Origin of the sequence: Pseudomonas sp. 10-1B, from assembly GCF_000935045.1 — a bacterium.
Taxonomy (GTDB): domain Bacteria; phylum Pseudomonadota; class Gammaproteobacteria; order Pseudomonadales; family Pseudomonadaceae; genus Aquipseudomonas.
Window position 1 is genome coordinate 55,442 of record NZ_JYKS01000005.1, and the last position, 57,477, is coordinate 112,918.

The window sequence follows — 57,477 nt, forward strand, 5'->3', positions numbered from 1 at the left end:
GCAGGGGCGCTTCATTCGTCACTGGCTGCCGGAATTGCGCGACATGGATGAAAAATCCATCCATGAGCCGGTGAAGTCCACGGATCTTTTTGGTAATAATCAGTATCACAGTCCTATGGTCGATCTCAGCAGCAGTCGCCAGCGTGCATTGCAAGCCTTCAAGGGCCTGGCGCGTCGGCAGGATTAGAGGACAACGTCTTGACTCATTCGCGTAGTTATTGGGTTACGGGCGCCAGCAATGGACTAGGTCTGGCTTTGGTGGAACGCTTGCTCGAACAGGGCTATCACGTTGCCGCCAGTGCGAAGGAAAGCGATGAACTGGATGTTTTGGCTGCCAGACATGGCCGGCGCTTGTTGCGCCTGCCCTGGCAACTGCATATCGAAGAAAAAGCAGCCGCTGCCAGCCAGCAGCTCTGCCATGCCTGGCGTTCGCTGGACGGTTTGATCATCAACGCCGGCACCAGCGACTACCTGACGGACGATGTGGCGGACAGCGAACTGTTCGAGACGATCGTCACTAGCAACCAGTTGGCCAGCGAGCATTGCCTGACCAAGGCGCTGCCCTTGCTGGCCAAGGGCGACTCGCCGCAGGTGATGGCGGTTTTCAACCGTTACTCGGCATTGCAGTTATATGCGCCAACGCAGGTGACCGCGGGCTGGAACAGCCTGCCGCAGTGGATGCGTGAACAGCGTCAGACGCTGCAGGCTCAGGGGGTTGAGCTAACGGTGGTGGCGCCACAGTCGCTGAAGACACCCGTGACGTCGGCGCAGGCGATACCGGAGCAATGGACAGCACAAAGTGCAGCAAAAGAGCTGCTACTGCGCTGGCCGGAAGGTGAGCCGGAGCTGGTGCTGGAGGCTTTGGACCTGAGCAGCCTATGGCCGTTGACGCGCCGAGATCTGAAATAGCTGGCACCGGCTTTGCCGGTGTTCGCAGGCATGCCCTAATGCCTCTCGGTTAGTGACAAAGGGGCTGCTTCGCAGCCCATCGCCGGCAAGCCAGCTCCCACAGGGATCGCACAATTCCTGAATTCTGTGCAGTACCTGTGGGAGCCGGCTTGCCGGCGATGAGGCCGGTACAGGAGAACTCAGAGCGCCATGCGGTAATGCAGTCTGTAGCTTTCCACCCCATCGTTGGGCTGCTTGAGGCCGGCGTTGGAATAGTGACAAAGGGGCTGCTTCGCAGCCCATCGCCGGCAAGCCAGCTCCCACAGGGATCGCACAATTCCCGAATTCTGTGCAGTACCTGTGGGAGCCGGCGATGAAGCCGGTACAGGAGAACTCAGAGCGCCATGCGGTAATGCAGGCTGTAGCTCTCCACCCCATCGTTGGGTTGCTTGATGCCGGCGTTGGAATAGTGACAAAGGGGCTGCTTCGCAGCCCATCGCCGACAAGTCAGCTCCCACAGGGATCGCACAATTCCCGAATTCTGTGCAGCACCTGTGGGAGCGGGTTTACCCGCGAAGAGGCCGGTACAGGAGAACTCAGAGCGCCATGCGGTAATGCAGGCTGTAGCTCTCCACCCCATCGTTGGGCTGCTTGAGGCCGGCGTTGGAATAGTGAATCGCCCGCACCCCGATCTCATGCCCACCGGCAAAACGCAAACCAAAGCCAATGCGGTCCTCGAACTGGAACGCCGAGCCCAGCTCGTTGCTTTCCAGCTCGGTGCTGGAGAATGCCGCCACACCGATCCCCGCCTCGATGTAGGGTTTCACCGACTCCCCGGCAAACTCATAGACGAATACCGGCGCGAACGACAAGCTGTGGTTGCTCGCGGTCTCGTCACCATCCCAATAGGTGTAGGCACCATCCCAGTAACCCGTGAGGCGACCGACGCTGGTCTGCCACCAGCTCGCGTCCCAGTTCGATTGCAGCCCCAGCCGGTAAACCATGGTCGAGTCACCGGTCTGCCCCACCGAAAACGACACATCGGCTGCCTGCGCCGATGCTGCCTGCCCCAAAGCGAAGACGGCAACCGCCGCCAAACCCAGCAGTTTCTTCATGAGAAACATCCTTCTTCCTGATGCTGTTTATTAGTGTCCGCCTCATGTCAGGCAAAGCGGTAGAAAGCGGCAGTGGTACGATAGTTCAGCTATTTTTCACGTTTTTTTTACAACGCAAAGCTTTGCACATCGTCCGATTTATGCCACAGCACAGGTAGGATTTTTCTGAGCAATTGCGGATCGGCGCTGGTCCAGAAGCGGGTATCGCGGGCCGGGCCTCGGGCCAACAGGTCACCCGCGCCCAGGAGCCGCTGCAGCTGACGCGCCACAGCGGCGCCGGTATCGATGATGGCCACGTCTGCGGGCACCATGCCAGCCAGCAACGGGCGCAGGAAAGGGTAATGGGTGCAACCGAGAATCAGCGTGTCGCAGCCCGCGGTCAGCAGCGGCTGCACATAGCCCAGCAGCAACTGGCGCAATGCCGGGCTGGCCAGGTCGCCGGTCTCGATCAGCTCGACCAGCCCCGGGCAAGGTTGAGTGATGACCCGTACATCGCTGGCGAAACGGTCGAGCAAGGCGGCGAACTTGGCGCTCTGCAACGTGCCGGTGGTGGCCAATACGCCGACCACGCCCGAACGGGTGGCTGCGGCAGCGGGCTTCACGGCAGGTTCCATACCCACCAATGGCCAGGCCGGATACAACTCGCGCAGGTCGGCCACCGCCGCCACCGTGGCAGTGTTGCAAGCCAGCACCATGGCCTTGGCGCCTTGCTCATGGAAGAACGCGGCAATACGCCGGCAGCGCTCACGGATATAGTCCGGCGATTTTTCCCCATAGGGCACATGGCCACAATCAGCCACGTACAGCAGCGTCTCGTTGGGCAGCAGGCGCTGGATTTCGGCAAGCACCGACAAACCGCCGACCCCCGAGTCCATCACGCCGATCGGCGCCGAGCGCTCAGCCATCGCGTTTGCCGCAAACCGCGCACGCCGGGTCGCGCTTGACCCGCAACTCACGGATACGGGTGCCGAGGGCATCGATCAACAGCAAGCGGCCGACCAGCGGCTCGCCGAAGCCAGCCAGCAGCTTCATCGCCTCCAGCGCCTGCAGGCTGCCCACCAGGCCCACCAGCGGGCCAATCACGCCGGCTTCGCTGCAGGTCAGTTCGGCTTCGCTGCCATGGCCGTACAGGCAGTGGTAGCAAGGGCTGTAGTCACGCCGTGGGTCGAACACCGACAACTGCCCTTCGAGGCGGATCGCTGCACCGCTGACCAGCGGCTTGCCGGCCGCGACACAAGCAACGTTGACCGCCTCGCGGGTGGCGAAGTTGTCGGAGCAATCCAGCACCAGGTCGACCGCCGCCACCGCGGCGGCCAGCGAGTCCTCGTCCAGCGCCTGGCGGTGGGCAACCAGGCTGATTTCCGGGTTGATCGCCTGCAAGCGCTGCAAGGCCGAGTCGACCTTGCTCATGCCGACGCTGGCACTGTCGTGGATCACCTGGCGTTGCAGGTTGGTCAGGTCGACGGTGTCGAAGTCGGCCAGGTGCAGCTCACCCACCCCGGCAGCGGCCAGGTACAGGGCGACCGGCGAACCAAGGCCACCGAGCCCGACGATCAAAGCCTTGCTCTGCTTGAGCCGCAGTTGGCCGTCGATGTCGATCTGGGCCAGCAATACCTGCCGGCTGTAACGCAGCAGTTCCTGATCACTCAGCATGGCAGGCGCCCCAAGGTAATACGTTCATGGCCACCCAGATCGGTACGGCTGGCCACCTCGATAAAGCCTTGCTCGGCCAGCAAGGCGCGTACCGCTGCGGCCTGATCGTAACCGTGCTCCAGCAACAACCAGCCACCCGGCAACAGGTGCGCAGGGGCCTGGGCGACGATCACGCGCAGGTCGTCCAGGCCATCGGGGCCGGCCACCAGCGCACTGCTGGGTTCGAAACGCACGTCACCAGCCACCAGGTGCGGGTCTGCCGCGGCGATGTAGGGCGGGTTGCTGACGATCAGGTCGAAACGATCGCCGGCCAGGCTGTCGAACCAGTGGCTGACCCGCACCTGGGCGTTGGCCAGGCCCAGGCGCTGGCGGTTGCGCTCGGCCAGGGCTGCCGCCTCTTCTACCCGGTCAACGGCGGTCACCTGCCAGGCCGGGCGGTCGCTGGCCAGCGCCAGGGCGATGGCGCCCGTGCCGGTGCCCAGGTCGAGGACCTTGGCTGGCGAAGCGGGTTGCAGTTCAAGGGCGGTTTCGACCAGCAGCTCGGTATCCGGACGCGGGATCAGGGTATGCGGCGCTACTTCCAGGTCGATCTTCCAGAAACCTTGCTGGCCGAGGATATAGGCCACCGGCTCACCGCCACGGCGGCGCTGCAGATACCCGGCATAGGTCTCGGCATCTTCGCTGCTGACAATACGCTCGGGCCAGGTGTGCAGGTAGCTGCGCGACTTGCCGATGGCCGCGGCCAACAGCAGTTCGGCGTCCAGCCGCTCGGTGGGCGATTCGGGCAGCTGCGCGTTGCGCAGCAGGCTGGCGATGATGGTCATCAGTCCCCCAGAGCGGCCAATTGATCGGCCTGGTATTCGGCCAGCAACGGCTCGATCACCGCCTCCACGCCACCGCTGAGGATGTCGTCCAGCGAATACAAGGTCAGGTTGATACGGTGATCGGTCACCCGGCCCTGTGGATAATTGTAAGTACGGATGCGTTCGGAGCGGTCACCAGACCCCACCAGCAGCTTGCGCTCGCTGGCAATGGCGTTCTGTGCGGCGCTGGTCTGCATGTCGTTCAGCTTGGCCGACAGCCAGGACATGGCACGGGCGCGGTTCTTGTGCTGCGAACGCTCTTCCTGGCACTCCACCACGATACCGGTGGGCAAGTGGGTGATGCGGATGGCCGAATCGGTCTTGTTGACGTGCTGGCCGCCGGCACCGGAGGCGCGGTAGGTGTCGACACGCAGGTCAGCCGGGTTGATTTCGATGGCCGCTTGTTCGTCCGGCTCGGGCAGTACCGCCACCGTGCAGGCGGAGGTGTGCACGCGGCCTTGGGATTCGGTTTCGGGCACGCGCTGCACGCGGTGGGCGCCGGATTCGAACTTGAGCTTGCCGTAGACGTTGTCACCCTCGACACGGGCGATGATTTCCTTGTAGCCGCCGTGCTCGCCTTCGTTCTCGGACAGAATTTCCAGGCGCCAGCCGCGTTTTTCGGCGTAGCGCGAATACATGCGGAACAGGTCGCCGGAGAAGATCGCCGCCTCGTCGCCACCGGTACCGGCGCGGATTTCGAGAAACACGTTGCGGCCATCGTTGGGGTCCTTGGGCAGCAGCATGCGCTGCAGCTGTGCCTCCAGCGTCAGCAGTTGCTCTTTGGCTTCACGCACTTCTTCCACGGCCATTTCGCGCAGGTCCGGGTCACTGTCCTTGAGCAGCGCCTGGGCACCTTCGAGGTCGTCCTGCACTTTGCGCCACTCTTTATAAGCAGCGTAGACCGGCTCGACTTCGGCGTACTCACGGGAATAGGCGCGGAAGCGCGTCTGGTCGGAAATGACCTCGGCATCACCGAGCAGGGCGGTGAGTTCTTCGAAGCGGTCCTGGAGGATTTCCAGTTTGTTCAGCAGCGACGCTTTCATTGCGGGGATTTGTCCGTGGAGCCCTCGTTGAGGGCAAAGAGTTCCTGGGCCATGGCCAGCGCATCGAGGCGGCCCTCGGCCGAGAGCTTTTTCAGCTGCACGCTGGGGGCATGCAGGAGTTTGTTGGTCAGGCCCCGGGCCAGTTGGGCCAGTACATCCTCGGGGTTGCCACCGTTGGCCAGCAGGCGCTGGGCCTTTTGCAGTTCTTCGTCGCGCAGGCGCTCGCTTTGCTGGCGGTAGGCCTTGAGCACATCCACCGCGGCCAGCTCGCGCAGGCGCAGCATGAAGTCTTCGGCGCCCACCGAGACCAGCTCTTCGGCGGCCTGGGCAGCGCCCTGGCGGCTCTTGAGGTTTTCTGCCACCACGTCGTGCAGGTCATCGACAGTGTACAGGTAGACGTCGTCCAGCTCGCCAACCTCGGTTTCGATATCGCGTGGCACGGCGATATCGACCATGAAGATCGGCTTGTGCCGGCGCTGCTTCAACGCGCTCTCGACCGCGCCCTTGCCCAGGATCGGCAACTGGCTGGCGGTAGAGCTGATGACGATGTCGCTGTTGGCCAGTTCCTGGGGGATGTCGGCCAGCAGCACCGCGTGCGCACCGAACTGCTCGGCAAGGATACTGGCCCGCTCCAGGGTGCGGTTGGCCACGACGATGCGGCGCACGCCCTGCTCGTGCAGGTGGCGGGCGACCAGGGTAATGGTTTCGCCGGCGCCGATCAGCAGCGCCTGGCTACGTCCCAGGTCGGCGAAGATCTGCTTGGCCAGGCTGACCGCAGCAAACGCCACCGACACCGGGTTTTCGCCGATGGCGGTATCGGTACGCACCTGCTTGGCGGCGCTGAAGGTGGCCTGGAACAGGCGCCCGAGCAACGGCCCGACGGTACCGGCTTCGCGGGCCACGGCATAGGCGGACTTCATCTGGCCGAGGATCTGCGGCTCGCCGAGGACCAGCGAGTCCAGGCCCGAGGCCACCCGCATCATGTGCTTCACGGCGTCATGCTCTTCATGCACGTAGGCACTGGCGCGCAGCTCGTCGAGGCTGAGGCGATGATAGTCGGCCAGCCATTGCAGCACGGCGTCGGCGGACAGGTGGTCCTGCTCTATATAGAGCTCGCTGCGGTTGCAGGTCGACAGGATCGCCGCTTCGCGGCTGGACGTCAGTCGGCAGAGCTGCTGCAGGGCGTCGACCAGCTGCTCTGGGGTAAACGCCACGCGCTCGCGTACGTCTACCGAGGCAGTCTTATGGTTGATACCAAGTGCAAGAAAGGCCATGCAAGATCGCTGGTTGTGACGGGAAGCCGATAATTGTCCTCTTTCGCAGGTTTGAGGACAACCACCGTTCGCTATTGTCGTGATAGCCCGGGCCGCCCCGGCCCCGGAGAGCCCCTGTCCACACCCCGCCCGGCGAAACGCCGCAGCCGAGGCAAGCGCAAAACCTGTGGGAGCGGGCTTGCCCGCGAAGAGGCCAGCGCAGGCTCAGCCAATTTCTTTTCCGACCTCTGCCCCACCGCGCAGCTCGCCCCGAGCGGTTGAACCGCTGGCAGGTAATATTTCCCACAAAAAACACCTATCAATGAAGTCTTTCGACATACCCACAGTGAAGTTACCCACAATCTTGTAGTCCCTTTCCCAAATACAGCCCCCTCTGTTGCCCTCGCCGATATCGGTGCCTAGTGTCCTACCTCGGAAATACGTTCTCTTGGCGAGTGGCTTGGGTGTTCGGCCAATGCGCCGCGACGAGTCATAGCAGGGCCATGGCGAGGAGTGGCAACGCCGGCCGGGAGCGAGCTGCATATGTAAACTCTGCATCATTAGCTGGAGGTCTGGCTGGTAGCGCTGTAGGCGGTTATCTAGGAGAGAATATTGTTGCACCCGCAGTATGTGCGGCTAGGAGTAGGGACTGCCGGACTAAGGGCACTCACCTGCGCGGTCATCGGTGGCGCTGCCGGGGCGAAGTTAGCCGGTGATTTCGCAGGAGAAAAAGGCGACGTATTAGGTTAATGCCAGTCAGTTAAGCCTATAAGGTACATTTGGGGCTGCTGTGCAGCCCATCGCAGGCAAGCCAGCTCCCACAGGTACCGCGCAGGTCTCAAGCTTTGCATAGCCCCTGTGGGAGCTGGCTTGCCTGCGATGGGCCGCACAGCGGCCCCAAATGGCTTAACTGACTGGCATTAAGGTATTAGGTGACTTTTTGTATCACGAGCTCTCAAAATGACTAACATAGAGCCAGGACTGATCGCGCTGATCCTAATTACATCAATGTTAATTGCGACTAGCGCGCAGATTATTATTTCACACAAATACACCGAGCATTTTGAATCTTTCCTGCCCACCTCTCGCCTCGTATCTGACAACATCAAAAATTACCAGCACGCCGGACTCTTGGGCAAAACAATAAGAACCGGTCAGATTGCAACACTGTTGGCCATACCCAAAATCTTCATTTACAGGGGTTACGCTGAAATTGAGGAAATAAAAAATTTCCCCCTCCGCGAAAAGCGCATTTTGTTAACCCTATGGATTATTCACATCACCTTGTTCATTGCACTGATGCTGTCGCATTATCTATGACTTCATGCCGATACGACTTGCCCCGAATCGGGGGCCTGACGTGGCAACGTAACGAGGGGATATTTCCTACAAAAGCCTGTACCGTTGGCCGCGATAATGAGTGTAGAAGAGCTAAATACGTCCATGGATCTTCCTTGACAGGCAGTGTCGCCGGGGGAGGGATAGCAGCAAGCTACGGTGGTACTATTGCCACTAGTATTTGTCTCGCTCTTGGCGTGCCAACAGCCGGTACAGGCGCACTCCTCTGCGCTGTTATTGGTGGAGCTGCGGGAGCCACGGGAGGAAGCATGCTTGGCGGTGCTGTAGGGGAAGCGCTCGGCGAAGTACTGTATGAAAAGGTAGGCAGCCAATGAGTACTGCTGTGGGCATTGTTGCATTTATAATTTTGGCCGCCATGACCATCACGCTTTGCGCATCGCTCTACATATCAATCTATCATCTTGGCAGGATCGAATCACTACTACCGAATAGCGCATTCGTGAGCGGAAATAAAAAAACCTTTTCACAAGCAGGCCTTATTGGCAAGGTAATGCGCACACTCTCAATATCAATACTACTAACAGCACCAAAGATATATGCGCGAAAAGGCTTAGTTGACCTTGATGAGGTCACGAGCTTCCCTATACGCATGAAGCGCACTCTGATCGTCTTAGGGGCTATGCACCCAACACTTATCGGAGCACTTATTCTATTTCGCATTTGGTTGCATACCCTGGACCCAAGCCGCAGCTGGTAGCGTGAGAATAACGTCAGCCGGAGAGCTACGGCAGGGCGTCTACCATCTGCTCTGGGGTAAACGCCACGCAGTGGTGCGCTTCGCGGGTGTCCGCCTTTACACCATCTGCGCTCGACCTCATAAACCGCCAAAAAACCCAAGCCAAACACCCGGCACAGCCACCACATCACGGAATCCTCTCCCACCACAAAGGTCGCAGTTAACCAGACACCACACAGGTGGGTTTGCCCCCGCGCTTGTGTCATCATGCTGCGACCGCCGGTGAGTCCTCCTATTAAGCCTTCTATGAACAAACCATACGCATTGCTGCTTGCCTTCGCCCTGCTCCAGGGCTGCCAGAGCCTGGCCCCGCAAAAGGCCGAGTCTCCCGTTGCCGATGCCGCCAAGGCTGAGGCCGAGAAGCCCGTGGTGTATGGTTCGTTCAAACAAGACACACTCTACAGCCTGCTGGTGGCGGAACTGGCCGGCCAGCGCAACCGCTTCGACATCGCCCTGGCCAATTACACCGACCAGGCCGAGAAAACCCAGGACCCGGGGGTTTCCGAACGCGCCTACCGCATCGCCGAATACCTCGGCGCCGACGAGCCGGCCCTGGACAATGCACTGGTCTGGGCACGCAACGACCCGCAGAACCTCGACGCCCAGCGCGCCGCCGCCATCCAGCTGGCCCGCGCTGGCCGCTACGACGATTCCATGACGTACATGGAAAAGGTGCTGCAGGGCCAAGGCGACACTCACTTCGATTTCCTCGCCCTGTCTGCCGCCGAAACCGACCAGAGCACCCGCGACGGCCTGCTGCAAAGCTTCGACCGCCTGCTGGTCAAGTACCCGGACAACAGCCAACTGGTGTTCGGCAAGGCCCTGCTGCTGAACCAGGACAACAAGCCCGAAGAGGCGTTGGAACTGCTCGAGTCGCACCCGCCGCAAAACGGCGAAATCGCCCCGGTCCTGCTGCGCGCCCGTCTGCTGCAGGCCCTGGACCGCGGCTCCGAGGCCTTGCCACTGCTGCGCGGCGCGATCCGTGACAACCCGGACGACAAGCGCCTGCGCCTGACCTACGCCCGCACCCTGGTAGAGCAGGACCGCATCGCCGACGCCAAGGGCGAGTTCCTCAGCCTGGTCCAGCAATACCCCGACGACGATGAGTTGCGCTACTCCCTGGCCCTGGTGTGCCTGGAAAACAAGGACTGGGACGAAGCCGAGGGTTACCTGCAGGAACTGATCGAGCGCGACAGCAATGTCGATGCCGCGCACCTGAACCTGGGCCGTATCCAGGAAGAACGCCACGACCCCGCAGGCGCCCTGCGTGAGTACGCCCTGGTCGGCCCAGGCCCCGACTACCTGCCGGCGCAACTGCGCCAGGCCGACATCCTGATCGCCAACGGCCGTGGCACCGAAGCCTCGCGCCTGCTCGCCGAGGCCCGCGAAGCCCAACCGGACTATGCCATCCAGCTGTTCCTGATCGAATCGGAAAGCTACAGCAACAACAACAAGGACGCCCAGGCCAACCAGGTGCTGCAGCAAGCCATCCAGCGCTACCCGGACGACCTCAACCTGCTGTACACCCGCGCCATGCTGGCCGAGAAGCGCGACGACCTGGCGCAGATGGAAAAAGACCTGCGCGCCATCATCGCCCGCGAGCCGGAAAACGCCATGGCCCTGAACGCCCTGGGCTATACCCTGGCCGACCGTACCACTCGCTACGTCGAGGCCAAGGCCCTGATCGACAAGGCCCATCAACTGACCCCGGACGACCCGGCCGTGCTCGACAGCCTGGGCTGGGTCAACTACCGCCTGGGCAACCTCGCCGAGGCTGAAACCTACCTGCGCCAGGCCTATGCCAGGTTCCCCGACCACGAAGTGGCCGCCCACCTGGGCGAAGTCCTGTGGGCCAACGGCAAGCGCCGCGAAGCCCGCCAGGTCTGGGCCAAGGGCTTCGAAGCCCAGGCCGACAGCCCCATCCTGCGCAAGACCCTCCTGCGCCTGACCGGATCCGAGACCCTCTAACGCCATGTTCCTGCGCCATTGCATTACCTTCACCCTGATCGCCCTGCTGGCCGGTTGTGCCGGTTTCGGTAGCCGCGAGGCCCTGCAGGGCCACGGCGACCCGCAACAGTGGCGCGCCCATAAACAGCAGTTGAGCAGCCTCGATGGCTGGCAGATCAACGGCAAGGTCGGCATCCGCGCCCCGCGCGACTCCGGCAGCGGCACGCTGTTCTGGCTGCAACGCCAGGACTACTACGACATTCGCCTGGCCGGCCCGCTGGGTCGTGGTGCCGCGCGCCTGACCGGGCGCCCCGGCGGCGTGGTGCTGGAAGTGGCCAACCAGGGCCGCTTTGAGGCCACCAGCCCCGAAGCCCTGCTGGAAGAACAGTTGGGCTGGCAACTGCCGGTTTCGCACCTGGTCTGGTGGGTGCGCGGCCTGCCCGCCCCCGACAGCAAGAGCAAGCTGACCCTGGACGGCGACAGCCGCCTGGCCAGCCTCGACCAGGATGGCTGGCAGGTGCAGTACCTGAGCTACACCGAGCAGAATGGCTATTGGCTGCCCGAGCGCCTGAAGCTGCACGGCAAGGACCTGGACGTGACCCTGGTGGTCAAGGACTGGCAGCCGCGCCAGCTAGGGCTCTGATTGCATGCAAACGCTCACCCTGCCCGCCCCGGCCAAGCTCAACCTGTGGCTGCACATCATCGGCCGCCGCCCCGACGGCTATCACGAACTGGAAACGGTCTTCCAGTTCCTCGACCACGCTGACGAACTGAGTTTCGCCCTGCGTGACGATGGCGTGATTCGCCTGCACAGCGAAATCGAGACGGTGCCCCACGACAGCAACCTGATCGTGCGCGCCGCGCGCAAGCTGCAGGAACAATCCGCTACCACGCTGGGTGCCGACATCTGGCTGACCAAGGTGCTGCCCATGGGCGGTGGCATCGGCGGCGGCAGCTCGGACGCCGCCACCACCCTGCTGGCCCTCGCCCACCTGTGGCAGCTGGACTGGGACGAAGACCGCCTGGCCGCACTTGGCCTGAGCCTGGGTGCCGACGTGCCGGTGTTCGTGCGCGGTCATGCGGCGTTCGCCCAGGGCGTGGGCGAGCAACTGACCCCGGTCGACCCGGAAGAGCCCTGGTATGTCGTGCTGGTGCCGCAAGTGTCTGTCAGCACAGTAGAAATTTTTTCACATCCACAGTTGACACGTGATTCGCTCCCCCTTAAGATGCGCCCCGTTCCCGAGGGAAACAGTCGAAATGACTGCCAACCGGTGGTAGAGCAGAGTTACCCAGAAGTTCACAATGCGTTGAATTCATTGGGTAAATTCACTGAAGCTCGACTGACCGGAACTGGAAGTTGTGTGTTTGGGGCCTTCCCAAGCAAAGCCGAAGCTGATAAAGTTCTGGCCCTTCTTTCAGTGACCCAAACAGGGTTTGTGGCGAAAGGAAGCAATGTTTCGATGTTGCATCGCAAGCTGCAAAGTCTGGTCAAGAAGTCGAACTCATAAGAGTTCGCAGCAACAGATACAGGGGCGTCGCCAAGCGGTAAGGCAGCAGGTTTTGATCCTGCCATGCGTTGGTTCGAATCCAGCCGCCCCTGCCATTTTCCTTATACTCATCCAGGTATACCCTCAGCCTTCAGGTACTGCGCGTGTCCAAGATGATGGTCTTTACGGGGAACGCTAACCCCGATCTGGCTCGGCGTGTCGTACGTCAGCTGCATATCCCTCTCGGTGACGTCTCTGTCGGTAAATTCTCCGACGGTGAAATCAGCACTGAGATCAATGAAAATGTCCGCGGTAAAGACGTCTTCATTATTCAGCCGACCTGCGCCCCGACCAACGATAACCTGATGGAACTGGTAGTGATGGCCGACGCCTTCCGCCGCTCCTCAGCATCCCGAATCACCGCCGTGATTCCTTACTTCGGATACGCCCGCCAGGACCGCCGTCCGCGTTCGGCACGTGTAGCCATCAGCGCCAAAGTCGTCGCTGACATGCTCACTGTCGTAGGTATCGACCGTGTACTCACCGTCGACCTGCACGCTGACCAGATCCAGGGTTTCTTCGATATCCCGGTCGACAACATCTACGGTTCGCCCGTACTGGTCGACGATATCGAAGACCAGCGTTTCGAGAACCTGATGATCGTCTCCCCGGACATCGGTGGTGTCGTGCGCGCACGTGCCGTCGCCAAGTCCCTGGGTGTCGACCTGGGTATCATCGACAAGCGCCGCGAAAAGGCTAACCACTCCGAGGTTATGCACATCATCGGCGACGTCGAAGGGCGCACCTGCATCCTGGTAGACGACATGGTCGACACCGCCGGCACCCTGTGCCACGCGGCCAAAGCCCTGAAAGAGCACGGCGCGGCCAAGGTTTACGCCTACTGCACGCACCCTGTCCTGTCGGGCCGCGCGATCGAGAACATCGAGAAGTCGGTACTGGACGAGCTGGTGGTGACCAACACCGTTCCGCTGTCCGCCGCTGCTCAAGCCTGTGACCGTATCCGCCAGCTGGATATCGCACCGGTTGTCGCTGAAGCGGTCCGCCGCATCAGCAACGAAGAATCGATCAGCGCGATGTTCCGCTAAGCGGAACACACGCTGACGAAAAGCGCCCCGCCCCAACACTGGTTGTTGGGGCGGGGCTTTTTTGCCATCCCCGTTGGCGCTGGTCGCAAACGCCCTCGGGGGGCTATTTTGGAGAAACAAAATGACCGAATTCACTCTGAACGCCCAAGCGCGTACTGACCTGGGGAAAGGTGCGAGCCGCCGCCTGCGTCACTCCGCCAACATCCCAGCCGTTGTCTACGGTGGTAACCAGGACGCCCAGTCCCTGACCATCCTGGCCAAGGAAATCACCAAGCTGTTCGAAAACGAGGCTGCCTTCAGCCACGTTCTGGAACTGAACGTCGACGGCGCCAAGCAAAACGTCGTGGTCAAGGCCCTGCAGCGTCACCCGGCCAAAGGCTTCATCATGCACGCCGACTTCGTTCGCGTCGTTGCTGGCCAGAAACTGACCGCCAAGGTACCGGTTCACTTCATCAACGAAGAAGCCCCGGCCAAGAAAGGCGGCGAGATCTCCCACGTAGAAGCCGAGATCGAAGTTTCCTGCGAAGCCAAGGACCTGCCTGAGTTCATCGAAGTCGACCTGGCCAACGCTGAAGTCGGCACCATCATCCACCTGTCGGACCTGAAAGCTCCGAAAGGCGTAGAGTTCGTAGCTCTGGCCCACGGTGATGACAAAGCTGTTGCCAACGTTCACGCTCCACGCGTTGCTCCAGAAGCAGAAGGCGCTGCCGAGTAATCCACTCGCGCGCCGGCGTTGATCGGGTTACAGTGCCGCGCGCCCTGTAACCCACCAACTCCAAGGAAGAGCCCCTGACGTGACCGCCATCCAGTTGATCGTCGGCCTGGGTAACCCCGGCCCCGAATACGAACAGACCCGGCATAACGCAGGGGCTCTTTTCGTTGAACGCATTGCCAGCGCCCAGCGCGTCTCGTTGACCGCTGACCGCAAGTATTTCGGCCTGACGGCTAAGTTCAGCCATCAGGGCAACGACGTTCGTCTGCTCATCCCCACCACCTACATGAACCGCAGCGGCCAGGCCGTGGCGGCCTTGGCCAATTTCTTCCGCATCAAGCCGGAAGCGATCCTGGTGGCGCATGACGAACTCGACCTGCCGCCAGGCGTCGCCAAGCTCAAGCGCGGCGGCGGCCATGGTGGGCACAACGGCCTGCGCGACATCATCGCGCAGCTCGGCAACCAGAACGACTTCCACCGCCTGCGGCTTGGCATCGGCCACCCGGGCGACGCCAAACTGGTCTCCAACTTCGTCCTGGGCCGCGCGCCGCGCGCCGAGCAGGAGAAGCTCGACGCCAGCATCGATTTTGCCCTCGGCGTGCTGCCGGACGTGCTTGCCGGCGACTTCGCCAAGGCGATGCGCGAGCTGCACAGCCAGAAGGCCTGATTTCCTTTAGAGAGGGGAATACCCATGGGTTTCAATTGCGGCATCGTCGGCCTGCCCAACGTCGGCAAGTCCACCCTGTTCAACGCCCTGACCAAGTCTGGCATTGCGGCGGAGAACTTCCCCTTCTGCACCATCGAGCCGAACAGCGGCATCGTGCCGATGCCCGATGCACGGCTGAATGCACTGGCTGAGATCGTCAAGCCAAACCGCATCCTGCCGACCACCATGGAATTCGTCGACATCGCCGGCCTGGTGGCCGGTGCCTCGAAAGGCGAAGGCCTGGGCAACAAGTTCCTCGCCAACATCCGCGAGACCGACGCCATTGCCCACGTGGTGCGCTGCTTCGAAGACGAGAACGTGATCCACGTTTCCAACAGCGTCGACCCCAAGCGTGACATCGAGATCATCGACCTCGAGCTGATCTTCGCCGACCTCGACAGCTGCGAGAAGCAGCTGCAGAAGGTTGCCCGCAACGCCAAGGGCGGCGACAAGGAAGCCCTGGCGCAGAAGGCCATCCTCGAGCAACTGATCCCGCACTTCACCGAAGGCAAGCCAGCGCGCAGCCTGATGAAGAACATGAGCGCCGAAGACAAGGCGGTCATCCGCGGCTTCCACCTGCTGACCAGCAAGCCGGTGATGTACATCGCCAACGTGGCCGAAGACGGCTTCGACAACAACCCGCACCTGGACGTGGTCAAGGCCATCGCCGAGGAAGAAGGCGCGGTGGTGGTGCCGGTGTGCAACAAGATCGAAGCAGAAATCGCCGAGCTGGAAGACGGTGAAGAGAAGGACATGTTCCTCGAGGCCCTGGGCCTGGAAGAGCCCGGCCTGAACCGCGTGATCCGCGCCGGTTACCAGCTGCTGAACCTGCAGACCTACTTCACTGCCGGCGTGCAGGAAGTACGCGCCTGGACCGTACGCGTCGGCGCCACCGCACCGCAGGCAGCCGGGGTTATCCACACCGACTTCGAAAAAGGCTTCATCCGCGCTGAAGTGGTGGCCTATGACGACTTCATCCAGTTCAAGGGTGAGAGCGGTGCCAAGGAAGCCGGTAAGTGGCGTTTGGAAGGCAAGGACTACATCGTCAAGGATGGCGACGTGATGCACTTCCGCTTTAACGTCTAAGCGGCGCCGTGGAATTCCACGGTACTTGAAAGACTTCAAACCCCCCGTGATCGCCAGGCGATACGGGGGTTTTTGTTTAATGGCCGCCATTTTCATCCTGAGGAGCAGCCGGAGCCAAGGGTACTGCTTCGTATATTAGAAGCTGTATTTGACCGACAGCATCAAGTTGCGTGGGTCACCGTAGATGTTTTCAGCCAGCCATGGGTCGTCGGTAATACTCACATAATACTTTTTGTCGAACACGTTGTTCAGGTTCAGGCGTGCGTCGATATGCTCGGTTGGCTTGAAACCGACCATCAGGTCCAGAAGGGCGTAGGCTTTCTGTTCGATCTTGTAATTAGCGTCCTTGTTGTACACGGTGTTCTGACCGTAGACGGTACCGCCGACGCGCCAGCGCTCAAGTTCGCCTGGCATTTGGTAGCTGGTGGTGAGCTTGACCAGATGGCGTGGCAGGTCGGTGTCGAAGCTGCGACCAATGTTGGCAGGGTTGGAGTCGGTGCGATACTTGACCTCAGTATAGGTATAGCCAGCGCCAACCTGCCAGCGAGGCGTAATTGCGCCTTGCAGTTCCATATCGATACCTTGCGCGCGAACTTTACCTGCCGCTTCGTAGCACGTTACCGCGGTCGGGCAGCCATCGGCGACGCGCGCACGGTTTTCCTGGTCCATGCGGAACAGCGCGATGGAGCCGTTGAGTGCCCCGTTGAAGTATTCGCCCTTGATACCGACTTCATAGTTTTTGCCCACGACGGGAGCCAGCAGGCCGCCACTGGCGTTCAGGTAGTTCTGGGGTTTGAAGATGTCGGTGTAGCTGACGTACACCGAGTGATTGTCGTTCAGGTCATAGACCAAGCCTGCGTACTTGGTGACATGACGGGTCACTTTATAATCCACATTCCCATAGTTGGAGCCTGCATCATAGTCATACCAGTCCAGGCGGCTGCCAAGGATCAGGTGCAAAGGGTCTGCCAAGCTGAAGCGGCCGGTGACGTAGGCGCTCTTCTGTTCGATATCGATATACTGCCAGTAGTTGGAGACCAGCGTCGTCGGTTTGGGGCGCAGGCTCGGATCCCAGTTATGGACGTCGATATCGTCCCAGACCGAGTTGTCGGTACGCTCGATGATCTTGATTTTCTCGTTGCGGGTGCTGGCACCCACCACCAGTTGGTGTTCCCGTTCGAACAGTTGGAATGGGCCGCTGGCGAACGCGTCGACACCGGTCTGGGTGTCATCGTATTTGTAGCCACCGATAATCTGGCTATAAACGTCCTCGTCGTTGTTAACCTTACTGGCGAGGTGCTTCAGCTTGGACCAGATCTTGTTGCCCGCCACGGTGAGCTTCCAGTCATTGGCCAGGTTGTGTTCGATCTTGGCGAAGGCGGTGGTGGTGTCCTTGTCCCAGTAATCCCAGTCGTTGCCCAGGTAGGTCGAGCGGGGTTGGTGCAGGTCGCTGCCGTCCGCCGCAACGGGGAGGCCGCCCCACGGCAGGTGGTTGTTATCGTCCTGATAGGACGCGCCGATGGTCAACAAGGTGTCGTCGGTCAGGTCTGCGTCGAGCACGCCATAGTAAACACCGCGTTCGGTCTGAACGTTGTCTTGAAAGCTGTGATTGTTTTGGTAGGCACCCACGAAGCGGCCACGTACCGTACCTTGGTCGTTGAGGGGGCCACTGACGTCCGCCTCGGTACGGTAACGGTCCCAACTGCCGGCGTTGGCGGTGATGCTTGCCTGGGTCTCGGCGGTGGGCTTCTTGCGCACCAGGTTGATCGAGGCAGCAGGGTTACCCGACCCTTGCATCAGGCCGGTCGAGCCACGGACGATTTCTACGTGGTCGTACATCGCCAAGTCGCCGGACGCGATGATGTCGGCTGCGTTGCCACCCACGTTGGTGGGAATCCCGTCGTACATCAGGTTGTCGACCTGGTACCCGCGAGAGTAGTAGCGCTGGCGGTCCGGGCCGAACCGTTGCGAGCTCATGCCCGGCGTATTGCGCACCACGTCATCCAGCGTGTTCATGACTTGGTCATCCATGCGCTGGCGCGTGATGACCGTGACCGATTGAGGGGTCTCGCGTATTGTCAGCGGTAACTTGGTTGCGGTCTGCATGGTGCCGGTAGTATAGGAGCCAGAGCCTTCGGTCGCCCAACCCAACCTCGATCCGGTCACAGACGTTGCCCCCAGCTCCAGGGCGCCACCGTAATCCGCAGCGAATTCGACCGTATAGTTGCCACCGCTTTTGAGTGCCCGAAGGCCGGTACCAGCCAACAGGCGGGCCAGGCCATCTTCAACGGAATAACTGCCGTTGAGGCCAGCGCTGCGCTTGCCGGCGGTAAGTTGGGCATCGGCAGAAAGCAAGATGCCAGCTTCGCTCGCGAAGCGGTTCAGTACCTGATCCAGGCCGCCGGCGGGGATGGCGTAGCTGCGTGATTGCTCGCTGGCGTCAGCCGGGGTTGCGGGCAGCGCAAACAGCAACGGGCCGCTGCAGAGCAAGCCGGCAAACAGGGCGTGACGAACCGCAAGGCTCAGTCGAGAACAGGATGTTGTGGGCAGATACGGCACTCTGAATGTTCCTCTTGAGAATGCTTCTTGGTTGAGTTCAAGAGGTATCCCGGACGAGTCGGCAAAACCGACAAGGGGCAGCAGAATTTTTTTCATCTACGGCATGCGACGTCTGCTATGCGGGGCCTATGGTGGTCCACAATCGTGTCAGCCTGTGCACTTTCACTGGCAGGGACTGCTCAAGTGCAATGAGCACACGGTCTGTGTCTGCCAAGGGGAAAACGCCAGTCAGCGGCAGGGAGGCAACGACCGGGTCGCAGCGCAGCATGCCGTTACGATGGCGAGCCAGTTCTGCAACGAACTCCCTCAGCGGCGTACGCTCGGCGATCAGCCGGCCATCTTGCCAGGCGATGGCGTTGGGGTTCGCTGGCCCGATGTCACCGTACCGGGTTGCGGAAAACCAGCACCCCTGCCCGGCTTGCAGGCGCCTGACGCAAGCATGAAGCGGGCGCAGTTCCAGCTCGCCGTCGAACAGCTCGACCTGACATTTATCGTCGCGTTGGTACACAGAAAAACGCGTGCCCAGCGCCTGGATTTCCCCGACTGCGGTGTCCACGATCAAGGGGCGTTGCGCTGCCTCATGGCCGCTGTCGAGTAACAACTCCCCTGCGAGCAGGCGAATGCGCCGCTCGCTCGTGCTGAACAGGATATCAACCGCGCTACCGCTGTTCAGGCTCAACTGACTGCCATCGGCAAGGGTGCGCTGCAGGCGTTCACCGGTACGGCTGCGCAGGTCTGCCATGGCCTCGCGCCAGGGCAATCGCGATTGGACGAGATAGCTGCTCCCGCCGGCCAATAACAGCGTGCCGAGCAGCTTCAGTGTTTGTCGACGACGCGCATCGGGCAACTCACGCAGCACGGTGAGAGCGGTATCCGCTGACACACCGCCCAAGGTACTTTGCAGCTGCTCCAGGCGTTGCCACGCGCGCTCATGTTCCGGGTCCGCAGTGCGCCATTCGGCGAAGCGGCGCTGTTGGTCCTTGTCCAACTCGCCACCCCATTGCAACATGAGCCAATGGCTGGCCTGCTCGACGATGGCGGCGGAGATGGGCGCTTCGCTGGCGTTTTTCATTCGGCGTACAGAACTTGATAGCAGGCGGTGATGGCACGCAGCATGTACTTTTGCACCGAACTGACGCTGATCTCGAGACGCTCCGAAATCTGGGCATAGGTCAGCCCTTCGAACTGCGACAGCAGGAAGGCCTCGCGTACCTTCGCGGGCATACTGTCGAGCATGGCATCGATCTGCATCAGCGTTTCGATCACGATGGCACGGGTTTCCAACGACGGGGTTTCTGGTTCGGGCAGAGCAGCGAGACTTTCCAAGTAAGCTTGTTTGATACGCTGGCGGCGCCATTGGTCTATCACGAGATTACGGGCGATCTGAGCCAGGAATCGGCGCCCGTCGCTCTGCGACGGCAAACGCCGGGTTACCAGCAAGCGCAAGAAAGTGTCTTGCGCAATATCTGCCGCCCGCTCGCGATCACCAAGGCGCAGACGCAGCCAGCCCTGCAGCCAGCCGTAATGGTCGCGATAGAGGCTATCGAGTGGTTGCGACGGGGTGTCAGTGGGCACTTTCCTCTTCCCATGGATAAGGCGCAGATAGGAATGAGTTGCAATTCTAGAGGGCAAAGTGCGGTTTGGGAAACAGCCGCAGCAGGAATCGGCTGAATATCGTGCAAACACAGACAGATGGCGCCCTGCTTCATGAGCAAGGGCAGCCCCGACACTGAGGGGTGTGCGGGCTTGCCCCGCAAAGCGCCGCGCGGCGGCGCTCTGCCTCACAAACCATGCAATTGCCATGGCGAGTATCTGACAGACTTGGCGGACGCTTGCGAATCAGAAACTTCCGCGCAAGGTCACCGTGTAGTTGCGAGGCGTACCGTAGCGGCGGCCACCCTGATCTTCGTAGTATTCGCGATCGAAGATGTTGTTGGCGTTCAGCTGAACGCTCCAGTGATTGTCAAGCTGGTAGCGCGCAAAGGTATCCCATATCGCGTAGCCATTCTGCTCATAGCTGTAAGGGCCGCTGAGATAGTAGGTGTCGCTTTGAGCAGTCATGCCGCCACCAATCGTCAAGCGCTCCAAGGGGCCTGCAAACTGGTAGCTGGTGTAGGCGCGGAACAGATGCTTGGGCGTAGAGTCGCTGAAGTTTCTGCCGCTTGCGCTGATGTCCTTGACGTAGACCTGACGGTTGTAGGTGTAACCGACGCTGCCCTGCCAGCGCTCGAGAATTTCACCGCTGACCTGCATTTCGATACCCTTGCTCTCGACCTCGCCGCCCACGGTGTAGCAGTTAGGCCGATTTGCCGGGCACTCTGTTTCATCAAGCTTCTGAGCACGGTCTTTCTGCCGTGTATAGAACACGGCCAACGAGGTATTGAGACGGCCATCGAACAGTTCGCCCTTGATCCCCACCTCGTAGTTGTAGCCGGTGGTGGGTTTCAGCGCGCCGCCTGACGCGCTCTTGTAGTTGTACTGTGGGTTGAAGATGTCGGTATAGCTGGTGTAGAGGGTCCATTCAGGCGTGAGGTCATACAGCAACGCGGCGTAAGGAGTGACCTGGCCATTTTCCTGTGCGGAGGTCGGGTCTCCTTCGTACACTTCGTCATAGCTGTATTCGCTCACTCGCCCGCCCAGGACCAAATGCAGCGGTTCGGCCAGTTGCAGGTTAACGCTACCGTAGATCCCCTTGTTTATCGTCTCGCCAGTGGAGGATGGCATGTTTATTGTGGCGGGTTTGGGTACGTTGGTGTCGAGGTCGTTGAAGTTGATCGCAAACCCTGGACCATACCCTTGGGCGTAGTGTTCACTTTCTTTCAGGTAGTTGGCCCCGATGATCAACTTGTGTTCCAGGCCGAAGGCCTCAAAGCTTCCAGTGAGGTTTGCATCCACGCCGGTTGCGCGAGTAGTGTCCTGCGAATAGTAGGGCGTCAGTCGTGCGCCAGTCATCGTCGAGGGGGCTACGGAACCCAGCACCCACACGGTACGGTAGTCGTCCTCGATCTGGAAGTGATTGACACCGACCTTGCCGTGCCAGTTTTCGTTGAAGTCATGATTAACATCTACGAAAAATTCGTAGGTTTCTATCCGGTCGCGTGCCCAGTCGGGGGCCAGACCGGTTGAGCGCGGCAGGTGCAGGTTGGTACCGTTGTTCGAACCTGGGAGGTTTCCTGCCCAGATGCCCGGTTGCCAAGCGCGCTGATAGCGCAGGCCGGCGGCAACCACGGTGTCCTCTGTCAGGGCGAAATCCAGTACGCCGTAGAAGAACGGCATTTCCGCGTGGGTTCCGTCGTAGAAATAGTCCTTGCTCTCGTAGGAGAGCACCGTACGTCCACGCAGGCGTTTGTCATCGCTGAGCGGACCACTCACATCCAGCTCGGTGCGGTAGTCATCCCAGGATCCTGCTTGTGCTGCGACACCCAGGCGGAAGTCGTCAGTGGGGCGCTTGCGAACAAGGTTGACCGTGCCGCTGGGGTCCCCTGCACCGATCAGCATGCCTGCTGCCCCACGCAGTACTTCAATGTGGTCGTACATGGCCATGTCAGCTTGCTTGCCGAAGCCGCCCTTGGCCCAGTAACCCATGGGGATACCGTCATACTGGTAGTTGCGGATCTCGAAACCACGCGACAGGAAAACGTTGTTGCCGGCGTTGGTGACCGACTTGCTGATCCCCGGTGTTTCCATCATCGCGTCGTCAATGGTCTTGACGTTCTGATCCTGCATCTGCTGGCGCGTGATCACGGAAACGGACTGCGGAATGTCCTTAAGCCGGGTATTGCCCTTGAGCATCGAGGCGGTGCCGGTGGTGTAGGAGCCGGTGCCTTCGGTGGTACCGCCCAGGCCTGTGCCAGATACCGTGGTCACCCCGAGCTCAATAGCGCTTCCATCAACCTCGACCACTTGGAGGCTGTAACTCTTCTCCCCACGCCGTACCGCTTGCATTCCGCTGCCCATCAGCAATCGATCAAGCGCTGCGCTTGCTCTGAAGTGCCCATTTACCCCTGGCGAGCGCCGGTCTCGGGCGGCCGCGGGATCGAACGACACCGTTACCCCCGCAATCCGTGAATACTCGGCCACCGCGTCTTCCAGCGGCCCGCTGGCAATGGCGAAATCGTACTCGGCATAGGCTTCTTGCGCCCAGGCCTGGGCCGTCGGCAGTGCAGGGATCACTGCAACGGAGCACAGGGCGCCACGCAAGGTGGCACTAAGCAGTCGAGATCTGGAGGTCGGGGACAAAGCGTTGCTACGTGACATGTTGGGTCCTTCGTCGATGGCAAGTATCCGGCGTCTTTGCGCCTGTACTTGTTAAGTCGAACGAGAATGAAAACCACCAACACCTGATGCAAAAAACTTTCAGGCAGGCTCCACCTGGGTCCAGAAGCGAGTGAAGCGACGCAGCCGGATGGGCAGCATTGCGCTCAGGTTGTCCAACACCACATCAATGTCACCCAACTGGAAACTCCCGGAAATACGCAACTCGGCAACCCGACTATCGCAGCCCAGGTGCCCTGTGCGATAGCGGGACAATTCGGCGATCACATCCGCCAGCCGCCAATCACTGACCACCAACAAGTTGTCTCGCCAGGCATCGGCGCCCTTGGCCAAGGGCACAGGCACACCCACGGCAGTGGCTGAAAAGTCCAACTGCTGGCCGGAATCGACCCGCACCGGCGCGTCGCCGGCCACCGCTGAACCCCATTCCACGGCATGCTCGAGCACAGAGACGCGGGCGCCGGCCGGGTTGATACGGACCAGGAATTGAGTCCCCAATGCGCGCAAGTCGCCAAACTGCGTGCGCACGATAAAGGGGCGAGACAAAGGGTCTGACGCAGTCTGGATAAACACCTCGCCTTCGCGCAGCACGACTTGGCGCAGATTTTCGTCGAACGAAATATCCAGCGCAGTGCCCGTGTTGAGCAGGACTCGACTGCCATCGGCAAGCGTCACGGGCAAGCGCTCGCCCGTACCGGTGGAATAGTCGGCCATCATCTTGCGCCACGGGTCCGTACGCGCGCCGATGCTGATCACGCCACTGGTTCCGACCAGCAGCGCCAGCACTTTCAGAACTGTGCGACGCTTGGCCCGGGAGCTTTGCAGCGCGGGGCGCGCGGCGCGAGGGTCGAGCTGGCCGAATGTCGCTTGTAGTCGCTCTACCCGCCCCCAGGCCTGGGCATGGCGTGGGTCATCACGCAGCCACTGCCGATGGGCTTCCCGCGTCGCTTCGCTGCCATCGGCAAGGTTTACATACCATTGAGCGGCGACTTCGAGGGTTTTCAGATCCAGCTCGGTAGCCACGCCTCAGTCCCCGATCAGCAGCAGACAATGCGCCATGGCTCGCACGAAATGCTTGCTGACGGTATTGGTGGAGAGGTTCAACTGACGCCCGATGGCGGCGTGGCTCAAGCCATCCAGCTGAGCCAGTAGAAAGATTTCGCGGGTTCTTGGCTCGAGGCCATCGAGCATCAGATCGATCTGCAGCAAGGTCTCCAAAATGACATTGCGCTCCTGCGGAGAAATCTCGGCAGGCTCAGGCAGCGCCGCGAGGCTTTCGAGGTAGGCTTGCTCGAGCATGCGCCGACGGAACTGATCGATCATCAGGCTGCGCGCGATGCGGCTCAGATAGGCCCTGGGCTGTTTCAGCTCCTCGACCTTGCGCTGGGTGAGCAAGCGCATGAAGGTGTCCTGAGCGAGATCCGCCGCCTGCTCCCGGCAGCCGGTCTTGCGCCGTAGCCATTGCTGCAGCCAGCCATGGTTATCGAGGTACAGCTGCTGCACTGACTGACAGGAAGGGGTTTCTGGCATAGCGCTCGGCCAAGGCTGACAAGAATTGAATGGTAATCTATCTCATTATCGCAGTGGTCGGCGAGGGGGCTGCTGGAATTAAGCCGTGCACGAAATCGGGTATGTCACAGGTTTTACATTGCTGGAGCCCATGCTTTACAAGGCCTGCAGGCCATGACTTCGGATTTAACGTCCGATAGGTGCCGTGGAATTCCACGGTGCTTCATAGACTTCAGAACCCCCGCAATCGCCAGGCGATGCGGGGGTTTTGTGTTTAAGGGCCAGCATTTTTATCCATTGGGATCCAAGCATTGGTTGGTTAGTCTTCCGAGTACGACATCAAATCCGGTTATCAAAAAAGAACTTTATCCTCTTCCACTGATAGTGAAGTATTGGCTTGCGCATGTGCGTAAACCAAAGGGTGGCAAGGCCCACAGTCTGCGCACAACCACATCGAATCCAGATCGGTATCGGCGCAGGGGGCTGAACAGGTCCACTGTTCAACAGAATAACCACCTCAACGGGGGAGCTTTTCCAGCGAGCTGCTACTGGCGCATATGCTTCTGGCTGTCGGCAAGAAAACGCCAGACCGCTGGGTCCTCCCCAAGCGCCGCATTGAAACGCAGCCAAGGCGAGGCCTCCAGATCCGGCCGGAAGATGCAGCCGGGCGACAGCAGGATATTCTGCTTGAGCCCTGCCCGGGTCAGCGCCACAGGGTCGAAGCCTTCTTGCCCGCTGCGAATCCACAGGTACGGCGCCGGTGCGATGGGCGCCCAGCATTGCCAACCGATCTGCAGCAATTGCTGGCGGGCGAACACCTGGGCCTGCAGCAGCCGGTCACGCAGTTTCTGGCACCGCTTGCGGTGGGTACCATCGGTCAGCATCTGCAACGCCAGCTGTTCGCACACCTGCGAGCTGTAAAGCCCGGTGGTCATCTTGTAGTGCAACAAGGCTTCGGCCACCACCGGTTCGGCCGTGACGAAGCCAACTCGCAGCGAAGGCGCCATGTCTTTGGAAACGCTGCCGATGTAAATCACCCGTTGCAGGTTGTCGAGGGCTGCCAACGGTGGCTGATGGGTTTCTGCTAGCTGGCCATGCACGTCAATCTCGACGATCCAGCAATCATGGGCATCGGCCAGTTGCAGTACACGATGAGTCACTGCTGGGCTGTAGCTGGCTCCGGTCGGGTTCTGCAACCACGGGTTGGTGAAAAAAGCCTTGGGGCTATGAACCGCCAGCAGTTCGTCAAGCTTCACCACGTCCGGCCCCTGCGGCGTCCAGGGCACCCCAATGATCTTGACCTTCTGATCACGCAGGTTAGCCAGCAGGTTGATATAGCCTGGGTCATCCACCAGCACGCAATCACCGGGCTGCAGCAAGGTATTGATCACCATGTTGAGCGCCTGGCTGGCGCCATGGGTGAGCACAATGTGTTCGCATTGCGCGGGCACCCCGCGCTCCCCCAGATGGCGCTGTAGCCATTGCCGCAACGCCAGCACGCCATGGGACTTGCCATACTCGGCAATCAGCCCCGTGCCACGCCCAAGGCTGCGCATGGCCAGCCGCAGCCCGGGTTCATCCAGCCATGCCTCCGGCACACCGCCACTACCCGGTTGCAAGGCCTCCTCATCCGGGTTGAACCCATCATCGAGCAGCCAATAGACGTCCTTCAACGGTGCCGCGCTGCGCTGTTGCTCGATACGTGGCGAGGTCTGGGCGACGAAGAACCCGTGCCCCCGGCGAACCTCGACATAACCCAACGCGACCAGACGATCGTAGGCCTGCACCACGCTAAAGGTACTGACCTTGAACTCTTTGGCGGCAGAGCGAATGGAAGGCAAGCGCGCGCCCTGAGCCAACTTGGTCTGGTCGATCAACTGGGAGAAGTGCTCTACCAACTGACCGATGCGCGACATCTTTCGAGGCGAACTCATTGAAGTGTGTAGCCTTTTCGACCAATACAGGTGCGCCCATTTTAGAGGCCGCTGTGTATGGAATGAAAGCGTATATCAGGTAGCTTGGCACTCAGCCACCGTGCTCTACAAAGCAGACCGACACTACACGCTGCTTTGCCAATCACCGTCTGAACCGCCTACCTGGATACCTGCCATGCAACAACAACGACATGCGCTCATCACGCAGACCCTTGGCACACAGCGTGAGATCATCAGTTTCCATTTCGGCCCCCAGGGCCAAGGCAAGAAAGTTTACTTGCAGGCCGGCCTGCACGCCGACGAGCATCCCGGCATGCTGGCGTTGTACCACCTGAAACATCACCTTCTCGAACTCGAAGCGGCCGGCCGCCTGACTGGCGAAGTGGTAGTGGTGCCCAGTGCCAACCCGATCGGCCTTGGCAACTATGTATTCGGCCGTCAATTAGGGCGCTTCGAGCTGTCCGGCCGGGAGAACTTCAACCGCAACTACCTCGACCTCGCCGCCCTGATACGTGAGGACATTGCCAATGCGCTGGGCAGTGACCCGGATGCCAATGTCGCGCTGATCCGCCGCTGTGTCCGCGAGCGCCTTGACGCCCTCCAGCCTGGCACCGAGCTCGACGCCTTGCGACGCACACTGCTGCGCCTGGCCGGCGATGCCGACTACGTCATCGATTTGCACTGTGACAGCGAAGCCATGGTGCACCTCTACGTGCACAGCGCACAGCAAGAGGAGGCTCGCATCCTGGCAGGCTTCACCGGTGCGCATGCCGTGCTGCATACCACCGAGCAGGGCGGCCCTGACGCTAAGTTGTATTGCTTCGACGAGTCCTTCACCACCCTGTGGGACAGGCTGCAGCGGCAGTTCCCGGACTTTCCGATCCCACAGCCAACCTTTTCCGCCACGCTGGAGCTGCGTGGCCGCTACGATGTCAGCCAGGAGCAGGCAATGCGCGATGCCGACGCCTTGCTGGGCTACCTGACGCATGTGGGGCTGATTGCCGATGCACAGGCCAAGGTGCCAACCACCCTGTGCGAGCCGACGCCGTTGGCCGGGGTGGAGATACTCAATGCCCCCCACTCCGGTGTGATCGCATACCGCGCAGCGCTTGGCAGCAAGGTAGAACCCGGCTGTGCACTGGCCGACGTCATCGACCCCATCAGCGGCCAGGTCACCACCCTCTACAGCAAGATCTCTGGCGTTTTCTATGCGCGGGTCATCGAGCGCTTCACCGAAAGCAACACCGAGCTGACCTTTGTCGCCGGCCATGAACCCTTACGTTCGGGCTCGCTGCTGTGTGCCTGAAGATGATTCCAACAATGCCAAGTGAGGTGATAGTCATCACCACAAGATGAACAGGCGGTTTCGCTACTTTGCGTCATGCACTTCAAGTCGCAGCATTCAGGCGCTACAAGCGCTCAATAGGAATAAAACAATGAAAAAAACCCTTCTGTCCCTTTCTGCGATGGCGCTTTGCGTCGCCGCCGGTTCTGCGTTGGCCAAGGAATACAAAGAACTGCGTTTTGGCGTCGATGCCTCCTATCCACCCTTCGAGTCCAAAGCCGCCGATGGTAGCCTGATCGGTTTCGATATCGACCTGGGCAATGCCATCTGCGCCGAGTTGAACGTCAAATGCAAATGGGTCGAGAGTGACTTCGATGGCATGATCCCCGGCCTCAAGGCCAACAAGTTCGATGGCGTGATATCTGCCATGAGCGTGACCCCCAGCCGTGAGAAAGTCATCGACTTCTCCAATGAGCTTTTCTCTGGCCCGACGGGGCTGGTCTTCAAGAAAGGCGCAGCCATCAGCAATGATCCAGCGTCTCTGGCAGGCAAGAAAGTCGGTTACGAACAAGGCACCATTCAGGAAGCCTACGCCAAGGCCGTACTGGCCAACGCCGGGGTCGAGATTCGGTCCTACGCAAACCAGGATCAGGTTTACGCCGACCTGATCTCCGGTCGTCTCGACGCTTCTTTGCAGGGCATGCTGCAAGCCAAGCTGGGCTTCCTGAAAACCTCACGAGGCGCCGACTTCGATGTCAGCCAGCCCGTCGAGAGTGCGTTGCTGCCGGCGAAAACTGCGGTGGGCATTCGCAAGGGCAATGCAGAACTCAAGGCCTTGCTGAACAAAGGGATCCAGGCGTTGCACGACAAAGGTATCTATACCCAGCTCCAGCGCCAGCACTTTGGCGACCTGAACCTCTACAGCGGCAATTAATAGCCTTGCGCCCATTGCCAAGTGCGTGATGGGCGCTTTCCTGATTGGCATAGGGGTGTTCGATGTTGGAAAACCTATTACAAACGCTAGGGCTCTCGAGTTTGAGCCTCGAAGGCTTTGGCCCGCTATTGCTGCAAGGGACCTGGATGACGCTCAAGTTGTCCTTGCTGTGCCTGTTGGTGAGTGTCGTGCTAGGCCTGTTCGGTGCCAGTGCCAAGCTGTCCAAGTCCATGCTTTTGCGCGTACCTGCACAAGCCTACACCACGCTGATTCGTGGCGTACCGGACCTGGTGCTCATGCTGCTGATCTTCTACAGCCTGCAAACCTGGCTGAGCGATGTCACCACCCTGATGGGTTGGGAGCATATCGAGATCGACCCCTTCAGCGCGGGGGTGGTTACGTTAGGGTTCATTTACGGTGCCTATTTTACCGAAACGTTTCGCGGCGCGATTCTCGCCGTGCCTCGCGGGCAGAAGGAGGCAGCAATTGCCTATGGTCTAAGCCGCACCCAGTGCTTTTTCCATGTGGTATTTCCGCAAATGATGCGCTTCGCCCTGCCGGGCATCGGCAACAACTGGATGGTGGTCCTCAAAGCCACAGCCCTAGTCTCGATCATCGGCTTGGCCGACTTGGTCAAGGCAGCAGTGGAGGCCGGCAAGAGCACCTACCAACCGTTCTACTTTCTGCTGGTGGCGGCGTTGATCTACCTGTTGATCACCACGGTTTCGAACCATGTCCTTAAACGCCTGGAAACCTTCTATTCGGCTGGCGCCCGGGAGGCCGTACGATGATCGAACTCTTGCAGGAATACTGGCAGCCCTTTCTTTACCACGACGGTCGTCAATTCACCGGCCTGGCCATGACCCTGTGGCTGCTCAGCGCTTCGCTGTTCTTTGGTTTCATCCTGTCGATCCCGCTATCGATCATTCGGGTCTCCCCCCATGCTTGGGTGCGCTGGCCGGTCCAGTTCTACACCTACCTGTTCCGTGGTACCCCCCTGTATATCCAGTTGCTGATTTGCTACACCGGAATCTACAGCATTGCCGCGGTACGGGAGCAGCCGGTCCTCGACAGCTTCTTCCGCGACGCCATGAACTGCACCATCCTGGCCTTCAGCCTGAATACGTGCGCCTATACCACGGAGATCTTCGCCGGTGCGATCCGCAACATGCACCACGGTGAAATCGAGGCCGCAAAAGCCTATGGCCTGCGGGGCTGGAAGCTTTATGCCTACCTCATCATACCGTCGGCCTTGCGCCGGTCGTTACCGTACTACAGCAACGAGGTGATTCTGATGCTGCACTCCACCACCCTGGCCTTCACGGCCACGGTGCCGGATATCCTCAAGATTGCACGGGATGCCAACTCGGCCACCTTCCTCACTTTCCAGTCCTTCGGTATCGCCGCGGCGATCTACCTGGCGATCACTTTTTCTCTCGTTGGCCTGTTCCGCCTCGCTGAACGCCGTTGGTTGTCGTTCCTTGGGCCGAGTCATTAATTCCGGAGGTTTGCGCATGTACAAACTGACCATTGAAAACCTGAAGAAAAGTTACGGTAATCATGAGGTCCTCAAAGGCGTTTCCCTGAATGCCAAGACTGGTGATGTGATCAGCCTTATCGGCGCCAGTGGCTCGGGCAAGAGCACGTTTCTGCGCTGTATCAATTTCCTGGAAACACCCAACGACGGCGCCATGAGCCTGGACAACCAGCCAATCCGCATGGTCCATGACAAGCATGGCATGCGTGTGGCCGACGCCGATGAGCTGCAACGCCTGCGCACCCGGCTCACCATGGTGTTCCAACACTTCAACCTGTGGAGCCACATGAACGTGTTGGACAACATCACCATGGCCCCGTGCCGAGTACTAGGCATCAGCAAGAAGGAAGCACAGGAGCGCGGCCGGCACTATCTGGACAAAGTGGGCTTGCCAGCACGCGTCGCCGACCAGTACCCGGCGTTTCTCTCCGGCGGCCAGCAACAGCGCGTCGCCATCGCCCGCGCCCTGAACATGGAGCCGGAGATCATGCTGTTCGACGAGCCGACCTCGGCCCTGGACCCGGAACTGGTAGGTGAGGTGCTCAAGGTTATTCAGGGGCTGGCCGAAGAGGGGCGCACCATGATCATGGTCACCCATGAAATGGGCTTTGCACGGAAAGTGTCGAACCAGGTGCTGTTCCTGCACCAAGGGCGGGTCGAAGAGCAAGGCGCGCCCGATGAGGTACTGGGCAACCCGAAAAGCGAGCGCTTGCAACAGTTCCTGCGTGGCAACCTGAAGTAGCCCTCATCTGCACCAAAGGTGTTCCCGGCGGCCTTGCGGCCGGGAGCGCCCCAAGGCTCAACGTGGAGATGGCCCCGCCTGCCCTTTCATTTATTGCTCTTCCCATAGCCAATCTGGAATGGCGCCAGGGCACGCATGGTCGGTGGCTTGGTCGAAATCAGCGTGGCCGTGTTGATGAGCTTGGGTACGAGCTCCTCGATTGCCTTCTCGATCGTCCAATAAGCGGTGGACACCGAAACACTCACTGACGCGACCGGGGCGCCCCAGATGTTGAGGATGGGTGCGGCAAAGTTGAGGTCATGCAGGTAAAACTCTTCAACGCTATAGGCATAGCCTGTCTCCCTGACCTTCAAGATCATATCCATCAGCGCCCCCGCGTCAGTCACCGTATGGGGCGTGAACTGCATCCGCTCCATGCCTGCCAGGGCCTCCTCGATCTGCTCATCGGGTAGGCCGGACAAATACGCCCGCCCTGTCGCTACGCAGAACATGGGCAACCGCTTGCCGACAGGCATGTGCACCACCGCCCGATGAAGGCTCGGGAAGCGCCCGATATACACCATGTCCTGGCCATCAGGCTCGGCCAGGTTGACCGTTTCCCCAAGGTGTCGGTTCAACTCCAGCAGGTAGGGGTTCGCGCGCTCCAGAAGCACGTTCGCCTGGAGGTAGCGACACCCGACATCAAGTGCACGTACGGATAATGAAAACCGCTTGGAGACTGCATCCTTTCGTAACAGCCCAAGTTCAACCAGCGTATGGGTGAAACGTTGAGCCGCACTTTTGGTAACACCAGCAGCTTCAGCCAGCTCTCGCAGGTTCATGCTGGGCCGCTCCGTGGTGAATGCGTCCAGTACGGACAACCCGGCGGCCAATGATTGAACGAACAAGGGTGAATCATGCGAGCTCATGGTGCGCAACCTCCCAGTTTTTGCTGCAACACGCCTCTAGCTCGCGCGTTGAGCCGCGCTTTGCTCTCGGGCATTCAGGTTTGATTAACCCCTTCACAGGGCTGTTTTCGGGCCAAGTGTATCTTAGAAAAATCCACGCGTATCGAACAGCGATACGAGAGTCCTGAAATAGGCCTAGGCTCTGCATCCGTAGTGGCATCATTGCTCATAGAGTTGAAGACGTCATGCTGAACGCGGAACAACATGCCAGGGAGGTCACCATCGTCGGCGCAGGGATCGTAGGTCTTTGCGCCGCGTACCACTTGAACAGAGTGGGGCTGCAGGTACGGATCATCGAACCCGCCGGCGCCGGTGCAGAATGCTCTTCTGGAAACGCCGGCTCCCTCTCCTCCGGCTCGGTCGCCCCGTTGGCGATGCCTGGGGTGTTGAAACAAGCCTCGGGAATGTTCCTTGACCCCACAGGGCCACTCTACATACCCGCCAGCTACCTGCTGCACGTCGCGCCCTGGATGGCCCGCTTCGTCGCTGCCTCCCGGCCGTCACGGGTAGCAGAAATCGCTCACGCACTTCACAGCCTGATCGGCAACGCCGTACAAGAGCATAAAAGCCTTGCGGCGACGGCCGGGTGCCAGGACCTGATCAGCGATACCGGACAGTTGCATTTGTACTCAAGCCAGCAAGCACTGGAAAAAGACTCGGCCGGCTGGGCCCTGAAAAAGCAGTATGGGCTGAACCCAATCAAGATTGGACGCACTGATATTCAGCAGTTGGAACCTTCGATTGCACCGCAATACCAGCTCGGCTATTACCTGCCAGACCAACCGTGGGTCAAAGACCCCTACCTTTATTCGCTGCGTATCACCGAGTACCTGGAAAAGAACGGCGTCACCTTCGTCAAAGACCAGGTTCAGCGGTTTGAACGTAAAAAGGCAGGTTGGCTTGTCAAGGGCGAACAACGCGACTATGAGACGGCCAGTATCGTGCTGGCCGCTGGCGCCTGGTCAGCGAAACTACTGTCTTCGCTAGGTTTGAAAGTGCCACTGGAAACACAACGTGGCTACCACCTTCGATACCCGCAAGCAGCAGAGCTCATCCAACGCGTCGTCGTGCTGGCAGATCGCAAAGTGTTCATGACGCCCATGCAAAACGGGCTGCGTGCAGCCGGCACGGTCGAGTTTGGCGGCCTGCAGCGCTTGCCCAGCAGCGCCCGCGCTCGGCTGTTGGGTCACCATGCCAAAACGGCCCTTCCTGGCCTGGACATTGACAACCCGATCGAATGGATGGGGCATCGCCCATGCCTGCCCGACTCTCTGCCGGTAATAGGTGAACTGCCGCGCTTCCCGGGCCTGTGGTGCGCGTTCGGGCATGGCCACCTCGGCCTGACGGGGGCTGCGGGTACAGGCCGCCTTCTAGCTCAAGCGATGACTGGGTGCGAGCACGCCAAGGCAACCCTATCCCCGTTCTCTGCTTCTCGCTTTTAACAACAACAATATTTCACCAGGAGCCAACAATGACTCAACTTATCACTCGTCATGAAACGAACGCGCGCATGAGCCGTATCGTTCTACACAACGGCGTCGCCTACTTGGCAGGCGTTGTCGCGGCTAACCGTGCCGCGGACATCAAGGCGCAAACCCAAGAGGTACTTTCCCGTATCGATGCACTTCTGGAACAGGTTGGAAGCCACAAAAAGAAGTTACTCACCGCGCAAATCTGGCTGAAAGACATAACCGCAGATTTTCAAGGCATGAATGATGTCTGGGATGCCTGGGTAGCCGACGGCGAATCCCCCGCTCGCGCAACATGCCAAGCGCACTTGGCGGCCTCCGACATCCTCGTCGAAATCATTGCCACTGCTGCCCTTTGAAACCGATAAGCCGTCGACTGCCCTTCTAGAACAGGACCCATGACCATGTTTGCACGACTCAAGAAAGCCATCACCTGCCTTGCATTCGCGATGCCCATGCTGTTGCCCCACGCCTATGCCGAAACGCTGCGCGTCGGCTCCACGCCAACCGCCGTGCCTTTCAACTTTCTGAACCCCAAGACCAACACACTTCAAGGTGTGATGATCGACGTCACCCAAGTGCTCAGCCAGGAACTTGGCTTCACCCCCGAACAGTTCACCATCCCATTGTCTGGCCTGGTCTCATCCCTGCAAACCAACAAGATCGACCTGGTCAGTTCGGCGTTCGCCATGAATGAGCAGCGGGCCAAAGCTGTTGATTTTTCGGACGCGCTGTTCACTTACGGCGAGGCCGTCATCGTCAACGCGAACGATTCGACCCTCTACTCAAAGCCGTCTGATTTTTCTGGGAAGTCGATAGGCCTACAAACCGGCTCGGTGCTGGCGGAACCCTTCAAGGCGCAAGCGGGCATCAAGTCCATAAAAATGTACGACAGCATGGCTGACATGATTCGCGACGTTTCGCTTTCGCGTATTGACGCCGCCATTGGTGATGGACCGGTCATGCTTTATACCGTCAAACACGCCGGTTACCCGAAAGTGCGGGTGGCCGAGACCTACCACCCGCAAATCAAGTTGGAAATCGGCATCGCTGTGCGCAAAGGCAACACTGAACTACTGGACCGTATCAACCAAGGCGTCAGAAAAATAAAACAGGACGGCACACTCGACGCGATCTTGCATAAATGGGACATCAAAAAGTCCTGACCTGTTAGCGGACACCTTGGGCACCTACGGAGAGCACAGATACCATGTTCGAAGGTTTTTTCACCCAGGCAGTGGAGTATTTCCCCATTCTTCTGGAAGGGGTATGGACAACCATTGCCATCACGCTTTGCACCCTGGTCATCGCCACGTTGCTCGGCCTGTTCTGGGCGATATTGAGGGTAAGCGGAATCAAACCGCTTGCCCACGCCGCCCGGCTTTTCACCAATACGATCCGCGGTATCCCGATCATCGTGGTTCTTTTTTATCTGTACTTCGTCATGCCGGAATTCGGCGTTGAACTCAGCGCCTTCCAAGCGGGTTTCCTGGGCCTCGGGCTAACCTACTCGGCGTATATGTCCGAAGTCTTTCGAGCAGGTATCGAGTCCATTGATACGGGCCAAAACGAAGCCGCGCATTCCATTGGCATGAGCCGAACGATGACCCTGCGTCGAGTCATACTTCCTCAGGCATGGAAAGTGTCGCTTCCTCCCTTCAGCAACAATATGGTCATGATGCTGAAGGACTCCTCTCAGACCTCGATCATCACGGTAGTTGAACTGTCGATGCAAGGTAAGCTTCTCGCAGCCGCTTCCTTCAACAATGCGAACATCTTCACGCTTGTCGCCCTGATGTACCTCTGCCTTAGCCTCCCTCTGATGGGGTTCGCCGGCTGGCTGGAACGTAAATTCAAAAGGAACACACGATGATCAAGCTTGAGAACATTACCAAAGCCTATGGGCAACACCAGGTGCTGCAGGGAATCACCATCGAGATCAAACAAGGCGAAGTGGTATGCCTGATTGGGCCTTCGGGCTCCGGCAAATCGACAGTATTACGCTGCATCAATGGACTGGAGGCGTACGACAGCGGCTCGATCACTGTTGAAGGGGTCTTGGTCGACAGCAAGTCAAAAAGCATCAGGGGCATCTGTCGATCCGTTGGAATGGTCTTCCAGCGCTTTAACTTGTTCCCCCATCGAACCGTTCTGGAAAACGTCATCGAGGGCCCCATCCGAGTCAATGGTCTGCCCGCCGATGAAGCACGCAAACGTGGCAAGGACTTGCTGAACCGGGTTGGCCTTGCGACTAAATACGATGCCTACCCTGCTCAACTTTCAGGTGGCCAGCAACAGCGTGTGGCTATTGCCCGCTCCCTGGCCATGGAGCCGAAAGCGATCCTTTTCGATGAGCCGACGTCTGCACTTGATCCAGAACTTGTCGACGAGGTGTTAAGCGTGATGAAGAGTCTCGCTCAAGAGGGCATGACCATGGTCGTCGTCACGCATGAAATGGGCTTTGCACGAGCAGTCTCTGACCGCACCGTGTTTCTTGAGGGGGGTAACATCGTTGCTCAGGGGCCATCGGCAGAGATCCTCGGCAACCCAACCAACGAGCGTATGAAAGACTTCCTCAGCCGCGTTTCTCACAGCTGAGAGCAGTAAGCCGCCATGCCACCAAACCCCTCTGGCCCACGCTCGAAAGGGGTTTGGTTTTTCCGACTGCCTGTCAGAAATCCCCACGCAAGGTCAGCATGTAGCTACGCGGGGTGCCGTAGGTGGTACCGCGAGTCCAGTAGCCGGTCGAATCGAAGTACTTGCGGTCCAACAGGTTCTCCACATCCACCCCCACCGTCCAGTGTTGGTCGAGCTTGTACGCCGCCCGTGCGTCGAACACTGCCCGGCCGCTGTTGCTCACGCCGTTGTAGGCGTCGTAGTAGTGGGACTGGGCCGACACGCCGCCGCCGACACTGAAGCGGTTCCATTCACCTGGCAGCGTGTAGTTGGTATTGACCCGCAACAGGTGCTTGGGCGTTTGCGCCGAGATCGGCCCGCCATTCTCCGACTGCGTGGTGTTGAAGGTGTAACCCGCCGCCACTTGCAGGCCCGGCAGCAGCTCACCGCTGGCCTCCGCCTCGACGCCCTTGCTGCGGCTGATGCCATCGCTGTTCACGTAGCACCGGCCGGCAACGTCATTCGGGCAGTTGCCGTCGTTGGCGTAGTCGCGGGCGGCCACGTCCTCCTGCTCGATGTAGAACAGCGCGAAGGAGACGTTCAAACGCTTGTCGAACAACTCACCCTTGATGCCGGTTTCATAGTTGGAACCGATGGCGGGGTCGAGCATCTTGCCGCCAGCACTGCGGTAGCTGGCCTGGGGCATGAAGATGTCGGCATAGCTGGCGTACAGGGACCAGTTATTGTTCAGGTCATAAATCGCACCGACGAAGGGCGTGAACTCGTGCTTCTGTTCATTGGTACCTTTCAGCGTGCCGTTCCAGGCCTCGGTCTTGTACCAGCTCAGACGCCCGCCCAGCACCAGGCTCAGGTCCTCGGTCATGTGCAGGCGGGCATTGAGGTAGGTGCCGTAGCGGGTATCGAAGGTGTCGTCCTTGTAGTCCCAGCCCTGCCGCGAAGGTTCGGGGACGATGCTGTGGTCCGGGTCGAATACATTGAGCGGGATGGGGTTGTCCAGCCTGACGGTGGCGTCCTTGTCATTCATCTTGCGCCTGGACCAGTTGGCCCCCAGCGACAGCTGATGAGTCAGGCCAAAGGCTTCGAAGTCACCGTCCAGGTGGCCGTCCACCGCGTTGGCGGTGACGTCGAACTTGTGAAAGCTGGTGTCGTTGATCATCGGGCCGGTAGGGCTGCCGTATTCCAGCGTATCCTCTGCGCTCCATTCGATGGCGCTGCGGTTGTAGCTGCTTTCGGAGTGCGACAGCGCCAGCTTGCCGCTCCAGTTGTCGTTGAAGCGGTGGGTCAGGTCGGCGAACACTTCGTCGGTGCGGGTCTGCAGCGTGGCCCAGTCCTGGCCCAGGAAGGTGGAACGCTTGAGGTGCGGATTGCTGCCATCGGGGTTGGTCGGCAAGCCCAGCACGCTGTAGCCATCGATGCGCGAGGTTTGCCGGCGCAAGCCCAGGGCAACGGTGGTGGCGCTACTCAGGTCGCCCTCGACGATGCCGTACAGCAATGGCCGCTTGGACTTGCTGACATCGGTGAAATAACCGCGGTCCTCGTAGGACGCGACCATGCGCCCGCGCAAGGTGCCTTCCGGGTTCAGCTTGCCACTGGCATCCAGGTCCAGGCGGTAGTTGTCCCAGGAACCGGCACGGGTGGTCACCGAGAAGCGCGGCTCGACGGTCGGGCGCTTGCGCACCAGGTTGACGGCACCGCCCGGGTTGCCCGCCCCGACCAGCAGGCCGGAAGCACCACGCAGCACCTCGACGCGGTCGAATACCGCCATGTCGGGGATCATCCAGCCGGTGTAGGCATAGGCCTGCCCGGCCACGCCGTCGACCATGTAGCTGTCGTCGGTCAGGTCGAAACCGCGGGAGCTGAAATGGTGGTTGCCATAGCCCCGGTTGGCACGGGTGATGCCCGTGGTCTGGGCCATCACCTGGTCCAGCGACACCAGGTTCTTGTCGTCCATCAGCTTGCGCGTGACCACGGTCACCGACTGCGGTGTGTGCCGCAGCGACTGCGGGGTCTTGCCGATGGTCACGGCGCCGGTGGTGTACGAACCGGAGCCTTCGGTGGTTTCGCCCAGCCCCACGCTGTTGATGTTGGTGGCCCCCAGTTCCAACGCCCCCTTGGCGTCGACAGCCGGCACCACGCTGAACGTGCCGCTGCCGGTAACGATCGCCTGCAGGCCACTGCCGGCCAGCGCTTGCTGCACCGCTTGCAGGGCGCTCATCTCACCCTGGATGGCGGGTGCCTGTTTGCCAGCGACCAAGGCAGGGTCGAGGGACATTACCTGCCCGCCCTGGCGGGCGATGGCGTTGAGGGTATGCGCCAGGCTGGCAGCCGGCAGGTCGAAACGCTGCAGCTGTTGCTGGGCGGAACCTTCCGCCCGGACGAAGGCCGTAGGCACTGCGGCCAGGGCGATGGCAAGGGCGAGGGGCCAGGGTTTGAACACGTGGATACTCCTGAATTTTTGCTGTTGTCAGGAGGAAGGTGGGACGAGCGGGAAAAACCGGACACGAATGATAAAAATTTTCATTCAATAACTCTCAGCACTCATGCGGACTCTGTGGGGGCAACTGTTTTGTATTGCCTGGACTGGCCTCATCGCCGGCAAGCCAGCTCCCACAGGGATCGCATCAGCCTCAAGCCCTGTGCACTACCTGTGGGAGATCCTATGGCTTCTGGCAAGGGCACCAGGGTTGCCAGGTGCTCGCCACAGCATCTGTCAGCCCTGATGCGATCCCTGTGGGAGCTGGCTTGCCGGCGATGAGGCCAGCCCAGGCAATACAAGACAATTGCTCCCACAAGGCCCCTGGCCAGGTTCTGTCAATGCCCGGCTAGCGCGCATCGATCAGGGTCATCCACGCACCATAGCGCTCGATACGGATCGGCATGGTCTCTTCCAAGGCTGCCAGGGTGCGCTCGCTGTCATCCAGCGGGAACACACCCTGCACACGCAAATGCCGCACCTGCGGGCTGACGCGGATCAGCCCGGGACGATACGGGCGCAAGGCATCGATGACCGTCGCCAGAGGCTCGTCCAGCACGCTGAGGCGGCCCTCCACCCAATCGGCACGGTAGGCCTGGCCGGCAGCCAGCGGCTCGATGCGTCTCGCGTGCAGCAACGCCGCCTGCCCCTGCGCCAGGTCCAGTTCGGCGCCGCTGGGCAGCGAAGCGCGCACGGCATGCTCCAGCACCACCACACGGGTGGCATCCGCCAGTTGCTCGACCAGAAAACGCGTACCCAGGGCACGGACATCACCTTGGTCGCTGCGCACGATGAACGGCCGCGTCGGGTCCGCAGCCACCTGCACCACCAGCCCTCCCCTGTACAGGCGCAGCAGACGCCGCCCGCTAGAGAAATCGACATCCACCGCACTGCCAGCGTTGAGAATCAGCCGGCTGCCATCGGCCAGCGTCAGGCTGCGGCGCTCACCGGTGCCGGTACGCAGGTCGGCAGTCAACGCCCGGCCGCTATCGCTGCGGGCGGCAAACCAGAGGCTGCCGCCCAGCAGGCCTAGCCCGGTCAGCCCACGCAACACATCACGGCGGCCGACTTCCGCTTGCAGCAAGGTATCGCGCAACGCGCCCGGTGCCCGCCGCACAACCTCATAGTGCCGGCCCAGGCCGCGCTGCAGTTGCTCCCAGGCATGGGCGTTGGCCGGGTCCTGCCCCAGCCACTGCTGGAACAGCGCCTGTTGCCGGGCATCGTCGCGCCCGGAGCGCAGGCGCACCATCCACGAGATGGCCTGCTCGGCGGCCGGGCTCAGCGTGTTGCGGCTCATGGCTGCGCCCCGCTCAGGTAGCACTGGCGCAAGGCCTGGGTCATGTAGCGGCCAACCGTGCGCTCGGACACCTCCAGGCGCCGGCCGATTTGCGCGTAGGTCAGGCCATCGAGCTGGCTCATGAGAAAGGCCTTCTTCACCACCAGCGGCAAGCCGGCAAGGCTGCGGTCGATGGCGTGCAGGGCTTCCAGCAACAGGTGGGTTTCTTCCGGCGAGGGCGCCAGCTCCTCGGGCAACAGCATCAGCCGTTCCAGATAGGCCTGTTCCAGACGTCGCCGACGGTGACGGTCGAAGATCAACCGACGGGCGATGGTGGCCAGGTAGGCACGCGGCTGTTCGATGGTCGCCGGGTCGACCCGGGCGGCGAGCAACTGGCAGAACGTCTCGGCAGCCGTGTCCTCGGCATCCGGGCGGTTGCTCAGCTGCCGTTGCACATGCCGCAGCAACCAGCGGTGATGATCGCTGAAAAAGAAACCCAGCTTGCTGGTGTCGGATGCAGGCACAGGATCGACCAGAGGTGAATGAGAATTTGTCGCATCTTATAGGCCAGGCGCGGGAAGCGCCATAGCCAACTGGATCGTGTATCAGGCTAGAGAGCGCCGAGGACTGCACAGCGGCCCCGACTCCAGCATCTAAGCTATGACTGAGCCCCCTCCCCCGAGCGCCCGTACCATGCCGGAAACTCCCCGCTTCGACTGGAAACGCTGGCTACCCGGCCTGGTCACCCTGCTTCACTATCAACCCGCCTGGCTAGCCAAGGACATCGCCGCTGGCCTGGTGCTAACCACCATGCTGGTACCGGTGGGCATCGCCTACGCTGAAGCCTCTGGCGTACCCGGCATCTACGGCCTGTACGCCACCATCATTCCGCTGCTGGCCTACGCCCTGTTCGGCCCCAGCCGTATCCTGGTGCTGGGCCCGGACTCGGCGCTGGCCGCGCCGATCCTGGCGGTGGTGGTGCAATACGCCGCCAGCGACCCACAACGGGCGATCGCCATCGCCAGCATGATGGCCCTGGTCGCCGGAGCGTTCTGCATGATCGCGGGGTTGCTGCGCCTGGGCTTCATCACCGAACTGCTGTCCAAGCCGATCCGCTATGGCTACATGAATGGCATCGCCTTGACGGTGCTGATCAGCCAGTTGCCCAAACTGTTCGGCCTGTCCGGCGATAGCCAGGGCCCGCTGCGGGATATCTGGAACCTGGGCCAGGCGTTGCTCGCCGGCCAAGGCCATTGGCCAAGCTTTCTGGTCGGTGGCGGCAGCCTGGCGCTGATTCTGCTGCTCAAGCCGTTCAAGCGCTTGCCGGGCATCCTCATCGCGGTAGTACTGGCTACGCTGGCGGTAAGCCTGCTGGGCCTCGACCAGCAGGGCGTGAAAGTGCTCGGCGAGCTGCCTCAGGGGCTGCCTAGCCTGGTCTTCCCCTGGGTCAGCGATATCGACCTGGTGGAGGTACTGCTCGGCGGCATCGCGGTGGCGCTGGTATCGTTCGCCGACACCAGTGTGCTGTCGCGCTCCTACGCCGCGCGCCTGAAGATGCGGGTCAACCCCAACCAGGAAATGTTCGGCCTGGGTGTGGCCAACCTGGCCTCGGGGCTGTTCCAGGGCATCCCCATCAGCAGCAGTTCGTCACGCACGCCAGTGGCCGAAGCCGCCGGCTCGCGCACCCAGCTCACCGGCATCATCGGCGCGCTGGCGGTGACTCTATTGCTGCTGGTGGCGCCCAACCTGATGCAGCATCTGCCCAACAGCGCCCTGGCCGCGGTGGTGATCGCCGCAGCACTGGGCCTGTTCGAAATCACCGACCTCAAGCGCATCTTCCGCATGCAGCAATGGGAGTTCTGGTTGTCGTTCACCTGCTTCGTCGGCGTGGCGGTGTTCGGCGCCATTCCCGGCATCTGCATTGCCGTGGTGATTTCGGTGATCGAGTTCCTGTGGGACGGCTGGCGACCGCACCATGCAGTGCTGGGCCGGGCGGATGGCACACGTGGCTACCATGATGTGCAACGCTACCCCCATGCCCGGCGCATTCCAGGGTTGGTGCTGCTGCGTTGGGACGCGCCGCTGTTCTTCGCCAATGCCGAGCAGTTCCAGGCCACGGTGATGGCGGCGGTGGATGCATCGCCGACACCAGTGCAGCGGCTGGTGATCGCGGCGGAGCCGGTGACCAGCATCGACATCACCTCGGCGGACATGCTGGCCGAGCTGGACCGTGCGCTGGAGGCGCGGGGGGTGGAGTTGCAGTTTGCCGAGATGAAGGACCCAGTGAAGGACAAGATGCGGCAGTTCGAGTTGTTCGAGCATATGGGGGAAAACGCGTTTCATCCCACCGTCGGTGCAGCGGTGGATGCCTACCTGGAAGAGAGCGGGGTTGACTGGAAGCCTTAGGTTTCCTGTGGCGGCCTCTCCGCGGGCACGCCCGCTCCCACAGGTTTGGCGCTGAACTGTAAAAACGCGCGGTCCCTGTGGGAGCGGGCGTGCCCGCGAAGAGGCCGGCACAGAATACTAGGCAGCCCGAGCCCGGCGCCGGTCGATCCAGATCAGCATGGCGCTGGCATACACCGACACCACCAGAAACAGCGCCATGCGCACGGCAAAGGCACGGTACACATCCTGCCCGCCGGCACTGTCCTGCACCGACTGCCCCAGCAGGATCAACATGGTCGTCAGGCAACTGACCCAGTAGGCCGGGCTCTGCCGGTTCGGCACCGCCTGGTACAACCGCCGCGCCTGCCACAAGACGAACAGCAGCACCCACAGGAAAAACATCCACAGGTGCACGAACAGGCCGAGCGCCCCCCACATCAGTATCGCCAGCAACCCGGCCAGCAAGGTCGAGCCGATCAGCTCGCGGCTGGCATGCCGCGCGTGGGTCTCACCGGCCTGCTGCCCCAGGCTCACCGCTTTCATGATCAGCGGCATGTACTGGTCCGGGGCGATCAGCGCCAGCAGAAACGCCGGCATGACGATCAGCGTGGCACGTAGCGCCACCCAACTGACATGCTCGCTGCCAAGCAGCGGCGGTACCGGTTGTAACGGCGCGTTGGCCGGTTCGGGAAACAGCGCATGCGCCACTGCCGTACCCAGCACCGCCACTAGCATGCCTTTGGCCAGCGCTTCGACTACCGACAACGCCAGGGTGAAGTCACTGCTGCCGGCAGCGGCGATCATGGTCAGGCCGATCACCAGCAGGTTGGCCAGCAGGCCGTTGCCGCCCTGCAACGCATAGCGCAAGGTCAGGAAAACCCCGACGCCCACTAGCAACACGCCACTCACCGGGGCATGCCGCAGCAGCGGAATCAGCAGCAGCCCACTGCCGCAAGCGAGCAGCACCAGCACCGCCAAGGCCGGTGCCGCACGCAGGGGCAATGGCTGACTGCGCATGGCCAGCAACAGTACCGCGAACACCGGTGCCAGGATCGGCACCGGCAGGCCCATGCCAAAACTCACCGCCAGGCACAACGCCACACCCCAGGCCAGGCGCAGGGCACGCAGGCGGCGTAACTCAATAGGCATACGACAGCCAGCTCATCAGCCACATGAACGACCGGCCCAGCAGGTTCAGCGGGTTGCCTTCGCTGGGCAAGGCCATGACCTCGGCCTGGCCGCCGACCCGCAACCCGGTCTTATCCTGCAACTGGTCACGCTCCAGCTCGACGATCACCGGGAAGCGCTGCGCCGAGCGCAGCCATTCGCGGCTGTTCTGCACGCTCGGCAGCGTACCCGGCGGGGTGCCCTGGCCCACGCTCACCCCGTAGCCGATACTGCGTATGCGCCCCTTCAATACCGTGCCGGGCAACGCGTCGAGCACCACCAGCACCGGGGTGTCGGGGCGCAGGCGGCCAAGGTTGTTCTCGGTCATGTCGGCACTTACCCACACGTCATGGATGGCGATCAGGGTCATCATCGGGCTGCCGGCCGCGACATAGTGGCCAACGTCGGTGCGCAGGTCAGTGATCAGCCCGTTCGCGTCCGCGCGCACCACAGTGCGGGCCAGGTCCAGGCGGGCCTTTTCCACATTGGCCGCCGCGCTGCGCAACTGAGCGTTGTCGTCCTGCGCCCCGCCCTGCTGCTCACGGGCTCGCTCCACCTCGGCGCGGGCCGCCGCCACCTGGCTGACGGCCTGGTCGCGGGTGGCCTGGGCGCCTTCCAGGCGACGCACCGATACTGTCCCCGGGTCTTCATCGATCAGGCGCTTGAGCCGCTCAGCATCCTGCCGCGCCTTACGCTCGTTGGCCTGGGCCGCCACCAGCCCCGCCTGGGCCGAGTCGATGCCAGCGGTGTGGGCGCCGATCTGCCGGCGTACCGTGTCCAGGTCGGCCTCGGCACGGGCCAGGGCGATGCGGTATTGCTCCTGGTCCAGTTCGAACAGCACATCGCCCTGGCGCACCTCCTGGTTGTTGCCCACCGCCACGCGCTTCACCTGCCCGGCTACCTCGGCGCTCACTGGCACCACATAGGCCTGCAGGCGAGCCTGCTGGGTGTAGGGCGTGAAGCGGTCGGCCAGCAGGTACCAGAGCAAGCTCACGGCAATCAGCAGCAGCACCCAGCGCATGCCGCGATCAGGGACTGGCGGGGGCGGCGTTGGTGCAGCGTCGCTCATTTCATTTCACCTTGTGCTTGTGCGCCGGGGGCTGGCGCGTCGAGCAGGTCGCCCCAGTCGGTCCGTCGCTGCATCTGCTGGCGGGTGGCCGGGTCGATCGCGGGGCGGCTGGCATCCCAGCCGCCACCCAGGGCCTTGTACAAAGTCACCAGGCTGCTGACGGCATTGCCGCGGCTGACCAGGTAACCGTCCTGTTGCTGCAACAGCAGTTGCTGGGCGTCGAGCACACGCTGGAAGTCGGCGAAGCCTTCGCGATACTGCGAGCTGGCCAGGTTCAGCGAGCGCTGTGCAGCCTGCGAGGCCTGGTCGCGGATGCTCGCGCTCTGCAGCGAGCGCACCAGCCCGCTGGCAGCATCGTCGGCTTCGCGGGCGGCTTCGCGCACGCTCTGGTGATACAACTCGATCAGTTGCTGCAAGCGGGCATCCTCCACGCGCACGGCGTTTTTGCGCCGGCCATGGTCGAACGGGCTCCAGATCAGGCTCGGCCCGGCGGCGATATCGAAGGTATCGGGCAGGTGGCTGGCCGAGACGAAGCTCCAGCCGATGCTGCCCAGCAGGCTCAGCTGTGGATAAAGATCGGCCTCGGCCACCCCGACCAGCGCCGACTGCGCCGCCACCGCCTGTTCGGCGGCGCGGATATCCGGGCGGCGTTGCAGCAGGCTGGCGGGTACCTCCTGCAGCACTGCCCGATCGGGCAACGGCAGTTGGCCATGGCGTGCGTCCAGCTGCGGCAGCGGCCCGGGCGGCCGGCCCAGCAACGAGCACAACACGTTGCGCAGGGCATTGAGCTGGTTCTGGAACTCGGGGATGGTGGCCTGGGTGGCCAGGTACTGGGTACGTGCCTGTTGCCAGTCGAGTTCGTCGTTCTCGCCATGACGGAACAGCCGTTCGGTAATCTCCAGGCTGCGGGCCTGGCGGCGGGCGTTTTCCTCGGCGATAGCCAGCCGCGCCTCGGCGGTGCGCAGGGCAAAGTAGGTGTCGGCGACCTGGGCACGCAACAGCAGCATGGCATCGGCGTAATTGGCCTGGGAGGCGAAGTAAACGGCATCGGCCGACTCGATGGCACGGCTGAAGCGCCCCCAGAAGTCCACTTCCCAGCCGATGTCGAAACCCACACTGGACTGCCAGAACACCGAGTCGCGGGCGCTGGCAGTGCCAGACTGGTCCTGCTTCAGGTACAGGCTTTGGGCGCGGATCTGCTGCAGTTGTGGATAACGCCCGGTCTGCACGATGGCCAGCTGGGCACGGGCTTCGGCGATGCGCAGGCCGGCCACGCGCAGGTTGGTGTTGTTGGCGTCGGCCTCGACGATCAAGGCATCCAGGGTCGGGTCGGCGAACACGGCCCACCACTGGCGCAGGTCGGGCGCCGCGGCATGCTGCCCCGCCTGTTCCAGCAACGGCGTGCTCCAGGTGCTCAGCCATGGGGCCTGCGGCGGCTGAAAGTCCGGGCCGACCTGGGTACAGCCGGCCAATGTGACAGCCAGGCTCAATACATGGCCACAGGCGCGTCCAGGCATGGCAGGCTTTGGCTCAGGCTGCCGGCTCGACGGGGTTCTCCGGCACCTGCAACGCCACCCACTGCCAGAACAGTACGTAAGTGACAGCAAGGATCACCGGGCCGAGGAACAGGCCGATGATGCCTTTGACCACCATGCCGCCCAGCGCCCCGATCAGCACCACCGGCATTGGCACGTCCACCCCACGCCCCAGCAGCAGCGGTTTGAGCACGTTGTCGACAAGCCCGGCGACAAAGGTGTAGATGGCGAATACGATGGTCGCCACGGTGAAGCCTTCGGCGTTGAACACATAGATGATCACCGGCACCGTGACCAATGTGGCAGGGGCCTGGGCAATCCCCAGCATGAGGACGACGATGGCCAGCATCCCGGCCCCTGGTACCCCCTTGATCACGAAGCCGACACCGATCAGCAGCATCTGGATGAAGGCAATGCCGATCACGCCCTGGGCCACCGCACGGATGGTGGCAGTGCACAGCTTGGCCAGCGGCTTGCCCCGCTCCTCGCCCGAAACCCGCATGGCGATGCGCTGCGCCGCGATTTCGCCGCGTGCACCGAAGGCCATGATCACCCCGGAAATGATGATCGCACCGATGAACAGCAGGAAGGCTGCGCCAGCGCTGGCAGCAGCACCCAGTACCGTGCGCCCGGCGCCCTTGAGCTGGGGCATCCACTGGTTCAGCACGCTGGCCATGTTTTCCGAGGCTGCCAACCAGAGGGCATGCACCTTCGGCCCTATCAGTGGCCAGGCCGCCACCGAGTCAGGAGGTGCCGGCACGCTCCAGGCGCCGCTCTTGAGCAATGTCACCAGGCTGTCCACCGATTCGCCGATGGACATCACCACCAGGTAGATCGGCACCAGCAGCACGACCAGCACCAGTAGCACCACCAGCGTTGCCGCATACCCCTGCTTGAGCCCGGTACGGCGCTGGATGCGGCAGTGCAGCGGGTACAAGGTCACCGCCAGGATCACCGACCACAGCATCAACTCCAGGAACGGCTGGAACGTCTGGAAGGCAAATATCACCAGTGCGGCCACCAGGCCGGCCTTGATGAGTACATCGAGCAAGCCTCGCGACAGGCTGCTGTCCAGCTTGATACCCGGCTGCATGCTGCACCTCCGAACGCTCGATGCGCCGTATGGCGCGATTCATTGACCCGATTCAGGGCTTGCCTGGGTTGGGCTGTCGTCACGCAACTGCCGCGCCAGAGCCATCATTACCAAGGGCACCAGCGCCATCGACAAGGTGATGGCCAGCACCAGCAGATCGTGAACCTGCTGTGTCAGCACCTGATGCTCCAGCGACAGCTTGAACACCACGAAGGCAAACTCGCCGCCAGATGCCAGCACCACGCCCAGGCACAGCGCCTGGGCCTGGTTGAGCCCGCCGGCCGTGCGCCCCAGGCCATACAGCAGCGGCAGCTTGATGACGACCAGCAGCAGGGTCAGCCCCAGCACCACCAGCGGCATGCCGAACAACAGGCGCAGGTCGGCGCTCATCCCGACACCGACAAAGAACAGCCCCAGCAACAGCCCTTTGAGCGGTTCGATCTGGGTTTCCAGTTCATGCCGAAAGGGCGACTCGGCCATCAGCACACCGGCAAGAAAGGCCCCCAAGGCCATCGACACGCCCACATGCTCCATCACCCAGGCGGTACCAAGCACCACCAGCAAGGCAGTAGCGGTCGACAGCTCCGGCAAGCCCGAACCGACCGTCCATTTGAACACCGGGGTCAGCAGATAGCGGCCAAAGACAATCAACCCAGCAACGCCGACAGCCACCGCCAGCAGTGGCCAGGCACCTTCGTCAGCGGTGCTGACATCGCCGCCGAGCAGGGGCACCACGGCGATCAATGGAATGGCAGCAATGTCCTGGAACAACAGGCGGCCGTGTGGCTTGCCCAGGTCCTTGCGCTCGGCCAGTACCTGCAAACCAAAAGCCGTCGATGACAACGCCAGCCCCAGGCCCAGCACGATCGCCGCCGCCTTCGGCTGGCCGAACAGGAAATACGCCAGCAGGCCCAACACCACCGCCGTCAGCCCCACCTGCAACGACCCGACGCCAAACAGCGCCCGGCGCATGGTCCACAGACGCTGCGGCGACAGCTCCAGGCCGATGACGAACAACAGCATGACGACGCCCATTTCCGACAGCCGCGCCACGTTGTCCGGGTTGTCGAGCAGGCCGAGCACAGAGGGGCCGATCAGGATGCCGGCCAGCAGGTAGCCCGGCACCGCCCCCATTTTCAACCGCTGCGCCAGCGGTACCAGAAGCACCACAGCCAGCAGGAACACCACCGTCGCCTGCAACAAGCTGCCGTCATGTGGCATAGGTTCGCACCCTCGCGACTCCCCGCAGGGAGGGGATCAGAAACGCTCTTCGACGACCTTGAACGGGTAGGCCACGGCCCGGTACTTGCCGATCTTGCCGCGCTTGGGCAACTTCACTACCTCGTCGCGGGTGATGTCCTTGTAGGGAATGCGCGTCAGCAGGTGGCTGATGATGTTCAGCCGGGCACGGCGCTTGTCGTCGGAGTGGGCCATGAACCACGGTGCCCAGGACGAATCGGAGGCGGCGAACATATCGTCGCGGGCCTTGGTGTAGTCATCCCAGCGGGTATACGACTTGAGGTCCATCGGCGACAGCTTCCACAGCTTGCGGCCATCGTTGATGCGGTCCTGCAGGCGGCGGGTTTGCTCTTCGGCGCTGACCTCCAGCCAGTACTTGATGACGATGATCCCCGACTCGACCATCATCTTTTCGAACAGCGGTATCACCGCGAGGAACTTAGTGGCCTGTTCCTCGGTGCAAAAGCCCATCACCCGTTCGACGCCAGCGCGGTTGTACCAGCTGCGGTCGAAGATCACCACCTCGCCCGCAGCGGGAAGGTGAGTCAGGTAGCGTTGCGCGTACATCTGGGTCTTTTCCCGCTCGGTCGGTGCCGGTAGCGCCACCACGCGGAACACCCGTGGGCTGACCCGTTCGGTAATGGCCTTGATGGTCCCGCCCTTGCCAGCGCCATCGCGGCCTTCGAAGACGATGCATACCTTCAGGCCCTTGGCCACCACCCATTCCTGCAGCTTCACCAACTCTACATGCAGCTGCTTGAGCGCCTTTTCATAGGCCTTGCCGCCCAGCTTTTCCGGCTGGTCGTTGGGGTCCTTCTTCCTGGACGACTTCGACATGGCACTCTCCCGAGGGCAAATGAAGAGTCAGTATGGTCGATCCATGGCGGTTTGCCGTTTCGCTTGTCATTCCCACAGTAAGCAAGGATGAGCGGTGGCAGGGGCGATGGGGCCGCAACGCGGCCCCTGCAATGCTTAGCCAAGCACCTTCCCAGCCACCTCATCGACCGCCGTCTTGGTAATGGCCACGATCTGCTCGGCATCCTCCTGGGTCAGCACCAACGGCGGGGCAAAGCCGAGAATGTCGCCATGTGGCATGGCCCGCGCGACCATCCCGCGCTCAAGGCACGCGGCCGACACCTGCGGCCCGACTTTCAGCGCCGGGTCGAACGCCGTGCGCGTCTCACGATCGGCCATGAACTCGACTGCGCAAAGCATGCCGTCACCGCGCACTTCACCTACCAGCGGGTGGCCCTCGAAGGTCTCGCGCATGCGCCGGTTGAGATACGCCCCCACCACTTCGGCATTCTCGGTCAGGTTCTCGCGCTCGAGAATATCCAGGTTGGCCAGCGCCGCCGCCGCGCAGATCGGGTGCCCTGAGTAGGTCCAGCCGTGGCCCATGGGGCCGGCCTTCTGCGAGCCCTCATCGATCACGTTCCATACCTTCTCGCCGACGATCACCGCCGACAGCGGCGCATAAGCGCTGGTCAGGCCCTTGGCCGTGGTGATCAGGTCGGGACGGATGTCGTAACGCTGGCTGCCCATCTTCGAACCCAGGCGGCCGAAGGCGCAGACCACTTCGTCTGCGATCAGCAGCACGTCATAGCGATTGAGCACGGCCTGGATCGCCTTCCAGTAGCCCTTGGGCGGCACGATGATGCCGCCGGTGCCCATCAGCGGTTCACCGATGAATGCGGCGACCGTGTCGGGTCCTTCGGCGAGGATCAGTTGCTCCAACTCATCGGCGCAATACTGCACGAAGGCCTGTTCGTCCATGCCGGCCGGTGCCTTGCGGTACCAATGCGGGCAGACGGTGTGCTTGACGCCTTCCACCGGCAGGTCGAAATGCTGGTGGAAGCTGGGCAGGCCGGTAAGGCTGCCGGTCATGATGCCCGAACCGTGGTAGCCGCGGTCGCGGGAGATGATCTTCTTCTTGCTTGGGCGACCGAGGATGTTGTTGTAGTAGCGCACCAGCTTGACCTGGGTCTCGTTGGCGTCGGAACCCGACAGGCCGTAATAGACCTTTTTCATGCCCGCCGGCGCCCAATCGATGATGCGGCTGGAAAGCTCGATGATCGCCTCGGTCGAGTGGCCGACGTAGGTGTGGTAGTACGCCAGCTCCTTGGCCTGGCGATGGATGGCATCGGCGACCTCGGTACGCCCGTAGCCGATGTTCACGCAGTACAGGCCGGCGAAGGCGTCGATCAGTTCGCGGCCTTCATGGTCACGCAGGCGGATGCCCTCGGCCCCAGTGATGATCCGGCCCTTGAGCGCGCCGCTGGCGTGGTCATGGGCGTGGGTCGAGGGGTGCATGAAGTGGGCGCGGTCCTGTTCGAACAGCTGGCTGAAATCTTGGCTCATGGCAAACACTCCTTAGAACTGACCTTGGTGGTGCAGGCAAACGTATTTGGTTTCGACGAAGGGCTCGAAGCCCTCGCTGCCGCCTTCGCGGCCCAGGCCCGAGGCCTTCATGCCGCCGAACGGGATTGGGTGACCGGTGAACTTGACGCCGTTGATCGCCACCATCGCGTGGTCGAGCCGGCGCACCAGCGGGTGCACGACATCGAGGCGATTGCCGACGATGTAGGCGGCCAGGCCGTATTCGGTGTCGTTGGCCATGGCGATGGCCTGCTCCAGCGTGTCGAACGGCATGACCCCGGCGATCGGTGCGAAGTTTTCTTCCTGGTAGATGCGCATCGCCGGGGTGACATCGGCCAGCACCGTCGGCTGGAAGAACCAGCCCCCCAGGGCATGCCCTTCGCCGCCGACCAGGCGCCGGGCACCCTGCAGCAGGGCATCCTCGACCCGGGCCTGGGTAGCATCGAAGGCGGCCTGGTGCATCAGCGGGCCGATCTCTGCCGCCGTTTCCTCGCCATCGACCATGGCCGGGCCAACCTTGAGCGCCCGCACCGCCTCGGCGAAACGCGCTAGGAAAGCCTCGTACAACGGCCGCTGCACCATGATCCGGTTGGCCGCACAGCAGTCCTGGCCGGAGGTCTGGAACTTGGCCGCCACGGCAACCCGCACGGCCAGTTCGAGATCGGCATCGGCGCAGACGATGAACGGCGCATTGCCGCCCAGCTCCAGGGCCACTTTCTTCACATCCTGCGCCGCGGCCTGCAACACCAGCTTGCCGACCCGAGTCGAGCCGGTGAAGCTGACCGCCCGCACACGGCTGTCGCGCACCAGGGTTTCCATGGTCATCTGTGGCTCGCCGATCACCACGTTGAACACCCCCGGCGGGAAGCCGGCATCCTCTGCCAGCTGCGCCAGGGCTAACGCCGAGAATGGCGTTTCATGGGCCGGCTTGACCACCACTGTGCAACCAGCGGCCAACGCTGCAGCCGCCTTGCGGGTGATCATGGCGCTGGGGAAGTTCCACGGGGTGAGCAGCGCGCAGACGCCGACAGGCTCCTTCAGCGTGCTCAGTTGGGCACCTGGAATATGGCTGGGAATGGTCTGCCCGTGCAGGCGCCGGGCCTCCTCGGCGAACCAGGGGATGAAGCTCGCCGCATAGGCGATTTCACCGCGCGCTTCGGCCAACGGCTTGCCTTGCTCCTCGCTGAGAATGCGCGCCAAGGACTCCTGATGCTCGAGCATCAATTCGGCCCAGCGCCGCAGCAAGGCAGCGCGGCTGTCCAGGCTCTGCTGACGCCAGGCCGGGAAAGCCCGCTGGGCCGCATCCACGGCGGCGACGATCTGCTCGTGGTCGAGCAGCGGCACATGGCCGATGACCTGGCGGCTGGCCGGGTCGTGCACGGCGATGCTGTTGCCGCTGTGGCTGTGCAGCCATTGGCCGTCGACGTGGCACAGGCTATTGAATGGGTAGTGGTGTGACATGACTGTTCTCCATACCTCGTTATCGTGGTAGCGCGCTAGGCCAGTACGTCGGCGATCACCGCCAGGGTGTCGCCGCACTGCACCAGCCCGGGAAAGTGCCGGGCGGCGAGCAGGCCGCTGCGGCGGGCGCGGTATTCGACCGGGGCGCTGCCAGTGCGGCGGACGTCATGGATACGGGCGATCACTTCGCCCTGGCTGACCGTTTCGCCCAGGTCGCGGCACATCTCCAGCAAACCGTCATGCTCGCTGGCGATGAAACAATCGCCATCGGGCATGTCCAGCAGGGTGGTCTCGCCCTGCTCCATTTCGCCGGCGAGGATGCCGGCGTGTATCAGCAGGTTGCGCACGCCGCGCTCGGCCAGGGCTACGCTTTTGGCCGTGGAGGTGCCGCCACCGCCCAGCTCGGTGGTGACGAACACCTTGCCCTGCTCTTCTGCGGCGGTGTCGTACATCGCCTGCGCATCGAGTTCGAGCATGCGCATGCTGTAGGGCGCGGCAAAGGCCTGCATGCCGGCTTCGCAGCGCGCCTGCTGGCCCTTGTCGGGCAGCACGTGGCAGGCGGCGAACGGCAGGAAGTCGAGGGTGCGACCACCTGAATGAATGTCCAGGACGATATCGGCCAGCGGCAGCAAGGTACGGCGGAAATAGTCGGCGATCTTTTCCGTCACGCTGCCATCGGGGCGCCCGGGGAAGCTGCGGTTGAGGTTGCCCTGGTCGATCGGCGAAGTGCGGGTGCCGGCATGGAACGCCGGTGTGTTCATGAACGGTACGATGATCACCCGCCCGCTCACCTGCTCGGCCTGCAGCTGCTGGGCCAGCTTGCTCAGCGCCACCGGGCCTTCGTATTCGTCACCGTGGTTGCCGCCAGTGAGCAAGGCGGTCGGACCAGTGCCGTGCTTGACCACGGTCAGCGGGATCATCACCGCCCCCCAGGCCGAGTCGTCACGCGAGTACGGCAGCTTGAGGAAGCCGTGCTGCACGCCGTCCCGCTCGAAATCCAGGGTGCAGCTGATCGGGTTGGCCACCGCGGCGGCGGCCTGTGCGATTGCATTCATGGGTCAGTCCTTCACGAACAGCTGGCGCGGCACGTTGCACAGGGTCTCGACCCCGGTCTCGGTGATGAGGATGCTTTCGGTGATCTCCAGGCCCCAGTCGTCCATCCACAGCCCCGGCATGAAGTGGAAGGTCATGCCCGGCTGCAGCACGCTGGTGTCGCTCGGGCGCAGGCTCATGGTGCGCTCGCCCCAGTCTGGCGGGTAGCTGATGCCGATCGGGTAGCCGCAGCGGCTGTCCTTGTGGATGCCGAATTTCTCCAGCACGCGGAAGAACGCCCGGGCGATGTCACCGGTGGTGTTGCCTGGGCGTGCGGCATCGAGGCCAGCAGCGATGCCCTCGACCACGGCCTTTTCACCGTCGAGGAAGTGCTGCGGCGGCTTGCCCAGGTACACGGTGCGCGACAGCGGGCAGTGGTAGCGTTTGTAGCACCCGGCGATCTCGAAGAAGGTGCCGGCCCCGCGGGTGAACGGCGAGTCATCCCAGGTCAGGTGTGGCGCGCTGGCGTCGGCACCGGTCGGCAACAGTGGCACGATGGCCGGGTAGTCGCCGCCATGGCCGTCGACACCAAGGATGCCGCTGCGGTAGATCTCGGCCACCAGCTCGTTCTTGCGCATGCCCGGCTCGATGCGTTCGAGGATGCACCCATGCATCTGTTCGACGATACGTGCGGCGATGCGCATGTAGTCGATTTCCTGCGGCGACTTGACCGCCCGCTGCCAGTTGACCAGCCCGGCGGCATCGCTGAAGCGCGCCTGTGGCAGGTGCTTGCACAATGCCTGGTAGGCCGCGGCGCTGAAGTAGTAGTTGTCCATCTCCACGCCGATGCTCAGGCTGCCCCAGCCCTTGGCCAGGATCACTTCCTGGCACAGGTAGTCCATGGGGTGGCGTTCGCGCGACTGCACGTAGATGTCCGGGTAGCCGACGATGTTGTCGTGCTGCATGAACACCGTGCGTTTGGCACCGTTGGCATCCTGGCCGCGGCCGAACCAGATCGGCTCGCCATCGAGCGCCAGCAGCACGCACTGGTGCACGTAGAACGACCAGCCGTCATAACCGGTGAGCCAGGCCATGTTCGATGGATCGGTAACCAGCAACAGCTCCAGCCCCTGCGCCTGCATGGCGGCGCGGGTCTTGGCCAGGCGCTGGGCGTATTCCTGCCGGCTGAACGGCAGGTTGACCACTGTCTGTGACATACGGATGCCCTTCTTGTGAGTGGGTTGCGAAAGTTTCAGCTGAGAAATGCCAGGCCTTTGTTGGCGGCGACTGCGCGTTCGAAGGCGAGGTTGGCGATGGCGGTATCCTGGGCCCCGGTGCCGGTCAGGTCGCACAGGGTGACCTGCTGGTCACTGACGCGGCCCGGCCGTTGCCCGGCGATGATCTGGCCCAACTCGGAAAACTCGGCCTGGTCGCTGACCGCACCGGCGCGCAAGGCGTGGTGCAGCTCGCCCAGCACGCGGGTCTGGCTGAGGCGGTCGGCCACGTAACGATCGACCTGGGCCAGGGCCTTGGGCGCGATCTCGTTCTTGTGCTCGGCGTCCGAGCCCATCGCGGTGATATGCAGGCCAGGGTGCAGGTGATGCGGCTGGATCAGCGGCTCGCGGCTGGGCGTGCAGGTGATGGCGATGTCCACTGCCTGCATGGCTTGGTCGACACTGTCGCAGGCTTGCACCTGCAAATGGCCGTCGCGTCCAAGTTCATCACACAGCGCAGCGGTTTTTTCTGCGTCGCGGCCCCAGACCTTGACCTGTTCGATCGGCCGCACCAGGCGCAGCGCCTGCAATTGCAGGCGTGCCTGCTCGCCACTGCCGATCAGCGCCACGCTGCGGCTGTCCTGGCGCGCAAGCCAACGGGCGGCCACTGCGCCGGCCGCGGCCGTGCGCACGGCAGTGAGGTAGCCGTTGTCGAGGAGCAAGGCATCGAGCAGGCCGGTGCGTGCCGACAACAGCATCATCATGCCGTTGAGGCTGGGCAAGCCAAGCTTGGGGTTGTCGAAAAAGCCTGGGCTGACCTTGATCGCGAATCGTTCCAGCCCCGGCAGGTAGGCGGTTTTCACGTCCACTTCGCCGTTGTGTTCGGGCACGTCCAGGCGCAGGATCGGCGGCATCGCCACCTTGGCCGTGGCCAGCAGGGCAAAGGCCCGTTCGATGGCATCGAGCGCATCGCGGTCGAGGGTGATGCAGCTACGCAGGTCGGCTTCGCTGAGCAAGGTGATGGCCGGCATTCGAATACCTCCAATGAAGGGAACGTGAAGTCTCAGGCGTCGCCGCCGTTGATGACGCGCTGGTGCTGTGCGCTGTCGACGTTGCGCCCGCTGACCACCACCACCAGCGGACCACGGGCCGCCACCAGGCCGTCGAGCAGTGCGGCGATGCCAACCGCGCCGGCGCCTTCGAGCACCAGCCGTTCGTGCTGGTAGGCGTGGCGCATGCCGTTGGCGATCGACGCTTCCGGCAGCAGGTGGAGTTGGTCGAGCAAGCGTTGAGTCATGCTCAGGGTGTACTGGTTACCCAGGCCGATGCCGCCGCCGAGCGAGTCGGCCAGGGTTGGCAGCTCCTCGACCTCGACCGGGCTGCCGGCTTGCAGGCTGGCGTGCATCGCCGCGCCGCGCTGCATGCTGATGCCATGGGTGGTGATCGCCGGGTTGATGCTTTTCAGCGCCAGCGCCACGCCGGCGAACAGGCCGCCACCGGAGAGCGGGATCAGCACCTGCTCCACCTCGGGCAACTGCTCGATGATTTCCAGGCCCAGGGTGCCTTGGCCGGCGATGACCAAGGGGTGGTCGAAGGGCGGAATCAAGGCGGCGCCGTGTTCGTCGGCATGCTGTTGTGCGGCCTGCTGGGCATCGTCCTGGGACTGGCCGACGATGCACACTTCGGCGCCCAGGTCGCGGATGGCCTGGACCTTGTTGGCCGGCACCAGTTGCGAAAGGAACACGGTCGCCTTCACACCCAGTTGCGCAGCGGCGTGGGCCACCGCCCGGCCGTGGTTGCCCGTAGAGGCGGTGACCACGCCACGCGAGCGGTGCTCGGGGCCGAGTGCGGCAATGGCATTGCTGGCACCGCGCAGCTTGAAGCTACCGGTGGTCTGCAGGGCTTCGAGCTTCAGGTAGACCGGCACGCCCAGGTGCCGCGACAGGCTGGGTGAAAGCTCCAGCGGTGTGCTGCGCACGAGGCCGTGGATACGCTGGCGGGCGAGGTAGAGATCGTGAAGCGAGAGCGCTGACATGACCGGGACCCAACAAGTGAACTGATGTTGGGCGGAGTGTATGAGGCGAAAATTGTCGTGATGAATGTACTAGGGCAATTTGCCTGAGAATTTGTTTTTGCCGCTCCCACAGATACGGCGCGAGTCGCAAGCCTGCGCTGTCCCTGTGGGAGATTCTATGGTTTCTGGCAAAGGCATCAGGGTTCCCGGGGCTCGCCACAGGCGCTGCATATCTTGTGTCCAACGCCTGTCAGCCCTGATGCGACCCCTGTGGGAGCGGGCGCGCCCGCGAAGAAGCCAGCGCGATAGATGGCACCGGCCTTGCCGGTGTTCGCGGGCATGCCCGCTCCCACAGGTATGGCGTTAGCCCGAACCCGCGAAGAGGCCGGTACAGGCTGCTCACAGCTCATGGATCTGCGGATACTGCCCGAACAACTCGCGCATATCGCCCAACGCCTGGCGCATCTTCGCCTCGGAACATTCGGCGCCCACGCACAAGCGCACCGCCCGCGGCCGTGGGGTGCCGCGTACCAGAAACGGCTCCGGCGGGGTCACGGCAATTTGCCTGCGACGCAAGGCCCGCACCAGGCTGTCTACCTCCCAGCGTTCGGGAATGTTCAGCCACGCGCCCAATGCATGGGGATGCTGACCGCGAACGTATTCCCCCAGGTATTCCCGCAACAATGCCTGGCGCTCGCCCAACAACGTGCGCTGCAACTCCACCAACTGCATGGCACGCCCATCGTTGATCCAGCGCGAGGCGATTTCCGCCACCAGCGGCGTGGCCATCCAACTGTTCACCCGCAGGATGCTCTCGGTACGCAGCGCCAGGCGCTTGGGCATGGCCAGGTAGCCCACGCGCAGGCCAGTCAGCACCGACTTGGTCATGCTGGTGCAATAGAACGACAGCTCCGGTGCATAGGTACTGAGCGGCGGTGCATGACGGCCACCGAGCAGCGGCCCGTACACGTCATCCTCGATGATGTGCACGCCAAAGCGCCGGGCGATGGCGGCGATCTCCTGCCGGCGGCTGTCGGGCATCAGGCTGACGGTCGGGTTGTTGAGGTTGGGCGTGCACACGAGCGCGGTCACCCGCTCGTTGCTGCAGATGTCCTCGAAATGCTCCGGGTCGATACCCTCGCGGTCCATCTCCAGGCCCTTGAGGGTGAAACCGAGCACCTGTGAGTTACCGATCACACCATGGTCGGTCAGCCCCTCGCAAAGCACCACATCGTCTGGCCCGGCCAGCGAGGCCAAGGCCAGGAAAATGGCGTGGGCGGCGCCATTGGTGACCAGCACATCGTCGCGTTCGACGCGCATGCCCAGGCCGTCGAGCCAGCGCACCGCGGCCTCGCGATGGC

The 57,477-nt window shown here is 62.0% G+C and carries 53 protein-coding genes and 1 tRNA gene (2 of these 54 only partly in view); 22 read left to right on the forward strand and 32 right to left on the reverse strand.

All coding sequences use genetic code 11. The features are described 5' to 3' along the window. On the forward strand, positions 1-187 hold the final stretch of the coding sequence (gene phrB / locus TZ03_RS03975) for a deoxyribodipyrimidine photo-lyase (RefSeq protein WP_051095870.1). 1,241 nt of this gene lie to the left of the window's left edge; only the last 187 of its 1,428 coding nucleotides appear in the window; the start codon falls outside the window, past its left edge; the stop codon is at positions 185-187. Between the two features lie 11 nt (positions 188-198). Beyond that, positions 199-909: an SDR family oxidoreductase gene (locus TZ03_RS03980; protein WP_051095872.1), complete on the forward strand. Its 711-nt coding sequence runs from the start codon at positions 199-201 to the stop codon at positions 907-909. Positions 910-1,088: 179 nt separating this feature from the next. Here TZ03_RS03980 and TZ03_RS31905 read toward each other — a convergent pair whose 3' ends face one another. The 8 genes from TZ03_RS31905 to hemA form a co-directional block, all read right to left on the reverse strand. After that, positions 1,089-1,385, reverse strand: a complete 297-nt coding sequence (locus tag TZ03_RS31905; protein ID WP_082056533.1) for an acyloxyacyl hydrolase — start codon at positions 1,383-1,385, stop codon at positions 1,089-1,091. Next, positions 1,283-1,585, reverse strand: a complete 303-nt coding sequence (locus tag TZ03_RS31910) for an acyloxyacyl hydrolase (RefSeq protein WP_082056534.1) — start codon at positions 1,583-1,585, stop codon at positions 1,283-1,285. Before TZ03_RS31910 ends, TZ03_RS31905 begins: the two co-directional genes overlap by 103 nt. Then, on the reverse strand, positions 1,485-2,003 hold the full coding sequence (locus tag TZ03_RS03985; RefSeq protein ID WP_051095874.1) for an acyloxyacyl hydrolase: 519 nt from the start codon (positions 2,001-2,003) through the stop codon (positions 1,485-1,487). Before TZ03_RS03985 ends, TZ03_RS31910 begins: the two co-directional genes overlap by 101 nt. A 107-nt stretch (positions 2,004-2,110) precedes the next feature. Continuing rightward, positions 2,111-2,908: a glutamate racemase gene (murI, locus tag TZ03_RS03990; protein WP_051095877.1), complete on the reverse strand. Its 798-nt coding sequence runs from the start codon at positions 2,906-2,908 to the stop codon at positions 2,111-2,113. Continuing rightward, positions 2,901-3,656, reverse strand: coding sequence for a molybdopterin-synthase adenylyltransferase MoeB (locus tag TZ03_RS03995; RefSeq protein WP_051095879.1), 756 nt, complete (start codon positions 3,654-3,656; stop codon positions 2,901-2,903). Before TZ03_RS03995 ends, murI begins: the two co-directional genes overlap by 8 nt. Beyond that, positions 3,650-4,480: a peptide chain release factor N(5)-glutamine methyltransferase gene (gene prmC, locus TZ03_RS04000; RefSeq protein WP_051095881.1), complete on the reverse strand. Its 831-nt coding sequence runs from the start codon at positions 4,478-4,480 to the stop codon at positions 3,650-3,652. The genes TZ03_RS03995 and prmC overlap by 7 nt, the downstream gene beginning before the upstream one ends. Then, a complete protein-coding gene (prfA, locus tag TZ03_RS04005; RefSeq protein WP_051095883.1) occupies positions 4,480-5,562 on the reverse strand; it encodes a peptide chain release factor 1 in 1,083 nt (360 codons plus the stop codon). Before prfA ends, prmC begins: the two co-directional genes overlap by 1 nt. Next, entirely contained in the window at positions 5,559-6,836 is a 1,278-nt protein-coding gene (gene hemA / locus TZ03_RS04010; RefSeq protein WP_051095885.1) for a glutamyl-tRNA reductase, read from the reverse strand. Before hemA ends, prfA begins: the two co-directional genes overlap by 4 nt. Positions 6,837-7,775: 939 nt before the next feature. Here hemA and TZ03_RS04015 point away from each other — a divergent pair. The 9 genes from TZ03_RS04015 to ychF all read left to right on the forward strand — a co-directional run bounded on the left by TZ03_RS04015 (position 7,776) and on the right by ychF (position 15,954). After that, complete coding sequence (locus tag TZ03_RS04015; protein ID WP_051095887.1) at positions 7,776-8,135, forward strand: hypothetical protein; 360 nt, start codon at positions 7,776-7,778, stop codon at positions 8,133-8,135. Between the two features lie 1,021 nt (positions 8,136-9,156). Next, entirely contained in the window at positions 9,157-10,878 is a 1,722-nt protein-coding gene (locus TZ03_RS04020; RefSeq protein WP_051095889.1) for a tetratricopeptide repeat protein, read from the forward strand. 4 nt (positions 10,879-10,882) lie between these two features. Beyond that, positions 10,883-11,500 (forward strand): lipoprotein insertase outer membrane protein LolB, encoded by a 618-nt coding sequence (lolB, locus tag TZ03_RS04025; protein ID WP_051095891.1) that lies wholly within the window; start codon positions 10,883-10,885, stop codon positions 11,498-11,500. 4 nt (positions 11,501-11,504) lie between these two features. Then, complete coding sequence (gene ispE / locus TZ03_RS04030; protein ID WP_051095892.1) at positions 11,505-12,365, forward strand: 4-(cytidine 5'-diphospho)-2-C-methyl-D-erythritol kinase; 861 nt, start codon at positions 11,505-11,507, stop codon at positions 12,363-12,365. Between the two features lie 20 nt (positions 12,366-12,385). Then, positions 12,386-12,460 (forward strand) — tRNA-Gln (locus tag TZ03_RS04035). A gap of 48 nt (positions 12,461-12,508) precedes the next feature. Then, the gene (locus tag TZ03_RS04040) at positions 12,509-13,450 is read left to right on the forward strand and encodes a ribose-phosphate pyrophosphokinase (protein WP_003247410.1); all 942 of its coding nucleotides are present in this window, start codon (positions 12,509-12,511) and stop codon (positions 13,448-13,450) included. A 121-nt stretch (positions 13,451-13,571) separates the two neighbouring features. Then, positions 13,572-14,165, forward strand: coding sequence for a 50S ribosomal protein L25/general stress protein Ctc (locus tag TZ03_RS04045; RefSeq protein ID WP_051095894.1), 594 nt, complete (start codon positions 13,572-13,574; stop codon positions 14,163-14,165). A 79-nt stretch (positions 14,166-14,244) separates the two neighbouring features. After that, entirely contained in the window at positions 14,245-14,829 is a 585-nt protein-coding gene (pth, locus tag TZ03_RS04050; RefSeq protein WP_051095896.1) for an aminoacyl-tRNA hydrolase, read from the forward strand. A 24-nt stretch (positions 14,830-14,853) separates the two neighbouring features. Beyond that, complete coding sequence (ychF, locus tag TZ03_RS04055) at positions 14,854-15,954, forward strand: redox-regulated ATPase YchF (protein WP_051095898.1); 1,101 nt, start codon at positions 14,854-14,856, stop codon at positions 15,952-15,954. Between the two features lie 135 nt (positions 15,955-16,089). Here ychF and TZ03_RS04060 read toward each other — a convergent pair whose 3' ends face one another. The 7 genes from TZ03_RS04060 to TZ03_RS04090 form a co-directional block, all read right to left on the reverse strand. Further along, the gene (locus TZ03_RS04060) at positions 16,090-18,513 is read right to left on the reverse strand and encodes a TonB-dependent siderophore receptor (protein WP_152645366.1); all 2,424 of its coding nucleotides are present in this window, start codon (positions 18,511-18,513) and stop codon (positions 16,090-16,092) included. 115 nt (positions 18,514-18,628) lie between these two features. Next, a complete protein-coding gene (locus TZ03_RS04065; RefSeq protein ID WP_051095901.1) occupies positions 18,629-19,585 on the reverse strand; it encodes a FecR domain-containing protein in 957 nt (318 codons plus the stop codon). After that, on the reverse strand, positions 19,582-20,088 hold the full coding sequence (locus TZ03_RS04070; protein WP_051095903.1) for a sigma-70 family RNA polymerase sigma factor: 507 nt from the start codon (positions 20,086-20,088) through the stop codon (positions 19,582-19,584). The genes TZ03_RS04065 and TZ03_RS04070 overlap by 4 nt, the downstream gene beginning before the upstream one ends. Before the next feature lie 264 nt (positions 20,089-20,352). Then, entirely contained in the window at positions 20,353-22,770 is a 2,418-nt protein-coding gene (locus TZ03_RS04075; protein ID WP_082056536.1) for a TonB-dependent siderophore receptor, read from the reverse strand. A 99-nt stretch (positions 22,771-22,869) separates the two neighbouring features. Further along, positions 22,870-23,811, reverse strand: a complete 942-nt coding sequence (locus TZ03_RS04080; RefSeq protein WP_051095905.1) for a FecR domain-containing protein — start codon at positions 23,809-23,811, stop codon at positions 22,870-22,872. A 3-nt stretch (positions 23,812-23,814) separates the two neighbouring features. Then, positions 23,815-24,318, reverse strand: coding sequence for a sigma-70 family RNA polymerase sigma factor (locus tag TZ03_RS04085; protein ID WP_051095907.1), 504 nt, complete (start codon positions 24,316-24,318; stop codon positions 23,815-23,817). A gap of 524 nt (positions 24,319-24,842) precedes the next feature. Continuing rightward, on the reverse strand, positions 24,843-26,231 hold the full coding sequence (locus tag TZ03_RS04090; protein ID WP_082056537.1) for a PLP-dependent aminotransferase family protein: 1,389 nt from the start codon (positions 26,229-26,231) through the stop codon (positions 24,843-24,845). Between the two features lie 175 nt (positions 26,232-26,406). Between TZ03_RS04090 and TZ03_RS04095 the strand changes: the two genes are divergently transcribed. The 5 genes from TZ03_RS04095 (at position 26,407) to TZ03_RS04115 (ending at position 30,729) form a co-directional block, all read left to right on the forward strand. Continuing rightward, the gene (locus TZ03_RS04095; protein ID WP_051095911.1) at positions 26,407-27,537 is read left to right on the forward strand and encodes a succinylglutamate desuccinylase/aspartoacylase family protein; all 1,131 of its coding nucleotides are present in this window, start codon (positions 26,407-26,409) and stop codon (positions 27,535-27,537) included. 130 nt (positions 27,538-27,667) lie between these two features. Continuing rightward, on the forward strand, positions 27,668-28,450 hold the full coding sequence (locus TZ03_RS04100) for a transporter substrate-binding domain-containing protein (protein ID WP_051095913.1): 783 nt from the start codon (positions 27,668-27,670) through the stop codon (positions 28,448-28,450). A 62-nt stretch (positions 28,451-28,512) separates the two neighbouring features. After that, a complete protein-coding gene (locus TZ03_RS04105; protein WP_051095915.1) occupies positions 28,513-29,241 on the forward strand; it encodes an ABC transporter permease in 729 nt (242 codons plus the stop codon). Further along, a complete protein-coding gene (locus tag TZ03_RS04110) occupies positions 29,238-29,948 on the forward strand; it encodes an ABC transporter permease (protein WP_051095917.1) in 711 nt (236 codons plus the stop codon). The genes TZ03_RS04105 and TZ03_RS04110 overlap by 4 nt, the downstream gene beginning before the upstream one ends. A gap of 16 nt (positions 29,949-29,964) precedes the next feature. Beyond that, positions 29,965-30,729 (forward strand): ABC transporter ATP-binding protein, encoded by a 765-nt coding sequence (locus TZ03_RS04115; RefSeq protein WP_051095918.1) that lies wholly within the window; start codon positions 29,965-29,967, stop codon positions 30,727-30,729. Positions 30,730-30,815: 86 nt separating this feature from the next. Here the strand turns inward: TZ03_RS04115 and TZ03_RS04120 are convergent, their stop codons facing one another. Further along, on the reverse strand, positions 30,816-31,637 hold the full coding sequence (locus tag TZ03_RS04120) for an IclR family transcriptional regulator (RefSeq protein ID WP_051095920.1): 822 nt from the start codon (positions 31,635-31,637) through the stop codon (positions 30,816-30,818). 224 nt (positions 31,638-31,861) lie between these two features. Between TZ03_RS04120 and TZ03_RS04125 the strand changes: the two genes are divergently transcribed. The 5 genes from TZ03_RS04125 to TZ03_RS04145 are packed head-to-tail and all read left to right on the forward strand — an operon-like array spanning position 31,862 to position 35,743. After that, on the forward strand, positions 31,862-33,118 hold the full coding sequence (locus TZ03_RS04125; protein WP_051095921.1) for an NAD(P)/FAD-dependent oxidoreductase: 1,257 nt from the start codon (positions 31,862-31,864) through the stop codon (positions 33,116-33,118). A 29-nt stretch (positions 33,119-33,147) separates the two neighbouring features. Next, positions 33,148-33,504, forward strand: coding sequence for a RidA family protein (locus TZ03_RS04130; RefSeq protein ID WP_051095922.1), 357 nt, complete (start codon positions 33,148-33,150; stop codon positions 33,502-33,504). A 45-nt stretch (positions 33,505-33,549) separates the two neighbouring features. Then, entirely contained in the window at positions 33,550-34,311 is a 762-nt protein-coding gene (locus tag TZ03_RS04135) for an ABC transporter substrate-binding protein (RefSeq protein WP_051096123.1), read from the forward strand. Between the two features lie 44 nt (positions 34,312-34,355). After that, positions 34,356-35,018 carry an amino acid ABC transporter permease gene (locus TZ03_RS04140; RefSeq protein WP_051095923.1) on the forward strand — a complete coding sequence of 221 codons (663 nt, stop codon included), beginning with the start codon at positions 34,356-34,358 and terminating at the stop codon, positions 35,016-35,018. After that, positions 35,015-35,743: an amino acid ABC transporter ATP-binding protein gene (locus TZ03_RS04145; protein WP_051095924.1), complete on the forward strand. Its 729-nt coding sequence runs from the start codon at positions 35,015-35,017 to the stop codon at positions 35,741-35,743. Before TZ03_RS04140 ends, TZ03_RS04145 begins: the two co-directional genes overlap by 4 nt. A 73-nt stretch (positions 35,744-35,816) precedes the next feature. On the opposite strand, the gene TZ03_RS04150 is transcribed toward TZ03_RS04145, so the two are convergent. From TZ03_RS04150 to TZ03_RS04160, 3 genes are all read right to left on the reverse strand, one after another. Beyond that, entirely contained in the window at positions 35,817-38,219 is a 2,403-nt protein-coding gene (locus TZ03_RS04150) for a TonB-dependent siderophore receptor (protein WP_051095926.1), read from the reverse strand. Between the two features lie 385 nt (positions 38,220-38,604). Continuing rightward, the gene (locus TZ03_RS04155; protein WP_051095928.1) at positions 38,605-39,552 is read right to left on the reverse strand and encodes a FecR domain-containing protein; all 948 of its coding nucleotides are present in this window, start codon (positions 39,550-39,552) and stop codon (positions 38,605-38,607) included. Next, positions 39,549-40,055: a sigma-70 family RNA polymerase sigma factor gene (locus TZ03_RS04160; protein WP_051095930.1), complete on the reverse strand. Its 507-nt coding sequence runs from the start codon at positions 40,053-40,055 to the stop codon at positions 39,549-39,551. The genes TZ03_RS04155 and TZ03_RS04160 overlap by 4 nt, the downstream gene beginning before the upstream one ends. Before the next feature lie 169 nt (positions 40,056-40,224). Here TZ03_RS04160 and TZ03_RS04165 point away from each other — a divergent pair, with 169 nt between their 5' ends. Beyond that, positions 40,225-41,937 (forward strand): SulP family inorganic anion transporter, encoded by a 1,713-nt coding sequence (locus TZ03_RS04165; RefSeq protein ID WP_051095932.1) that lies wholly within the window; start codon positions 40,225-40,227, stop codon positions 41,935-41,937. Between the two features lie 117 nt (positions 41,938-42,054). Here TZ03_RS04165 and TZ03_RS04170 read toward each other — a convergent pair whose 3' ends face one another. The 13 genes from TZ03_RS04170 to TZ03_RS04230 form a co-directional block, all read right to left on the reverse strand. Continuing rightward, positions 42,055-43,065, reverse strand: coding sequence for a DUF2955 domain-containing protein (locus tag TZ03_RS04170; RefSeq protein WP_051095935.1), 1,011 nt, complete (start codon positions 43,063-43,065; stop codon positions 42,055-42,057). After that, complete coding sequence (locus tag TZ03_RS04175) at positions 43,055-44,152, reverse strand: HlyD family secretion protein (protein WP_051095937.1); 1,098 nt, start codon at positions 44,150-44,152, stop codon at positions 43,055-43,057. The genes TZ03_RS04170 and TZ03_RS04175 overlap by 11 nt, the downstream gene beginning before the upstream one ends. Further along, on the reverse strand, positions 44,149-45,669 hold the full coding sequence (locus TZ03_RS04180; RefSeq protein ID WP_051095939.1) for an efflux transporter outer membrane subunit: 1,521 nt from the start codon (positions 45,667-45,669) through the stop codon (positions 44,149-44,151). The genes TZ03_RS04175 and TZ03_RS04180 overlap by 4 nt, the downstream gene beginning before the upstream one ends. A gap of 13 nt (positions 45,670-45,682) precedes the next feature. Then, on the reverse strand, positions 45,683-46,780 hold the full coding sequence (locus TZ03_RS04185; protein ID WP_051095941.1) for an AI-2E family transporter: 1,098 nt from the start codon (positions 46,778-46,780) through the stop codon (positions 45,683-45,685). Positions 46,781-46,819: 39 nt separating this feature from the next. Next, positions 46,820-48,001, reverse strand: a complete 1,182-nt coding sequence (locus TZ03_RS04190; RefSeq protein ID WP_051095943.1) for a monovalent cation:proton antiporter-2 (CPA2) family protein — start codon at positions 47,999-48,001, stop codon at positions 46,820-46,822. 36 nt (positions 48,002-48,037) lie between these two features. Beyond that, the gene (gene ppk2, locus TZ03_RS04195) at positions 48,038-48,856 is read right to left on the reverse strand and encodes a polyphosphate kinase 2 (protein WP_051095945.1); all 819 of its coding nucleotides are present in this window, start codon (positions 48,854-48,856) and stop codon (positions 48,038-48,040) included. Positions 48,857-48,991: 135 nt separating this feature from the next. Continuing rightward, complete coding sequence (locus TZ03_RS04200) at positions 48,992-50,377, reverse strand: aspartate aminotransferase family protein (protein WP_051095947.1); 1,386 nt, start codon at positions 50,375-50,377, stop codon at positions 48,992-48,994. Positions 50,378-50,389: 12 nt separating this feature from the next. Beyond that, positions 50,390-51,856, reverse strand: coding sequence for an NAD-dependent succinate-semialdehyde dehydrogenase (locus TZ03_RS04205; protein ID WP_051095949.1), 1,467 nt, complete (start codon positions 51,854-51,856; stop codon positions 50,390-50,392). Positions 51,857-51,891: 35 nt separating this feature from the next. After that, on the reverse strand, positions 51,892-52,911 hold the full coding sequence (gene doeB, locus TZ03_RS04210; RefSeq protein ID WP_051095951.1) for a N(2)-acetyl-L-2,4-diaminobutanoate deacetylase DoeB: 1,020 nt from the start codon (positions 52,909-52,911) through the stop codon (positions 51,892-51,894). A gap of 3 nt (positions 52,912-52,914) precedes the next feature. After that, positions 52,915-54,105: an ectoine hydrolase DoeA gene (gene doeA / locus TZ03_RS04215; protein ID WP_051095953.1), complete on the reverse strand. Its 1,191-nt coding sequence runs from the start codon at positions 54,103-54,105 to the stop codon at positions 52,915-52,917. Positions 54,106-54,140: 35 nt separating this feature from the next. Further along, positions 54,141-55,133 carry an ectoine utilization protein EutC gene (eutC, locus tag TZ03_RS04220; protein ID WP_051095955.1) on the reverse strand — a complete coding sequence of 331 codons (993 nt, stop codon included), beginning with the start codon at positions 55,131-55,133 and terminating at the stop codon, positions 54,141-54,143. A gap of 32 nt (positions 55,134-55,165) precedes the next feature. Further along, positions 55,166-56,137 carry a hydroxyectoine utilization dehydratase EutB gene (gene eutB / locus TZ03_RS04225; RefSeq protein ID WP_051095957.1) on the reverse strand — a complete coding sequence of 324 codons (972 nt, stop codon included), beginning with the start codon at positions 56,135-56,137 and terminating at the stop codon, positions 55,166-55,168. Between the two features lie 378 nt (positions 56,138-56,515). Further along, a protein-coding gene (locus TZ03_RS04230) for a PLP-dependent aminotransferase family protein (RefSeq protein WP_051096124.1) crosses the window boundary here: on the reverse strand, positions 56,516-57,477 show its 3' portion. Its footprint extends 433 nt past the window's final position; the window shows 962 of its 1,395 coding nt (coding positions 434-1,395); its start codon lies off the right edge, out of view; it ends in the stop codon at positions 56,516-56,518.

Bases quoted from the DNA above. Each gene is read 5' to 3' on its own strand.
- TZ03_RS31905 (WP_082056533.1), bottom strand. From the start codon at position 1,385: ATGGGCTGCGAAGCAGCCCCTTTGTCACTATTCCAACGCCGGCATCAA.
- TZ03_RS31910 (WP_082056534.1), bottom strand. From the start codon at position 1,585: ATGAGATCGGGGTGCGGGCGATTCACTATTCCAACGCCGGCCTCAAGC.
- TZ03_RS03985 (WP_051095874.1), bottom strand. From the start codon at position 2,003: ATGAAGAAACTGCTGGGTTTGGCGGCGGTTGCCGTCTTCGCTTTGGGG.
- murI (WP_051095877.1), bottom strand. From the start codon at position 2,908: ATGGCTGAGCGCTCGGCGCCGATCGGCGTGATGGACTCGGGGGTCGGC.
- TZ03_RS03995 (WP_051095879.1), bottom strand. From the start codon at position 3,656: ATGCTGAGTGATCAGGAACTGCTGCGTTACAGCCGGCAGGTATTGCTG.
- prmC (WP_051095881.1), bottom strand. From the start codon at position 4,480: ATGACCATCATCGCCAGCCTGCTGCGCAACGCGCAGCTGCCCGAATCG.
- prfA (WP_051095883.1), bottom strand. From the start codon at position 5,562: ATGAAAGCGTCGCTGCTGAACAAACTGGAAATCCTCCAGGACCGCTTC.
- hemA (WP_051095885.1), bottom strand. From the start codon at position 6,836: ATGGCCTTTCTTGCACTTGGTATCAACCATAAGACTGCCTCGGTAGAC.
- TZ03_RS04015 (WP_051095887.1), top strand. From the start codon at position 7,776: ATGACTAACATAGAGCCAGGACTGATCGCGCTGATCCTAATTACATCA.
- TZ03_RS04020 (WP_051095889.1), top strand. From the start codon at position 9,157: ATGAACAAACCATACGCATTGCTGCTTGCCTTCGCCCTGCTCCAGGGC.
- lolB (WP_051095891.1), top strand. From the start codon at position 10,883: ATGTTCCTGCGCCATTGCATTACCTTCACCCTGATCGCCCTGCTGGCC.
- ispE (WP_051095892.1), top strand. From the start codon at position 11,505: ATGCAAACGCTCACCCTGCCCGCCCCGGCCAAGCTCAACCTGTGGCTG.
- TZ03_RS04045 (WP_051095894.1), top strand. From the start codon at position 13,572: ATGACCGAATTCACTCTGAACGCCCAAGCGCGTACTGACCTGGGGAAA.
- ychF (WP_051095898.1), top strand. From the start codon at position 14,854: ATGGGTTTCAATTGCGGCATCGTCGGCCTGCCCAACGTCGGCAAGTCC.
- TZ03_RS04065 (WP_051095901.1), bottom strand. From the start codon at position 19,585: ATGAAAAACGCCAGCGAAGCGCCCATCTCCGCCGCCATCGTCGAGCAG.
- TZ03_RS04075 (WP_082056536.1), bottom strand. From the start codon at position 22,770: ATGTCACGTAGCAACGCTTTGTCCCCGACCTCCAGATCTCGACTGCTT.
- TZ03_RS04085 (WP_051095907.1), bottom strand. From the start codon at position 24,318: ATGCCAGAAACCCCTTCCTGTCAGTCAGTGCAGCAGCTGTACCTCGAT.
- TZ03_RS04090 (WP_082056537.1), bottom strand. From the start codon at position 26,231: ATGAGTTCGCCTCGAAAGATGTCGCGCATCGGTCAGTTGGTAGAGCAC.
- TZ03_RS04095 (WP_051095911.1), top strand. From the start codon at position 26,407: ATGCAACAACAACGACATGCGCTCATCACGCAGACCCTTGGCACACAG.
- TZ03_RS04100 (WP_051095913.1), top strand. From the start codon at position 27,668: ATGAAAAAAACCCTTCTGTCCCTTTCTGCGATGGCGCTTTGCGTCGCC.
- TZ03_RS04105 (WP_051095915.1), top strand. From the start codon at position 28,513: ATGTTGGAAAACCTATTACAAACGCTAGGGCTCTCGAGTTTGAGCCTC.
- TZ03_RS04110 (WP_051095917.1), top strand. From the start codon at position 29,238: ATGATCGAACTCTTGCAGGAATACTGGCAGCCCTTTCTTTACCACGAC.
- TZ03_RS04115 (WP_051095918.1), top strand. From the start codon at position 29,965: ATGTACAAACTGACCATTGAAAACCTGAAGAAAAGTTACGGTAATCAT.
- TZ03_RS04120 (WP_051095920.1), bottom strand. From the start codon at position 31,637: ATGAGCTCGCATGATTCACCCTTGTTCGTTCAATCATTGGCCGCCGGG.
- TZ03_RS04125 (WP_051095921.1), top strand. From the start codon at position 31,862: ATGCTGAACGCGGAACAACATGCCAGGGAGGTCACCATCGTCGGCGCA.
- TZ03_RS04130 (WP_051095922.1), top strand. From the start codon at position 33,148: ATGACTCAACTTATCACTCGTCATGAAACGAACGCGCGCATGAGCCGT.
- TZ03_RS04135 (WP_051096123.1), top strand. From the start codon at position 33,550: ATGTTTGCACGACTCAAGAAAGCCATCACCTGCCTTGCATTCGCGATG.
- TZ03_RS04140 (WP_051095923.1), top strand. From the start codon at position 34,356: ATGTTCGAAGGTTTTTTCACCCAGGCAGTGGAGTATTTCCCCATTCTT.
- TZ03_RS04145 (WP_051095924.1), top strand. From the start codon at position 35,015: ATGATCAAGCTTGAGAACATTACCAAAGCCTATGGGCAACACCAGGTG.
- TZ03_RS04155 (WP_051095928.1), bottom strand. From the start codon at position 39,552: ATGAGCCGCAACACGCTGAGCCCGGCCGCCGAGCAGGCCATCTCGTGG.
- TZ03_RS04165 (WP_051095932.1), top strand. From the start codon at position 40,225: ATGCCGGAAACTCCCCGCTTCGACTGGAAACGCTGGCTACCCGGCCTG.
- TZ03_RS04170 (WP_051095935.1), bottom strand. From the start codon at position 43,065: ATGCCTATTGAGTTACGCCGCCTGCGTGCCCTGCGCCTGGCCTGGGGT.
- TZ03_RS04175 (WP_051095937.1), bottom strand. From the start codon at position 44,152: ATGAGCGACGCTGCACCAACGCCGCCCCCGCCAGTCCCTGATCGCGGC.
- TZ03_RS04180 (WP_051095939.1), bottom strand. From the start codon at position 45,669: ATGCCTGGACGCGCCTGTGGCCATGTATTGAGCCTGGCTGTCACATTG.
- TZ03_RS04185 (WP_051095941.1), bottom strand. From the start codon at position 46,780: ATGCAGCCGGGTATCAAGCTGGACAGCAGCCTGTCGCGAGGCTTGCTC.
- TZ03_RS04190 (WP_051095943.1), bottom strand. From the start codon at position 48,001: ATGCCACATGACGGCAGCTTGTTGCAGGCGACGGTGGTGTTCCTGCTG.
- ppk2 (WP_051095945.1), bottom strand. From the start codon at position 48,856: ATGTCGAAGTCGTCCAGGAAGAAGGACCCCAACGACCAGCCGGAAAAG.
- TZ03_RS04200 (WP_051095947.1), bottom strand. From the start codon at position 50,377: ATGAGCCAAGATTTCAGCCAGCTGTTCGAACAGGACCGCGCCCACTTC.
- TZ03_RS04205 (WP_051095949.1), bottom strand. From the start codon at position 51,856: ATGTCACACCACTACCCATTCAATAGCCTGTGCCACGTCGACGGCCAA.
- doeB (WP_051095951.1), bottom strand. From the start codon at position 52,911: ATGAATGCAATCGCACAGGCCGCCGCCGCGGTGGCCAACCCGATCAGC.
- doeA (WP_051095953.1), bottom strand. From the start codon at position 54,105: ATGTCACAGACAGTGGTCAACCTGCCGTTCAGCCGGCAGGAATACGCC.
- eutC (WP_051095955.1), bottom strand. From the start codon at position 55,133: ATGCCGGCCATCACCTTGCTCAGCGAAGCCGACCTGCGTAGCTGCATC.
- eutB (WP_051095957.1), bottom strand. From the start codon at position 56,137: ATGTCAGCGCTCTCGCTTCACGATCTCTACCTCGCCCGCCAGCGTATC.